Origin of the sequence: Pseudodesulfovibrio mercurii, from assembly GCF_000189295.2 — a bacterium.
GTDB classification, from domain to species: Bacteria; Desulfobacterota; Desulfovibrionia; order Desulfovibrionales; family Desulfovibrionaceae; genus Pseudodesulfovibrio; species Pseudodesulfovibrio mercurii.
This window is the reverse complement of sequence record NC_016803.1, coordinates 2,611,444-2,669,114: the sequence shown is the minus strand read 5'-3', so window position 1 is coordinate 2,669,114 and position 57,671 is coordinate 2,611,444. Positions and strand designations below refer to the sequence as shown.

Below are 57,671 nucleotides of genomic sequence, written 5' to 3'. Positions count from 1 at the left end.
GGCGGAGCGCGGGGCGGCGTAGAACAGGGTCAGCTTGAGGTCGCAGAACGAGTCGAAGACGTCCTTGAGGAACCGGAGGTTGTAGGAGGCGGCGCGGTCGTCGCCGATGGCGAGGAGCAGTTCTTTCTGCACGGGGGAACTCCTGTTGAGGTGGACTCCTGTGCCCAGCCATACCCCGGCGGGCAGGGAAAAGACAAGGGTCCGCACTTGTCCTTTAAAACGGGTGCTGATACATCCTCAAGAACAATGCACATCCCTGACGACAAGCGGGCCGGCACGCATCCGGCCGTCCTCATTCCGGCCGTGCTCCTGGCGGTGCTCCTGGTGGCGGAAACAGCCCTGGGGCAGAGCCTGAGTCTGATGGCCCCGACCCTGGCCAACGTGCACGGGCGGCTGACCGCGCTGTTCGGCGTCGCGGTGGAGGAAAAGCCCATCCTGAAGGGCGAGCTGGAGGACGGGGCCGTGCTCGTGCTCAAGTGCGAGGTCAGCCTGCTGGAGCCGCGCGACTACTGGCTGGACCGCGAGATCACCGAGGTCCGTTTCCAGAGCCGCCTGAGCTTCGACCCGCTGACCAGGGAGTTCGTCATGACCCTGCCGGGCCGGGAGAATCCCCTGCGCGACGCGGACTTAAGCAAGGTCCTGGACGAGGGCTGGGGGACCATCGAGGCCACGCTGGGCTCGTGGGCCCTGCTCGACAAGGGCAGAAAGTACTCCCTGCGCCTGCACACCTCCATGAACGAGGAAGGCGCGCCCGAGGGGGTCATGCGCTTCTTCTATTTCTGGTCCTGGGACGCCGGGGCCGACAACGCCTTCCAGCTGGATTTCACCTTCTAGGGGGCTGTCGTGACGCCCGATCCGATCCGCATCAGTTCCACAAGCCGCAGGGACCAGCGACGGCATCGGCGCGAGTACATCATCGCCCTGATCTTCATCGTGCTCATCACCGGCCTGACCTGGGCCGAGCTGAAATATCTGAGCGGCGATTACTATCTCATCCTGAACCTGCTCATCCTGAACGTGGTCTTCCTGCTGGCCATGCTCTTCTACGTGGCCCGCAACGCGGTGCGCCTGGTCCTGGAGCGCCGCCGCAGGGTGCTCGGCTCCAAGCTGCGCACGCGCCTGGTCCTGGCCTTCATCTCGCTGTCGCTCATCCCCACGGTGCTCATCTACCTGGTCTCCGTGAAGTTCGTGCAGACCTCGGTGGACTACTGGTTCAAGGGCCAGGTGGAGGAGTCCATGGAGCAGGCCCTGGAGCTGGGGCGGGCCTTCTACGGCTCGGCCCAGGACCGTCTGGAGCGGCGCGGCGCGGTCATGATCAAGGAGATCATCGACTCCAAGTTCGCCTGGGGCGGCAAGGCCATGGACAAGTACCTGAACAAGAAGTTCGACGAGTACGACCTCAGCCTGGTGGGCGTCATCACCCCGGAGGGCAAGGAGCAGAACACCCACGCCACGGCCCAGTGGGGCCAGGCCTGGCCCGAGATCAAGGAGAAGATCGACTGGCAGTCCCTGCGCGCGGACCCGCGCTCCTGGACGACCATCATCCCCAAGCCCGGCTCGGACCTGGTCCTGGGCGTGACCCCGGTGGACGAGGGGCGCAGCGGCTACCTGGTGCTCGGCGAGACCGTGGGCCAGGGGCTCCTGCACCGGCTCGACCAGATCGTGCGCGGCCTGGACGAATACAAGAAGCTCAAGACCCGCAAGTACCCGTGGAAGATGAACCTGTACCTGACCCTCGGGGTCATGGCCCTGCTCATCATCCTGGGGGCCATCTGGTTCGGCTTCCGCCTGGCCAAGGAGCTGTCCGCCCCGGTCCAGGCCCTGGCCGCGGGCACCGAGCGCATCGGGCGCGGCGACCTGTCCGTGCGTCTGGAGGACCGATCAGACGACGAGCTCGGCTTCCTGGTCCAGTCCTTCAACCGCATGGCCGAGGACCTGGAGCAGAGCCAGAACTCCGTGCAGCAGGCCAACGAGCGGCTGGCCCAGCAGAACCAGGAGCTGGAGCGGCGCGGCCAGTACATCGAGGCCGTGCTCAACAACATCACCTCGGGAGTCATCTCCATGGACTCCGAAGGGCGCATCGGCACGGTCAACACCGCGGCCGAGAGCATCCTCGGCATCCCCGGCGAATTTCTCATCGGCAAGGTCCCCTACCGCTTCCTGTCCGGCGACTTCGCGGACATGGTCAAGGAGGCCCTGGCCCAGCTGTCCACCAAGCCCGGCGAGGTCTGGCAGCGCCAGATCGACCTGCCCGTGCGCGGCAAGCTCATCAAGGTCCTGGTCAACGTGGTCTCCCTCAAGAACGTGGGCGGCCGGGACGCGGGCCACGTGGCCGTGTTCGAGGACATCACCGAGCTGGAGAAGATCCAGCGGCTGGCCGCCTGGCGCGAGGTGGCCCGGCGCATCGCCCACGAGATCAAGAACCCGCTCACGCCCATCAAGCTGTCCGCCCAGCGGCTGCAGCGCAAGTACGGCGGCCGCATCGGCGAGGGCACCTTCGACGAGTGCACCGGCCTGATCGTCAACCAGGTGGAGCGGCTCCAGAACATGGTCACCGAGTTCTCGGCCTACGCCAAGCTGCCCGAGGTCCAGCCCAAGCCCGACCTGCTCGTCCCGCTCCTGGAGGAGGTCACGGCCATGTTCGCCAACACCCACCGCCGGATCAAATGGAACCTGTCCGCCTCGGACATCGGCGAGTTCCCCTTCGACCGCGAGGGCATCCGCAAGGTGCTCATCAACCTCTTCACCAACGCGGCCGAAGCCCTCAAGGACACCCGCGGCGGCGAGGTCCGGATCACCGCCGTCCACGACAGGGACGCGGGCACCGTGACCATCTCCGTGGCCGACAACGGGCCGGGCCTGCCCAAGGACTCCTCGCGCATGTTCGAGCCCTACTACACCGACAAGAAGGGCGGCACCGGCCTGGGCCTGACCATCGTCCGGTCCATCATCGCCGACCACGGCGGCATGGTCCGCGCCGCCTCCAACCACCCCAAGGGCACGGTCTTCATCATCGAGCTGCACGACGCCTGATCCCCGGCCCCGCCGGGCCGCCTCCGGCGCATTCGACCGTCCAACATGTCTTGATGTCTGGCATTGCCCGCCGACACGTGCTACCCTGTCTTCACAGCGGAATATCATTACCGACAAAGCGAGAGAAACGTGCGTGCTGTAATCGCCGGGGGAACCGGCTTCATCGGCCGGGAACTGGTCCGGGAACTGCGGGAACACGGCTGGGAGATTCTCATCCTGTCGCGCCATCCGGCCAAGGTCGCCGCCGCCTTCGAAAACGGGGGCGTCATCGGCATGCCCTGGGACAACGGGGACTGGCCCAACGTGCTCGGCCCGGACACCGCCATCGTCAACCTGGCCGGGGAAAACATCGCGGCCGGTCGCTGGACCCGCGCACGCCGGAAACGCATCCTGGAGAGCCGGGTCCAGGCCGGACAACGCATCCTCGAGGCCGTGGAACAGGCGGGCGTCGCGCCCGGCGTGCTCATCCAGGGCTCGGCCGTGGGCTACTACGGCCCGTGCGGGGCCACCCCGATCAACGAATACGCCGAGTCCGGCACCGGCTTCCTGGCCGACGTCGCCCGCAGGTGGGAGGCGTCCACCGCGCCCCTCGAAAAACAGGGCACCCGCCGCTGCATCATCCGCACCGGCCTGGTCCTCGGCCACGGCGGCGTGCTTTCGCGCATGCTCACGCCCTTCAAATACTACCTTGGCGGCTACCCCGGCACCGGCCTGCAGGGCGTCTCCTGGATCCACCTCAGGGACGAGGTCCGGGCCATCCGCTTCCTCATGGAAAACCCCGACGCCGACGGCCCCTACAACCTCTGCTCGCCCCACCCGGTCAACTTCCGCAAGTTCGCCCACGTCCTGGGCACCGTGCTCAAACGCCCCTACAAGACCCCGGTCCCGCCCTTCGCCCTGCGCCTGCTCTTCGGCCGCATGGCCGACGAGCTCCTCCTCTCCGGACAGATCGCCCTGCCCGAACGGCTGACCAAGGCGGGCTTCGCCTTCGAATTCCCGGACCTGACCGACGCCCTGCGCGACGTCCTGGCCTAGCCGCCCGGAAACGACACCCCCGGACCGGAAATTTCCCGCATCCGCCTGTTGAACTCTCCCCGGTTCGGGATCAAGATACCGTCATGTCACACGAACCCGCTCCAACCAAACGCACCTCGCTCCCCCACGCCATCATCACCCTGGGCTGGGTCAGCTTCTTCACCGATGTGGCCTCGGAAATGGTCTACCCCGTGGTCCCCCTCTTCCTGGTCGCCGTGCTCGGAGCCCCGGCCACCGTGCTCGGGGCCATGGAAGGGGCCGCCGAGGCCGTGGTCTGCCTGATGAAGGGGGCCTCGGGCTGGCACAGCGACCGCATCGGTCGGCGCACCCCCTTCGTCCGCGCCGGATACGGCCTGGGCGCACTGTCCAAGCCCCTGCTCGCCATGGCCTTCTCCTGGCCCATGGTCTTCATCGCGCGCATCATCGACCGCTCGGGCAAGGGACTGCGCACCACCGCCCGCGACGCCATGATCGCCGACGCCGCCCCGGCCGCCATCGCCGGACGGGCCTACGGCTTCCACCGCGCCATGGACACCACCGGGGCCATCGTCGGCGTGCTCCTGTCCATGGGCCTCCTCGCCCTGCTGCCCGGCCACTACCGGACCATCTTCCTCCTGGCCGCACTGCCCGGCATCGTCGCGGTCTGGCTCACCTTCCGGCTCAAGGAACCCGACGCCGCCCCGGCCGCAACCGCCGCCCCCCGCCTCCCCCTGCGCGAGGCCCTGCGCGGACTGCCCCCGGCCTACTGGCGCGCCCTGCTCCTGCTCTCCCTCTTCTCCCTGGCCAACAGCACCGACGCCCTGCTCCTCCTGCGCACCCGAGACCTCGGCTTCAGCGACACCCACGTCATCGGCGCCTACGTGCTCTTCAACCTCGTCTACGCCGCCTCCGCCTACCCCGCGGGCATCCTCAGCGACCGCATCGGCCGCTGGCGCCTCATGCTCGGCGGCTGGACCCTCTACGCCCTGACCTACTTCGGCTTCGCCCTGTCCGGACCCGCCGGCATCTGGGCCCTGTTCCCCATCTACGGCCTGTACATGGGCCTCACCGAAGGCGTGGGCAAGGCCATCATCGCCTCGGGACTGCCCGCCGACCGCCGAGGCACCGCCATGGGCTTCTTCCTCATGCTCACCGGCCTCCTCTCCCTGGCCGGGAACCTCGCCGCCGGTCTCGCCTGGGACCTCATCGGACCCCGCGCCCCCTTCATCCTGGGCGGCGCACTCGCCCTCCTCGCCGTCATCGTCGCCCTCGCCCTGCCCCGCAACCACCGTCACCCCGCCGCCTGACAGGGGCGGGGAAGGCCTCCGGTGGGCCCTCGCCGGGCCGGGGCCTCCGACGGCTTAAGAACCTTTCAAAAAGGTTCTTAAGCATCTCCCAAACTTTTTGTGTCGCCTGCGGCGAAGGTGCGGACGCAAGAGGACGGGGATTGTTCGCGGAGGGATTGGCGGGTGGCGGGCAGGCGGTGCCCCGAAGTGTTCGCGTCGGGGCGGCAGCCCAGTGGGTCCACAAACTGGACCCATTTCAGCCTTCTCTCAGCCCCGTATATCCGTTTGATATGAATTTATTTTGCAAATGATATTTTCATTTATTGCGCAATTCTGGTCTATGCTTGTGAATCTGGAAATGTGTCTATTCACAGTATACATGAGAGAGGGTAAGTCGTGTCCGATTCACAGGAAGTACAGGGAGTTGTTGTTGCGGAACAAGCTATTTCAGATAATGTTACGCTAAAACTGTTTACGCAGGGTATTGCAGACTTTGCCATTATATTGTGCATTGCGTTTGGGATACTGTATGTATTCGGCAATGAATTTCTTTCCACATGGGGATCATTTGTCTTCATGTGCGCCGTACCTGTCCAGTTAGTGGTGGCCATGCTGTGGCGCTGCAGCTATCCCCCGTTCATTGTTTCGCTGCCGCAGCCGACCAAGGGACTGGTGCTGACGCTGATCACCGTCGTGGGGACGGCCATTGTCGCCTATTCCACCTTTGTCCTGGTCGGCAAGAGCGTAGGACCGCCTACGCCGATGCTCATTCAGTATTCCATCCTGAGCATTGTTGTGACCTTCTGGATGGTGCCGCTCATGCAGGGGTGGCCGCTGAAGCTGTTCCTGAAAAATCCGTTGTTGCTGGGGGCAGGCACCCTGGTGGCCTGTTACGTCATCGCCTATGCGCTGTTCCGGTGGCTGTTCGATTTCTCCTTCCTGGCCGGTGCGCCCGTGTATGTGGAGACGCTTGACCCCAAGGGGCTTGTGAACGCCTGGTCCGCCATCTCGTTCTTCGTGACCTTAAGCTGCGCGATTCTCGTCCTGGCCCTGTCGGAGATGACCCTGGTCACCAAGCTCATCGGCAAGCGGAGCGAGGGCGTGGTCAAGATCGTCGCCACCCTGATCGTCCTGTGCCTGGGCCTGGCCTGCTGGAACCTGTTCGTCAAGGGATTCGGAATGGACACCGTGGTCTATCTGGTCAAGATTCCCGTCTGTTTCATCTTCGGAGTGTTCCTGGCCGACAGCCTGATGCAGCACCGCCTGTTCGCCTCAATGGGGCAGCCCCGGCGCGGCCTGTCACTCGCCTTGTTGTCGGCGGTCTATGCCTTTGTCATGTATTACGTCTATGCGGCGGTGGCTCCGTTCCTCGCGGGGGTTCCCCTCCCGTCGGGCTCGCCCACCTACGACCTGGAACTCTGGCTGGCCAATGCGTTGCTGTCCATCACCTTCCCGGTCATTGTCGCCATGACGGAGTATTTCGAATTCTGGCCGATCCGCCGCTGAGTTTGACGTTTCGCCTTCACCCCCTAAAATGCCCGCGTCCGCGTCCTTATGGATCGGATGCGGGCACGTTCGTATCGGAGGGGAAGAGCGTGCACTCCCCTGGCGTCTCGGCTCCGGGAACAACGTCCGGACGATGGGTGAAGGCGCACAACTCCTTCCAGACGGTCCTTGATGCCCGCGGCAGGTACCGGTTCTTGACCACGGCCAGACAGGGCATGATTTTCGGAAAGGAGTCGGGAAGGCGGCAGAAGACGAACGTATCCTTGAGTCGTTCGGGAATTTCACTACCCGGCACCAGGGCCATGGCTTCCAGTCCCTGTTCCAGCATGTCGAGCAGGATGCGACCGTCCGGGCTGTCCAGAATGATTTTCGGCTTCACCTTGTATTCGTGCAGGATGTCCATGGTCTTCATGTACGTGCCCCCGCCGTCGAACCGGCGGAATATCACCAACGGCTTTTCGTGCAATTCCCTAATGTCCAACTCCACACCGGACGCCGCAGCCCGGGTGAAGGACGGCGTGGCCAGGGATGGCGGCACCACGAGGACCGACTCGGTCGGTTGCAGGGGGATGATGTGCAGCCCCGTCTCCGTAAACGGCGTGATGGTCACGCAAAAGTCGATGGCGTGCTCCGCAAGCTTGTGTTTCAACACCGTGCTGTCGTCCACCAGCAGGCGGATGGCGATCCTGGGGTGCAGCCGGTTCATGGCCGGGATGAACTGGGCCAGCAGCGACAGGGAAAGGGTGGTGCAACCGAGGGTGACCAGCCCTTCGACCCCGAGCCGGGAAGCCTGGATTTCATCGGGGATGCCATTCACCAGGTCGAGGATGTCCAGGGCCCGCTGATACAGGGCCTTGCCCTCGCTGGTGACGGCCCAGTTGGTGCCGGCGCGTTCGATGAGCGTCACCCCCAGCTCATCTTCCAATTCCTTGAGACGCTGGCTGAGCGGGGGTTGGGACATGTGCAGGACCCGGGCCGCGCGGCTGATCTGTCCTTGTTCAACAATCGTTTTGAAATATAACAACTTAGTAAAATTCATTCCTTTCATACCGCCAGTGAAAATTCGGGATCGCGCCGGGCCTGCCGGAGGGGAAGCCACCCTATATCGTTTCGATATGAGCCTATACGACAAATGGTATTTTACCCAAGCGTTATTTAGTCCGTAGATTGAAGCCTCGGAATGAAGCAGTAAAGGAGTGCAAGAAATAATGCGTTGCGAAGAGATAACGGACCTGCGGTCGGCACTCGCCTTCCTGAAAACCCTGGAAGGGCAGTATCACGAAACCGATGTGGAGGTGTCTCCGGAGGCCGCGCTTGCAGGAGTGTACCGGTATATCGGCGGGGGCGGCACCGTCATGCGGCCCACCAAGACCGGCCCGGCCATGGTGTTCAACAACATCAAGGGCTTTCCCGACTCCCGGGTGGCCATCGGCATCGTGGGCAGCCGCGAACGCGTCGGGTGTCTGCTGGGGACGCCGCCCGACCGGCTCGGCTTCCGCATGAACGAGGCGCTGCGGCATCCTATCGACCCGGTGCCGGTCGAGAGCGGCCCCTGTCAGGAGGTCGTACACCGGGCCACGGACCCCGGGTTCGACATCCGCACCCTGCTTCCCGCGCCCACGAACACCCCGGACGACGCCGGGCCGTACATCACCATGGGCCTGGTCTACGCCGAGGACCCGGAAAACGGGGACCAGGACGTGACCATCCACCGCCAATGCCTGCAGTCCGCGGACGAGATATCCATGTATTTCGTGCCGGGGCGGCACATCGATCATTTCCGGCAAAAGGCCGAGGCGCGGGGCGAGGCCCTGCCCATCACGGTCAACATCGGCCTGGACCCCGCCGTGTACCTGGCTTCCTGTTTCGAGCCGCCGACAACGCCCCTGGGGTTCAACGAACTGCGCATCGCGGGCGGCCTGCGCGGCCGGGCCGTGGAGCTCTGTCCCGCGGTCAGCGTGTCGACCAAGGCCATCGCCCATGCCGAAATCGTCATCGAGGGCGAGCTCTTGCCCGGCAAGCGGGTGCAGGAGGACCAGCACACCCTCACCGGGCACGCCATGCCCGAGTTCCCCGGTTACAATGGCCCGGCCAACCCGGCCGTTCCCGTCTTCAAGGTCAAGGCCGTCACCCATCGGGTGCGGCCCATTATGCAGACCACCATCGGCCCTTCGGAGGAGCACGTCAGCCTGGCGGGCATTCCCACCGAGGCGAGCATCATCCAGATGGTGGAGCGGGCCATGCCCGGACGTCTGCAAAACGTCTATGCCCACTCCTGCGGCGGGGGCAAGCTCACCGCCGTCCTGCAGTTCAAAAAATTGGGGCCGTCGGACGAGGGACGCCAGCGCCAGGCCGCGCTGGTCGCCTTCGCCGCATTCCCGGAACTGAAGAACATCATCCTGGTGGACGAGGACGTGGACCCCTTCGACTCCAACGACGTGCTCTGGGCCATGACCACCCGCATGCAGGGGGATGTGGACATCGTCACCATCCCCGGCGTGCGCTGCCATCCCCTGGACCCGTCCCAGCGACCCGACATGAGCCCGTCCATCATCGCCGAAGGGATATCCTGCAAGACGCTCTTCGACTGCACGGTGCCCGTGGCCATGAGGGACCATTTCCGCCGGGCGCAGTTCCTGGAAATAGATCCGACCCCGTACCTGTAGTCAGGGAGACCAAGGCCAATGGATGCGAAGAAACGATTGGTGGTCGGCGTCAGCGGGGCCAGCGGCGCGGCGCTGGCCGTGGGGCTGTTGCGGGCGTTGGGCAGCCTGCCGGACTGGGAAGCCCACCTGGTGGTGAGCCGGAGCGGTGCCCGGACCCTCCTGCACGAAACCGGATTTCCGGAGGCGGGAGTCACGGCGCTTGCCGCGACGGCATACGACCGCGAGGACATCGGTGCGGCCATCGCCAGCGGCACCTTCCGCACCGAGGGCATGGTCATCGTGCCGTGCAGCATGAAGACCGCGGCCGGAGTCGCCTGCGGGTATTCGGACAACCTGCTGCTGCGGGCCGCCGACGTCACGCTCAAGGAACGACGCAAGCTCGTGGTGGTCGCACGGGAGACGCCGCTGAGCCGGATTCACCTGCGCAATCTGTCGATCCTGGCCGAGGTCGGGGCCGTCATCATGCCCCCCATGCTCACCTACTACACCCACCCCTGCACGGTTGCGGACATGACTGGCCACATGGTGGGCAAGATCCTTAACGAGTTCGGCATCGAATACAGCGGGTTGAAGCGGTGGAACGGCCAGGCCACCGTCCCGGACGGCGAGGAGGCGGCATGATTTCACTGGAGCGGGGCAACGGACGGTTTTTGCTGCGCATGACCATCGTGCGTATGGGCAACGATTATTGCGTGGCCCTGCACGGCGGTGACCGGTCGCATATCGGAGCTGTGGCTCTGGCTGTCCCCGGCGGGTTGGGCAGTGCCGATATCCGCGTATCGGTGCTGCCGCTCCCCGGTCATCAAGAAAGGGAGCTGGCCGTGGATACGGCCCGTTGCCTGGCCGGGGTCTGGGGAGGAACCGTGGCGGTGAGCTGCGGCATCCACCTGGACGACGCCACGCCCGAGGAGATCGCGTATGTGCTGGCCGTAGCGGACGAACTGGTCCGCGACGCCATGCAACGATGCGGGAAGGAGGCATGTCCATGCGTATCGTCATAGCCTCCTTTGCCACGGTCAAGGCCGTGCTCGGTGCCCGGAGTTTCGACCTGGACGTGCCGGACCACAGCACGGTGCGCGACGTCATGGCCATCCTGCTGGATCGGTTCGGCAAGCCGCTTGCCGATGAAATGTACGACAGCCCTGGCTGTCTGAAGGAAAACTACCTCCTCATGGTCAACGGCCAGACCGTCCGTTTTCTCAACGGCATGGAGACCGTCATGGGGGAGGGAGACGAACTGCTTATTTTTTCGCCCGTCTGTGGCGGGTAACATATCGAGTGCTTTTTTGGGTGCTTAAACATTTCAACCAAGGAGAATGGAAATGTTTAATGGTGGATATACTGGCAGAATTTTGCGGATCAATCTGACCGAGCAGACGTCGACGGTGGAACCGCTGCCGCAGGATCTGGCCCGCGAATACATCGGTGGTGCCGGATTTACAACCAAGATCGTGTACGACAGCGTCAAGGCCGGGACCGACCCCCTGGGCCCGGACAATGTGCTCGTCCTCGCCTCGGGACCTTTTTCCGGCACCAAGGTGCCGTGTGCCAGCCGCATGGCCGTGGGTGCGCTTTCGCCCTTGACCGGGGCCATGGCCCTGTCGCTTACCGGCGGCCATTTCCCGGTGGAGCTGAAGTTCGCCGGTTATGATGTCCTGATCATCGAGGGTCGCTCGGAAGAGCCCGTCTATCTGTGGATCGACAACGACAGCGTGAAGTTCCGCAAGGCCGGACAGTTGTGGGGCATGAGCACCTCGGACTGCCAGACCACCATCCGCAACCAGCTCCACGACAACAACGTCCGCGTGGCCTGCATCGGCCCCGCCGGGGAGAACCTCTCCCGTATGGCCTGCATCATCAACGAACTGCGCGCCGCGGGCCGCAAGGGCATGGGCGCGGTCATGGGGTCCAAGAACCTCAAGGCCATCGCCATCCGCGGCACCGGCAAGGTCCAGGTCGCGGACGAGGAAAAGTTCAAGGCGGCGCGGTCGCGAATGACCCAGGCCATGAAGCGGAGCGAACATCTCTACCCGCAGTTCTCCAAGGTGGGCACATCCATGGTCGTGGACGCCACCAGCGCCCTCGGCATCTTCCCGGCCAACAACTACATGACCACCGGCGAGGTCTCCCTGGCCGACGACCTGGGCGCCGAGGCATTCGGCAAACGGACCCGCGGGTCCCAGCCGTGCTACGGCTGTCCGGTAGGCTGCAGCCAGGTCCGCGTGGTTACCGACGGCAAGCACGCCGGGACCCTGTCCGAAGGCCCGGAGTTCGAGACCATGTACTCCCTGGGCAGCACGGTGGGCATCCACAGCGCGGACTTCGTCATCGCCGCCGACCGGTTGTGCGACGAGCTGGGCATCGACACCATGTCTTCGGGCGTCACCATCGGGTTCGCCATGGAGCTGTTCCAGAAGGGGATCATCACCCTTGAGGACACCGGCGGCCTGGACCTGACCTTCGGCAACGAGGAGACAGTGCTGGAGCTGCTGCACCTGATGTCCTACCGCCAGGGGTTCGGCAAGGTGCTGGCCGACGGCAGCCGCATTGCGGGCAAGCTCATTGGCAAGGACTCCGGCAAGTACGCCATGCACGTCAAGGGCCTCGAACTCCCTGCCTACGACGTTCGCGGCGCCAAGGCCCACGGCCTGAATTACGCCACCTCCTTCACCGGGGCGGACCACTGCCGCGGCTACGCCTTCCAGGAGCTCTTCGGCATTCCGGTACCCAAGGCCGTGGACCGCTTTGCCAGCGAAGGCAAGGGCGAGCTGACCGTCTGGAACCAGGACGTGCGGACCGCAACCACCGACCTGCCCACCATGTGCGGCTTCCTGCTGGACATGGCTCTGCCGGACATCGCCTTGCAAAATACCGCGGACCTCATGGAAGCGGTCACGGGTTTGGTCTATACGCCCGAAGAGGTGCAGAAGGCCGGAGAACGGGTGAACAACCTTGCCCGTCTCTTCAACATCCGGCAGGGATTTACCCGTGCTGACGACAATCTCCCCGACCGGCTCATCTCCGAGCCCCTGGCCCACGGTGGGTCCAAGGGACAATGCATCAGCCGGGAAGAACTCGATATGATGCTGGACGAATATTATGATGTCAGGGGTTGGGATCGCACCGGAATCCCCACTCCCGCCAAGCTGGCGGAGTTGGGACTGACCGTTGCGAAAGGGGCGTAGTCGCCGCTGACGACTTCATCTCGGTAACGGATGGTCTTCCCCCCTTAGTGGGGACTATTCTCCCCCCATTGCGGCCCTCCGGAGGGAGGGCCGCCGGAGGCATTCCAAAAAGCCGGGCCGACGCGTTTCCGCGTCGGCCCGGTTGGTTTACATGTTGACGAGTTCGTATTCTCGGGTGCCGAGGCCGATCTGTTCGGCGTAGTCGAGGCCGAAGTCCTGGGGGACGTGTTGGTGGATGGCGAGGAACTTGTTCTGGCCGGGGGTGACGCCGAAGGGGAGCTGGCTCGGGTAGAGGGGCTGGGCCTGGCTTACGAGGTCCATGGAGGCCTGGTCCACGGCCACGGGGTCGAGGCTGACGAGCACGCCGATGTCCGGGCAGATGGGGGCGTCGGTGAAGCCCACGCAGTCGCAGTCAGGGACCACGTCCATGACGAAGTTGACGTGCAGGGAGGGTTTGGTCTTGGTGGCCAGGACGCCCTTGGCGTATTCCATCATGCGTTCGAGGAAGTCCTGGACGCCGACCGCCCAGTTGACCTGGAGGCCGCCGTGTCGGCAGGCCACGAAGCAGCCGCCGCAGCCCACGCATTTTTCCGGGTTGAGGGCGATCTTGCCGGTGGTCTCGTCGATGTAGAGGGCGCCGGTCTTGCAGGCGCGCAGGCAGGCTTCGCAGGCCTGGCAGTTGTCCGGGTTGATGATCGGGCCGGTGGAGAAATGCTGTTGCATCTTGCCTTTCTTGGAGGCCGCGCCCATGCCGAGGTTCTTGAGCGCGCCGCCGTATCCGGCCAGTTCGTGGCCCTTGAAATGGTTGACCGAGACCAGGAAGTCGGCCTCGGCGATGGCCCCGGCGATGTAGACCTCTTCGAGGTGCTTGCCGCCCACGGGCACGGCGGTCTCGAATTCGCCGCGCAGGCCGTCGGCGATGACCACGGGCGCGCCGAGCACAAGCGGATCCCAGCCGTGGCGGGCGGCGCACAGGGAGTGGGACACGGCCTCGCCGCGCTGGCCCACGTACAGGGTGGAGGCGTCGGTCAGGAACGGTTTGCCCCCGGCCTTGGCGATGAAGTCGAGGATGGGCTTGACCCACAGGGGGCGGAGGAAGCCGGTCACGCCCTCTTCGCCGAAGTGCAGCTTGACGGCGGCCAGGTCGCCTTCGCCGATGAGTGTATCAGCCTTGGCGGCCTTGAGCAGGCTGCGCATCCTCTTGCCGAACGGGGCCTTGGACGAGGCCCGCAGATTCCAGAAATAGACCTTTGAAGCCATGGAGAGACATCCTTTGTTGCAGGTTCAACGAGGCGACTCTACCACGGGGGCGCGGGGTTTTGGAAGTGCGGATGTGGATCGGTCAGATCAGCCCGGAGTCCTTGAGTTCGGCCATGAGCGCGGCCACGTCGGTGGCGATGAAGTCCGGGCGGTGGGGGGCGAAGCCGTGGGCGTCGATGCGCCCGGTGGTCACGCCCGCGGACAGGGCTCCGGCGCGCTTGCCGGTCTCCACGTCCATGGGGTGGTCGCCGACCATGAGGGCGCGCTCGGGGGGCACGCCGAGGACGTCCAGGGCCTGGAGCAGGTGGGCGGGGTCCGGCTTGAGCCGGGGGGCGATCTCGCGGGGCAGGAAGACCCGGAGGTGGTCCTCGATGTCCGGGAAGACCTTCTTAATGGCGGCCGAGATGTTGCGCGAGATGACGCCGGGGGCCACGCCGCGCGCCTTGAGGTCGTCGAGCACGGGCCGGGTGAACTCGTACAGGCAGCCGTCGCGGGCCGCGTCCAGTTCCATGGCCGCGATGACCAGCCTGCCGCGCGACAGGAACTCCATGCCCTCGGCCCGGTCGCGTTCCATGACCAGGGCGGACAGCTTGTCCAGCCATTCCAGGGCGGGCGTGCCGTCCGGCACCGGGCGTTCGCCCAGGAAGACCTCGCCGAGGGCGGCGATCTTGGTCTTCATGAAGTCGAAATCCAGGGGCACGTCGGCCAGGGTGCCGTCGAAGTCGAAGATGATGGCGTCCAGTTTCAAGGGGGCCTCCGGCGGCCGGGGGAAGGGGAAGGAAAGCCCTTTTCAAAGGGTTTCCTTCCCCTTCCCCCGGACCCCCATCCCCTTCCTTTCCTGAACTTTTTGGGTGCGCTTCGCGCAAGGTGGGCGGGGATGGGTATGTTGTTCGGGTTCGGGTGGTCGGGATATGAAAGACTATTTCGCCAGTTCGCGCAAGAGGGTCAGGTTGCGCACGTCGTCCTGGAGGTCCTCCTTCTTGGGGGTCTCCAGGGTCTTGGGGACGTCCTTGAAGCGCGGGTCGCGCATGAGGTTGCGGAACCCTTCCACGCCGATGGTCCCCTGGCCGATGTGTTCGTGGCGGTCCTTGTGCGAGCCGAGTTCGTTCTTGGAGTCGTTCACGTGGAAGAACTTCAGGCGGGAGAGGCCGAGGACCCGGTCGAAGGCGGCGAAGGTGGCGGCGTAGGTTTCCGGGGTGCGGATGTCGTATCCGGCGGCAAAGGCGTGGCAGGTGTCGAAGCAGACCCCGAGGCGGTCCGGGTGGGCCGAGGCGGCGATGATGGCCGCCAGCTCCTCGAAGGTGGAGCCGAGGTTGGTGCCCTGGCCCGCCGTGGTTTCGAGGAGGATCAGGCCCCGCTCGGTGCGGGAGTGTTCGATGGCCCGGTCCAGGTTGGCCGCGTAGCGCTCGATGCCCGCCTCCACGCCCGCGCCCAGGTGGGAGCCGGGGTGGGTCACGAGAAAGGGGATGGCCAGGGTTTCGATGCGCCGGAGTTCCTCGGCGAAGGCCAGGGTGGAGCGCTTGAGCAGGTCGTCCTGGTCCGAGGCGAGGTTGATCAGGTAGGAGTCGTGGGCCGCCACCGGGTAGTCGCCCCACTGGGCCCAGGCCGTGGCGAACAGCTCCGCGTCGTACTCGGTCAGGGGCGGGACCTTCCACTGCCGCTGGTTGCGGGTGAATATCTGTAGGGCCGTGCCGTCCACCCGCATGATCCGCTCGAAGGCCATGTGCAGGCCCCCGGCGATGGACATGTGCGCGCCCAGAAACATGGGACGGTCCGGCCGCCTAGTCGATCCAGGCGCCCAGGGCGTCCACGATCTTCTTGGCCTGGGCCTGGGAGGAGATGTTGAACTTGGACTTGGGGCGGTAGGTGCCGTCCACCTTCTGGTAGCGGCGGATGGTGTACTTGTCCGGGCCGTATTCGCCCTTGGCGCGGTTGAGTTCCTGGTAGCGGAACACGATGGTGGTCCAGGCGCCCTTGGAAAGCACGACCTTGTCCAGCTCCTTGACGATGAGCTGGTTGTCTTCGGAATAGTTGATGGTGATCTCGTCCACGGTGGCTGCCATGCTGCACTCCTGATATATGATGTCCGCAGTGTTTCTGCGGCTGGCGCTACCCATACATATGTAGTTGAGGGATGGCAACCCCCGGATCTCGGGCCTTCCCGGCCGCCGATCCGGCGGGCGCCCGGCCCGGACCGCCCTCAAGGCGACCATTGTCGGATTCGGGAATATGCGCTATCCCCGTGCCGAGGCCCCGAGGCCCGATCCGAGGAATCACCGACGACCATGCCCCAGCAATCCGAACATCCCCGCCGTTGTCCCGTCTTCAGTCACGCCGCCGCGCGCCGCCGCCCGCTGGCCCGGTGTCTGCTGCTGGGGCTGCTCTGCCTGGCCTGCGTCGCGCTGCTGCGGCCCACACCGGCCCCGGCCGAGCCCATCCGGCTGACCGTGGGCGTGGAAAGCATCGACTATCCGCCCTACGGCTCCTTCCGCAACGGGGACTACGAGGGGTTCGCCAGGGATCTGCTGGATTCCTTCGCCATCGAGTACGGCTACGTCATGATCTACGTGGCCCTGCCCGTGAAGCGGCTCTACCAGGAGTTCCTGGAGACCCGCACCCTGGACCTGAAGTTCCCGGACTCCGAGTCATGGCACCGGTCCCGGCGCAAGGGGCTGAACGTCCGCTATTCCGAGCCGGTCTGCACCTACACGGACGGCATCCTGGTCCGGCCCGGGGACCTGGGCAAGGGCATGGGGGCCATCCACACCCTGGGCATCCTGGCCGGTTTCAAGCCGTGGCTGCTCGAACCGCCCATCGACCCGAAATCCATCAGGCTGTCCGAGAACCTGTCCATCTCAGGACTGCTGGGCAAGGGGCTCATGGGCCGGGTGGACGGGGTCTACGCCAATGTGGAGGTGGCCCGCCACCTGCTCGCGGCCATGGGGCTCGAGGACAAGCTGGTCTATGATCCCGATCTGCCGCACGCCTCGGGCTTCTACCGGCTGTCCACCATCAAGTTTCCGCTGGTCATGCGGGAGTTCGACGAGTTCATGCGGACCCGGCGCGAGCTGGTGCAGTCCCTGCGCCGCAAGCACGGCCTGGACCGCTAGTCCCGATTCTCTCCGACGCTGTCGGCCTTGAGCTGGCCGCAGGCCGCCTTGATGTCCGCGCCCATGGAGCGGCGGATGAAGGCGGTCAGGCCGTGGTCCCAGAGCCGCTTTTCGAAGGCCTCGACCCGGTCGCGGTCCGGCGCGCCGTAGGGCATGCCCTCGGTGGCGTTGTACGCGATGAGGTTGATCTTGCCCTTCCTGCGGTCGATGAGTTTGGCCAGCTGGTCCGCGTGCTCCATGGAGTCGTTGACGTCCTTGAGGAGCAGGTATTCGAAGGTGATCCGCTCGCGCGGACGCATGGGGTAGGCGCTGAGGGCGGCCATGAGGTCGTCCAGGTGGACCCTGGCGGCCTTGGGCATGATCCGCGCGCGCAGCTCCTGGGTGGGGGCGTGCAGGGAGATGGCGGGCAGGGCGATTTCCAGGTCGCCCAGGATCTTGAGCTTGTCCGGGAAGCCCACCGTGGAGACCATGGACCGCCGCCAGGACAGGGACAGGCCGCGCTCGCACGGCAGGTCGGTCAGGACCCTGACAAGGGTCTCCAGGTTGAGCAGCGGCTCGCCCATGCCCATGAACACGAGGTTCTTGAGCTCGTTCATGTTCCGGTCGGCCAGGTATTGGCGGCCCACCAGGATCTGGCCCATGATCTCGCCGTAGGTCAGGTTGCGCTCGAAGCCGAGCTTGCCGGTGTTGCAGAAGGTGCAGGCCATGGCGCAGCCCACCTGGGTGGACAGGCACTGGGAGTAGCGGTCCTGCATGGGGATGAGCACGGTCTCGATGAGCTTGCCGTCGACCAGCTTCAGCAGGAACTTGATGGTCCCGTCCCGGCTCTCGGCCACCCGGGCGATCTCCGGCCAGACGATGTTCGCCATCCCGGCCAGCTTTTCGCGCAGGGGCCGGGACAGGTTGGTCATGGCCTCCACGTCGCGCACGCGCTTCTGCCACAGCCACTGCCAGATCTGTTCGGCCCGGTAGCGGGGTTCCTTGAGGTCCTCGGCCACGAAGGCTTCGAGGTCGGTCTTGTTCAGCTCGATAAGGTTGTGCATGGGCGTTCCTTGCAGGACGGGACAGGGCGGTGTCAAGGGGCGCGAGCCGTCGGGCGGGGCCAATTTCAACAAAACCTTCATTTGCCAATTGCATCACCCTTGGGTATAACCATGCAAGTTGCTGATACGGTCAACGAGGAGGGTAAACCCGCATGTACAATAAGTTCAGCAAATTCGTCTGTCTTTTCGTTGTGTTGTCCCTGCTGACCCTGAACGTCTCCGTGGCTCGCGCGGGTCTGGTGTCCACAGAGGCCGCCCTGGCCGCCAGCCACAACGCGCAGAACCGCGCCATGGTCCTGGCTCAGCTCCAGCGCGACGACGTGCGTCAGGTCCTGGAGAGCAAGGGGCTGTCCGTGTCCGAGGTGGAACAGCGCGTCAGCGCCCTGTCCGACTCGGAGATCAACCAGATCGCCGACCACGTGGCCGACATGCCCGCGGGCGGCAGCTTCTTCGGCATCATCATCGGTGCCGCGCTCTTCGTCTTCATCGTCCTGCTCATCACGGACATGGCCGGAGCCACGGACGTCTTCCCGTTCGTGAAGAAGGCCAAGTAACGGAAGCGAAATGTCGCACATCCCTTCAGGCGGCGGCCGCATGGCCGTCGCCTGTCTCTTGTTGCTCTTCCTGACCACCGGCTGCTCCCTCTACGGCGGCGTCATGCCGCCCTCGCCCACGGGCGCTCCCCTGACCCGCGTGCTCGACGTGCCCTTCTATCCCCAGGAGGACTACCAGTGCGGCCCGGCCGCCCTGGCCATGGCCATGACCTGGAGCGGACTGCCGGTCACGCCCGACGACCTGACCGCGCAGGTCTACACCCCGTCGCAAAAGGGCAGCATCCAGCCCGACATGATCACCGCCGCCCGCCGTAACGGGCGCATGGCCTACGTCATCCACGGCGCGGACCGGCTGTCAGCCGAGATCGCCGGGGGCAATCCGGTGGTGGTCCTCCAGAACCTGGGGCTGTCCTGGTACCCGGTGTGGCACTACGCCGTGGTCGTGGGCCTGGACCGCGACGCCGACGAGATCCTGCTCAACTCGGGCCTGACCCGGAACCGGCGCACCCCCTGGCGGGTCTTCGAGAACACCTGGGGCCCGGACTTCTGGGGACTGCTCGTGCTGCCGCCGTCGCGCCTGCCCGTCACGGCGAAGGAGACGGAATGGCTGAACGGGGCCGTGGGCCTGGAGCGGGCCAGGCAGTGGGCCGCCGCCGAGGAGGCCTACGCCGCGGCCGCCGCCCGCTGGCCGCGGAGCCACGACGCCTGGATCGGCCTGGGCAACGCCCGCTACTCCCTGGGCAATGCCGAGGGCGCGGCCAAGGCTTTCCGCCGGGCCACCGAGGTCAAGCCGGACAGCGGCATCGCCTTCAACAACCTGGCCTTTGTCCTGGACGAGCTCGGCCGCCGCGACGAGGCCCTGCAGGCCGCGCAAAAGGCCGTGTCCCTGGGCGGCCCGCAGATCGAGACCTTCCGCCAGACCCTGTCCGACATCGAGAACTAGCCGGCCGCGCACGCATCCGGCCGACGCTCGGGCCGACGCTCGGGCCGACGCTCCGGTCGGGCCCGATGCGACCGCGCCGGGCCCCTCCGCAGCACTCCCCCGCCCCCGCTCGCCCACCGTTCCGCGCACATCGCGCCCACTCCCACCGGCGGCCGGGGATTGCCCCCCTCACATTGAGAATATCTATAGATCAAGCCTATACCAAATATAGAAAAAGATTGGTTCAACCTGCTGGATTCCTCTATGTTTCGTACCAGAATTGGGGGAAGTTTGGTTCTTTTTACACAAGGAGGAGGTATGACCAACTTTTTCGCCTCACGGAAAGGCATCATTTCCGTCGGGCTCGTCATCGGCTGCCTGGCGGCCCTGTTGCAGTACCTGGGCAACCCCGGGAACATGGGCATCTGCGTGGCCTGTTTCGAGCGCGACATCGCCGGTTCCGTGGGGCTGCATCGGGCGGGCGTGGTCCAGTACATGCGCCCGGAGATCATCGGCTTCGTGCTCGGCGCCCTGGGCGCGGCCTTCATGGGCAGCGACTTCCGGCCCAGGGCCGGGTCCGCGCCCATCGTCCGCTTCGTGCTCGGCGTGTTCGCCATGATCGGGGCCCTGGTCTTCCTGGGCTGCCCGTGGCGGGCCATCCTGCGGCTGGCCGGCGGCGACCTGAACGCCCTGTTCGGCATCGCCGGGCTGATCGTCGGCATCGGCATCGGCACCCTGTTCTTCCGCCAGGGGTACAACCTGGGCCGGGCTCAGAAGACCTACTCGTCCGTGGGGCTGATCATGCCCCTGATCATGGCCGGGTTCCTGGTGCTCATGTTCATCTACCCGCAGGTGGCCGACGCGGACAAATCCGGGGTGCTCTTCTACAGCCTCAAGGGCCCCGGCGCCATGCACGCGCCCCTGTTCATCTCCCTCGGCGTGGGCCTGGTGGTGGGCGTCATCGCCCAGCGCAGCCGGTTCTGCACCATGGGCGCCTTCCGCGACCTGATCCTGTTCAAGCAGGTCCACCTGCTCTCGGGCGTCATCGCCCTGCTGGTGGCCGCCTTCCTGATGAACCTGGTCCTCGGCCAGTTCCACATGGGCTTCGACGGCCAGCCCGTGGCCCACACCCAGGGTCTGTGGAACTTCATGGGCATGGTCCTGGCCGGGCTGTGCTTCGCCCTGGCCGGCGGCTGCCCCGGCAGGCAGCTGTTCATGGCGGGCGAGGGCGACGGCGACGCCGCCGTGTTCGTCCTCGGCATGATCGTGGGCGCGGGTTTCGCCCACAACTTCGGCCTGGCCAGCTCGCCCAAGGGCGTTGGCCCGCACGGCATCGCCGCCGTGTTCATCGGCCTAGCGGTCTGCCTGTTCATCGGCCTGACCATGCGCAAGAAAGCAGCCTAGGGGGATATGATGAGTGAATTAGTCGACGCGCGGGGCCTTTCCTGCCCCCAGCCGGTACTGGATACCCTGTCCAAGATCGCGGCCATGGGCTCGGGCGAGCTTGAGGTCCTGGTGGACACCGAGGCGTCCAAGGAAAACGTGGCCCGTGCCGCCCAGGGCAAGGGCTGGAAGGTGGAATCCATCACCGAGGAGGGCGGCGAGTACCGCCTGAAACTGCTCGGGGGCTAGACTTGGCCCTTGGCAACCTGTTCAAAAGAAAGGCTTCGGCTCCGCGCGCCCAGGTGCGCGCGGACCGGGGCCTGCTCGTGTTCGAGCACACCAGCGAGGTCATCCGGGCCGAGAAGCTCCTCAAGGCGTCCGGCCGGGAGATCCGGGTCATGGGCCCGCCCCCGGAGATCCAGAGGGGGTGCGACCTGGTGGTCGAATTTCCGCTCATGGAGAAGCTCGACATCCTGCGCGTCCTGGCCGAGGCCGGGATTCCGCCCATGGAGAGCGTGCCCGTGACCGGCCCCCTGCTCGCCCCGGTGGACCTCTTCCAGGTCAAGGATTTCGGGGACTATCTCATGGTTCGCGCGGCCAACATGAAGCTGACCGTGGACAAGCGGAACCGGGCCATCGTCAACGTCTCCGGCGGCGGCTGCCCGGACGTGCCGTACATCGCGGCCCGGCTCATCGGCCTGACCCTGGACGAGGCCCCCGCCCCCAGGGAGATCGGCCACACCCTGTGCGGCTACGCCCTGGAGCTGGCCTACGAGGAGATGGTGCGGTTATGCTCGTCGTAGTCGGCACCATCCCGGACCCGGCCGTGCCGGTCCTGGACGCGCCCGTGGAGATTGCGCGCGGCGCGCTCATGGTGGACGGCCGCGCCCTGCCCCCGGACCGGGGCACCCCTGCCCTGCTGGCCGCGGCCGATGCGGCCTGCGCCTTTCTCGGCGCGCCCCCGCCCCACGCCCTGCTGGTGGGCGACGAGGGGCTCGGCCGGGGCAGCCGCGAGCTGTACCGCCATCTGACCGAGGTCCTGCCCTCGCGGACCTGCTCGGTCCTGGCCTTCCACTACCTCCAGCCCGACGTGGACTGGCACAACCGCGTGCTCATGGCCGCCCAGGCCATGGCCGGGCCGCCCGCCCTGGTGGCGGACGCCGGGTTCATGTACGCGGCCAAGATGAGCGGCTTCGCCGGGGAATACGCCCTGTTCACGCCCGACGCCGGGGAGCTGGCCTTCCTGGCCGACGAGGCCGCGCCGCACCCCTTCTACACGCGCGGCTTCATCCTCCAGGACGAGGACCGGGGGCCCGAGCTCATCGAGCGCGCCTACCGCAACGACAACGCGGCCCGCTGCCTGCTGGTCAAGGGACGCGTGGACCGCATCGCGGACCGCACCGGGGTCCTGGCCGAGGTCTCAAGCCCCACCGTGGAGGCCATGGAGGCCATGGGCGGCACGGGCGACACGGTCACGGGCATGGCCTGCGCCCTGATGGCGGCCGGACTGTCAGCGCCCAGGGCCGCGCACGTGGCGGCCCAGGCCAACCGCTACGCGGGCGAGGCCGCCCGCCCAACCCCGGCCTCGCAGATCGGCGAGCTGGTCCCGCACATCCCGCAGGCCCTGGCCCGGGCCATGAAGGAGCTGCCGTGACCCGCCGCATCACCCCGGACATGACCCTCCTGGACGTGGTCCATCAGTACCGCGCCACCGAACCGGTCTTCCGCGCCCGCGACGAACAGGCGGGCGAATGCCTGCTCTGCAAGGCCCTGTTCGAGACCGTGGCCGACGCGGCCGCCCGCTACGGGCTGGACCTCGACGCCCTGCTGACCGACCTCGAGGCCGCCGCTTCGGACGGAAAATAAGCGAGTTAAAGAAAAGGAATCCGGCGTCCTACGGCCGTTCCCGGCCCGAAGCCAGGAACCGCTCCACCGCGCCCAGGTCCAGGACCCGGCGCAGTTCGGGATGCAGGCGGGCCAGTTCGAGCAGAAGCCTGGCGTCCCCGCGCGTGGTGGGATGCAGGGAATCCAGGAACTCGGCCGGGGCCAGGCCGAGCCGGGCCGGGTCCTGCATGTCCACGGCCCCGCGCCGAACGGCGTCCTCCAGGGTCTTGGCCACGTATCCGTACCCCTTGTTGGTCGCCAGTTCGTCCTCGAAGGCCGGGGAGATCGGAGGAAAGACCACGACCACCGTGTGGCCCAGGCGCTCCAGCTCCGCCACCTTGCCGAAGAAGGCGTCCAGGGCCCCGGTCTGGAGCCGGTCGCTGTAGCGGAATTCGGTCTTCCCGATGCGCGTCTTGACGTTGGCGACCATGTCCTCGTGGGTCCGCTGCGTGCCTCGCGGCCCGTGGTGCGCGCCGTCGGCCTCGAACCCCTCCCCCTGGCTGATGGCCCGCAGGCCGATCAGCCCGGACCGCGCATGGAACAGGGGGGCGTTGTCCAGCACCCCGGCGACGCCGATCTTGCCCCGGGTCACGTACCAGGCGGGCATGTAGAACATGTCCAGGCTGCGCTCGGTGCCATCGGGCAGGGTGAAGACGTGCTCCCCGGTCACCTCGTTCAGCGGCTCGCGGAACCACCAGAAATCGACCGTGACCAGGATCGTCTTGGGCGGCTGTTTCTCCATGTACTCGAAGAAGTTGAGCGCGGTGCGCACGCTGGACATGATCCGGCCGCAGTTGACCATGGGCGCGGCGAAGAAGGCCTGCCGGAATTGCAGGGCGCGGGACGACCCGGCCACCACCACCTCGTGGGGCCGCGCCTCCATGAGCGCATACTTGTAGGCGGCGTGCCCGTTGTTGAAGAGCGGGCCGTAGAGGATGTCCGGATGCTCCTGCTGGGCGCGGGCGATGTCCGCGTACGGGCGCGTCTCCCCGGCCAGGTGGACGAGCGAGAAGTTGAACGCCGCGAATCCGCCGTAGACCAGGACCACCAGGGCGAAGGTTATGAAGAATCGCCTGGTCATCAGAAGTCGAAATACAGGTACCGGACCTGTCCGTTGACGAACATGAAGACCGCGCCCGTGACCAGGGCCAGGGCGGAAAACGCCCCGGCGGCATAGGCGAACCCGTGGCCCTCGCGCAGGGCGGCGGGCACCAGCCGGGCAAAGGGATATTCATTGCGCTTGCCGAGCAGGATGGCCGGGTCGAACCGGCGCATGATCTGCACGGTGTTGGGCATGAGCCAGACCACGAGCATGAGCAGGCCGAGGTAGAGCTCGACGTACTGGTTGGGCAGGTTGTGGAGCCGGCCCGCGGACACCCCGACCATGGCCCGCATGATGACCGAGGCCGTATGGAAGGAATCGGCCCGGAAGACCACCCAGGCGAAGACCGCGAACACGAACGTGACCAGGATGGAGCAGACCGCGACCAGCCGGGTGTCCGGCAGCCGGACCCGCGAGGAGAAGATGCGCTGCACGACCATGGCCGCGCCGTGCATAACCCCCCAGACCACGAAGGTCCAGCCCGCGCCGTGCCACAGTCCGCACAGGAAGAAGACGATGAACAGGTTGACCAGGGTGCGGGTGGCCCCTTTGCGGTTGCCGCCGAGCGGGATGTACAGGTAGGTGCGCAGGAAGTAGCCGAGCGAGATGTGCCAGCGCTGCCAGAACTCGGCGATGTTCCTGGACCGGTAGGGCGAATAGAAGTTGGCCGGGACGCGGATGCCGAGCAGGCAGCCCAGGCCGATGGCCATGTCCGAATAGCCCGAAAAGTCGAAATAGAGCTGCATGGAATAGCCGAGCGCCGCCCGCCACGCCTGGCCGGGGTTCGGGATGCCGCCGCCCGCCACCTGGGCGAAGATCGGGTCGGAGATGTGCGCCACGTTGTCGGCCAGCCCGGTCTTCTTCAGCAGCCCCACGGAAAAGAAGAAGAGGAAGAGCATGACCCGCTCCGGGGTCAGGCGGATGCCGCCCGGCAGGCGCAGCTGCGGGATGGTGTCGTGATGGAAGAGAATCGGCCCGGCCACCAGATGGGGGAAGTAGGTGATGGTCGCCCCGTACTCGGGCCAGGTGAAGGTCTCGATGCGCCGGGTGTGGATGTCGGTCAGGAAGGCGATGGCCGTGAAGGTGTAGAAGGACAGGCCGATGGGTATCTCCCCGGCCCGACCGGCATAGTCGAACCCGAACAGGAGGCTCAGGTTCTCCATCAGGAAGTGGGTGTACTTGTAGAACCCGAGCACGGACAGGGCCACGGTCACGCCGAGGACGAGCCAGGTTTTGCGCATGGCGTCGGACCGGGCGCGGCCGATCAGGAAGGCGAACAGCCCGTTGGTCGCCAGGCTGAACAGGAGCACCGGCAGGTACTCGATGCGCCAGTAGCCGTAGAAGAAGAGCGACAGCCCGATGATGGAGACGACCTGGGCCGTGGGCGACACGCGCCGGGCGAAGTAGAAGATCAGGCAGGCCGCAGGCAGGAAAAGGAAAAGGAATTCCGGTGAATTGAAAAGCATAGGTGCGGCACTGGTTGAATTGACGGGACACGGCTCCGGCCTGTCCGCCCTTTTCTACGGCAACGGGCCAGGATGTCAAGAATACTTAAGTTCTGTTTAAAAAACGCAAGAACTGCATCGGAATCCTCAATTCACTCAACGGCCCGGGATAAACGGGCACGGCACGACCTCTGCCCCCTCTCCCGTCCCGGCCTTCCCTTGCCTCTCGCAATCGAATATTATATATTCGCTAGACAAAGGAAGCCGCCATGGCTTTGGAATACAAATTTCTGGGCCGCGACAAGCTGCTCAAGGGATACACCTACCCCATAAAGCGGGGAGACCTGGACGCGGCACTGGAACGGGCCGGGGTCCCGGAACTCCGTTTTATCGCTTTTTCCTGTAACCCCAAACATCGTAGCAAAGGCCCCTTCCTTTCCTCTCGAATGCTCGGCGAAGCCCAAACGAGCGGCGGATGGGCGGAGCGTTCCCCCTACATCATCATTTCGGCCGTCCCGGCCGACATCTCGCCGCGAGTCAAAGAACGCATCGCGGAGAAGGACCTCCTGAACAATTTTGCGGGCTGGCTCAAGGCGTTGGAAGACGCGGAAAACGTGCGCCGCATGAAGGATCAATTCTACACAGCCACTCTGATTGACGGTAAACTGGTCGTTGAAAATACGTAAAGCGAGGGGCGGCACGAAGGCCGCCCGTTCAGCTTACGTCTTGTCCGGAATGCGCGGATCGGTGAAGTGGTTGTCCAACAACCGCTCGAAAAGGGGGACATTGAACAAGATCAACGGCGCACTCGGACGGATCTTTCCGTCGGTGAGAATCTTCAACGCCCCCTGCCACTGCTGCGCCCGCTTGAGCAGTTTTTGCCGCTCTTTTCCCGTAGCTTGTTTGGCTTCTTCTTTTAATGCACCGATTTTCTCTTGAAAATCAGCTTTAACTCGTGACTTATTCTCAGGCTTTGCAGCTTCATAAGCTGTCTTAAATTGCTTAATCGCTTCATCACCCCCGGTAACTTTCCCCCTTCCATGCTGCCCCTTGGACTGCACCATGCCGCCGAGGGCTCCGGTGGTGCCGGCCGCGTCATTGGCCTCTTCGGCCTTGCCGCTCGGGGAGCCCGGCGTTTGGCCCGGCTCCGGCGACCCTCGCCACCATGTCCGGGCCTGGCGGGGACGGTTTGCCCGCCCGGCCTTGCCTGCGGTTTGGCCTCCCGCCCGTAGTCGTGGTTCAGGGAGACGTCCCTGCCCTCGTCCAGCGGGTTCCAGTCCACGGGCTTGTCTACGGTCCACCAGTCCAGGCTCCGCTTGTTGCCGTGGAATTTCCTGTTCAGGTTGCCTGCCTTGCGCACCGGCTCCACGACGCCGTCGGCGTACTCGATCCACTTGCGCCGGGGCTGGCCGGTGACCCTGTCCGTGTCGATGCAGGTCAATGCATCCGATTTCAACAAGTCGTTCATATTCAGTTACTTATATTGCGGGCCGGAGGCTCTCGCCTCCGGCCCTTCAGGAGGGTATGACAAGAGGGGTTGTGAGGCCCCTCACACCGTCTTGTGGACTGTTCAAAAGGGGGTGGATGCTAGGCGCGAGGATAATCCGCCCCGCAGCGTATTCTTCTCATACGTGAGGAGGCGGATTATCCGAAGCAACGACGCAGACGGCCCCTTTTCAACAGTCCGCCTAGATGCGGCTGCCGGGCACGTAGTCGCCGGGATAGAGCAGCTCGAAGCCCTGGTTGACCTTCTTGACGAACGAATCCTCGCGCTGGGTCGGGTCCTTGTAGCGCGGGTCCTGCATCATCTCGCGCAGCCGCTCGATGGTCAGGTCCTCGCCCCAGCCACGGGCCGAGCCGCGCAGGCCGCTCTCCAGGACCAGGGGCGCGATCCTGGCGAAGGCGCTGATGACCGCCGCCCGGTTGCCCGCGCCCGTGTCGTCCAGGGCGGCCAGCAGCTCGCGCCCGCCCACGGCCTCGGCCGCGCGCAGGGCCGAATCGAGCAGCGACGGGGTGTCGCCCCGGTGCACCGAGCGCAGGGAATCCAGCTCGGTCTCGCGCAGCCGGGCCGCCTTGGCCGTCATGTCGTGGTGGGTGTCCAGGACCAGGGGCAGGAACCACTCGTACAGTCCGACCACCTGCCGGGGGGTCAGCCCCAGCTCGAAGGACTTCTCGCGCAGGCCGCCGATCAGGTCCTCGCGGAGCTCGAAGCCGTCGGGCAGGTCCATGTCCGGCAGGCCGTAACCGTCCGGCTTCTCCGGTCTGCCCAGGGCGGCGTAGAAGGCGGCCTGGTCCTCGGGCGAATCCTGGTCGCCGGGCAGGCGCACGTACCCCTCCGGGGTCTTGCCGAGCATGCGCTGGGCATGGACCAGGGCCTTCACGGCCTCGTCCTTGGTGGCGTACTTGGCCAGCGCCGGATGGTCGCGCAGGGGGATCTCGGTCTCGGTCCCATCCTCGCCCGTCTGGCGCACGGTCCACTCCTCGGGCAGGGTCATCCGCCAATTCTTCTGCTTTTCATTCTTGTCGGTCATCATCGGTTGTTCTCCTTTTCGATGAAGTTGTCGGGTTCAAGCATCTGCTTCATGTGCAGGACCAGGGACCTGCGGCCTTCGTTGAATTCGGTCCTGCCCCGGTCCGTGGAATAGGTCGGCCGCATGAAGCAGCCGCGCCGCTCCAGATCGGCCATGACCACGCGCCCGTCGGCGGAGTCGAACAGCCGCCTGTAGGCCCGGTGCAGTTCAAGCGGGCTGGTCTCAGGCATGGGGCGCCTCCTCGTATGCGGCGGGGTCCGTTTGCGCGGAAGCGGGCTGCGCGGCCTCCGCCCCGGCCTTGGCCCCGAGCATGCCGGTCAGCATCCCCCACAGCTCGGTCAGGGCGCTGGGCCGGTCCGTGTAGGCCTCGGACAGGGTCTTGGCGATGGCCGCCGCGTTGGCCACGGTGGACGCGGTCTGCTGCGAGCTCGCGACCCGCTGTTTCTGCGTCCGCCCCTCGACCACGCGGTCCTCGGACTTGAGGTAGTCGGACGGGATGTTGAACAACTCGGCCACGTGCCGGGCCACCCGGTCCGTGTCGAAGTTGTCCATGATCCCGAAGGCGTCCCGGCCGCCCACCAGGGGCGACAGGTACTCCATGACCTGGGCCAGTCCCTGGGCCTCGTACTGCTTCTGGGCGCGGGTCACGGACGAGGTGTAGCGCACCTCCAGATCGTCCGGGGACAACCCCTCCGGGAACGGCGGCAGCGCCCCGCCGCGCAGCATGACCCGGAACACCCGCCGGATCAGCGGGCTGAGGAACTCGGTCTGCAACCGGCCCAGCACCGGGCCGAGCACGCGCATCTTCTCGGCCTGGCGGATGACCGCCTCCGTGGCCGTGACCGCCGGCCCCTCCGGGGCCAGCTGATCGGACAGGAATATCCGGCCGATGGACTCCCGGCGGCCGTTCATCATCTCCTCGGCCGCGCGCAGGTCCACGTTCACCGGCAAGGCCTCGATGCGGTCCGTGGACCCGGCCCGGTAATAGGACAGCCCGCCCGGACCGGAACGGACCGGCCCGAGAAAGCCGTCGTCCGGGACCATCAGCGGCGGATCGGACATCTTCTCCGCCGCCATGAGCGCGGTCCGGGCCATGGCGTTGAGCACGCGCACGTCCGACAACGCGGTCTGCCCCGGCCCCCGGCCGTAGGTCTCGCCCGCGGCCTTGGCCCAGCGCGGGACCATGTACGGCATCTCCAGATAGCCGCTCTCCTCCAGCACGTGGCTGTTCTTGACCTCCATGTACACGCTGGCAAAGGGGAAATGCGCCGAGCCGAATCCCGCCGGGTCGCGGTCCATGCGCGGAAAGACCGCGTGCAGGACCTCCACCGGCTCCTCGGGCCGGTCCTCGCCCTTGCGCCGGGTCTCGTCCGAACAGGCCGCGCCCCACTCCTGGATGGCCTGGCGGGCCGTGACCTCGTACCGGCGGTACACCGTGTCCACCTGGCCGCGCGCGGACTCGGCCACGAAGACCTCGCCCAGCGGCCGCGCCGAGAACCGGACCACCGAGGTCGGGTCCGCCTCCACGTACATCACCGCCGTGCCCAGCAGGGCCACGTCCAGATACAACTCGTGCACGTGCGCCTGGAACCCGGTGTCCTCGCTGTTGAAGACCGCGACCATGCGCTCCCGCGCCTCCTGCATGAATGCGCGCACCTCGTCCGCGTCGCCCTTGGCCCGGTCCTTCACCGAGATGTCGAACCACGGCAGCGAAGGATTGGTCAGCAGTCCGCCCAACGACGAGGCCAAAAGCTCCAGCGCATGCAGCGGCGTGGAATCGAAGATGCGCTCGTCCCCGGCCCGGCCGCGCCCGAGGGTGTGCCCGCCGGGCCCGGCAAAGCTGTTCTTGCGGGGCAACATGTATTCCGTAAGCTCCTGCCACGAAGACACCCACGGACGGCGGGCCTCCTCCAGTCCGGAAAAGCGCTTCAGCAGGGAACGGGCCAGTTCGGTTCTGTCCATGCTACTCCCCCAACTTGGTCTTCAACGCCCTGGCCGAGACCTCGGGGTCCTCCGTCAACGACGCCGCGCCCTGGGAAAGCAGACTCTCCGAACCGCGCTTGTCCTCCACCTCACGCGCCTCCAGCACCTTGTCCCGGTCCCGGCGACGCTCCTCTGTCTCCTTGCGGGCCTCCTCGCGCGCACGCGCCTCCCGCTCCTCCTTCAAGGCGTCGTCTTGCGATCCGCCGACGGCGACCCCCAACAGGTTGGTCAACCCGCCGAAAACGGTCCCCAGCAATTGTTCAGATCCACCCATGATGCAAATCCTCCGGTTAAAATGTTTGCCCGGAGTATAGGCCCGGTTTTTCCGCCACCCCCGAAATGTCGGCGAATGTATGAAAAAAACGCTTGAGAGGTATAAAAAATCAACTTGACAGGGTCCTGAATACGGCACGGGGAATGCCTCCGGCGGCCAGGGCGCTGCCCTGGACCCGGCAGGGAGCAAGGCCCCCTGCACCCCCATGTTCGCTGCGCTCAGATACGTGCGGCGGCGGAAGGCTTGGCAAGGGACGCCTTCAGCCGTGCCGGTGTGCGATTTCGAGCAGAAAAAACGGACAGCACGGCGTGCTTCTTCACAAGAAAATGCACGCCGTTTTTTCTGCCCGAAATCGCGGGGGTTTATTTTTTTGGTTTGGGAATAGCGCGAAAACACCTACCGCTCCGCCGCCTTTTACCAACGCCGCGAAACCGCGTTAGCGGGTTCCGCCCACCCGCCTGCGGCGTTGGGCAACCGTCCCGAAGGGTTCGCGCCGGGCGGCCCTCCGAGGCCCGTGGCCGTCCGGCGCGAACCCTTCGGGACACCGTCTCCCCGCGCACCGCCACCCCCCCCCGCAAACGATCTCCCCCCTCCCGCTCCCCTCCTCTTCTCTCCCCTCCCGCACACATCCCCGCGCCCCCCCGCCCCCGCCGAAGGCACACAAAAAGTTTGGGAGAGTCCAGAGAACCCTTTCCAAAGGGTTCTCTGGTCCCGCCGAAGGCGACCCCCGGTAGGGCCGCCGGAGGCCTCCCCCGCTCTCCCCGGCCCACGAAAAAGCCCCGCTCGGGCGGGTGGTCCGGGCGGGGCGTTCTGGTGAAGGGTCGGGGTGGTGTTATTGCACGGCGTTTTGGGCGCTGGTGGTTTTCTGGCCGGAGACGACGACCATGTTGCGGCCGTTGTTTTTGGCCTGGTAGAGGGCCTTGTCGGCCTTGAGCACGAGGTCGTCGTCGGAGGCGGACAGGGAGCCGCCTTCCACGGAGGCCACGCCGATGGAGGCGGTGACGGAGAAGTCGCGGCCGTCGAAGTGGAAGGCGCAGTTTTCGATGGCGGTGCGCACGCGTTCGGCGAGTTTCCAGGCGGCCTCCTCGCTGGTGTGGGGCAGGAGGACGACAAATTCCTCGCCGCCGTAGCGCGCGGCCAGGTCGGTGGTCCGGAACACGGTGGTCAGGATATCGCCGATCTTGCGCAGGACGAGATCACCGGCCTTGTGTCCGTAGGTATCGTTGACGGCCTTGAAATGGTCGAGGTCGAACATGAGCAGGGAGAGGTCGTGGTGGTAGCGGGCGCGGCGCTTGATCTCGTAGACCAACCGTTCGTCGAAGGAGCGGCGGTTGTAGAGCCGGGTCAGGCCGTCGCGGTCGGCGCGCAGTTTGACCTCCTTGAAGGCCAGGGCGTTGCGCAGGGCCAGGCCCACGTGGTTGACGGCGGAGCGCAGGGTTTCGACCTGGTCCTTGCCGAGGCGGTAGCCGGGTTCGCAGAGCAGGGCCAGGCAGCCGAAGGTCTGGTGTCCGGCGGTGAGCGGCATGACCACGAGTTTGCCCTGGTCCGGTGTCTGGGCGTATTCGGCGCGGCGCGCGGGGTCGGTGTAGGAGACCTGGAAGCCGTTGACCGAGCCCGAGCCCATGGAGCTGGCCGAGGTCATGATCTGTTCGATCCAGGCGGACTCCACGGCCGGGGGCATCTTGCCGTTGAGGAAGATTTCCACGTCGGCGGCGGCGTCGGGGCCGGTGTTCCAGAAGGCGGCGTGGAGCATCCTGACGGGCAGGATGAGGCCGAGGGAGTTCTTGGCGTTGGCCAGGATGGTGGCGGCGTCGAGGCTTTCGGTGGCCGAGGCGAGGAGCTTGTTGAGGAACAGGAGCTGGTCGGTCTTGCGGGCGAGCAGTTCGCGTTCGAGCATGATCTCCTCGGTCATGCGGTAGATGTCCGAGTAGAGGCTCTTGACCTCCCTGGCGCGGAACATGACGTCCTGGATCTTGGGCCGGGTCAGGGGCAGGTCCACCACGGTCAGGAACCCTTCGGCCAGGACCTTTTCCATTTCGAGTTCCGCGTCGTTGTCGCGGATGAGGATGCGGTGGGTCTCGTCCTGGTTGCGGTATTCCTGCCTGCGGGCCTCGGGGAAGCCGGACCAGACCGACCAGGGAATCCAGGCGGCCGAGGGCTTTTCGTCCTGTTCGAGTTCACGGGCCACGGGCAGTGCGTCCTCGGGGAAGTTGCGGACGTGGAAACCGGGTCCCACGCCCTCCTCGATCTGGCGCGCCACCGAGTCGGCGAGGCCGACGCCCCACATGAGTTCCGGCCGTCTGCCGCGTTTCATGGACTGTCTAGGCATGCTCCATCGTACTCCTTTACGACGTCAAAACATTGGCGGTTCCTTCCGCCTCATCCGGGATTGAGCAAAATCGGGGCCACGTCGGGTGACGGTCTGGTGAGGAACGGCCCGGCGGCGGACAGGGGGCTGATATGGCTGGCAAAAAATCAGGCGGTCGCGGACGGGACGCGGGACGGGTCGGCAAAGTCTGCCCAGGGGCCGGACGCCCGGCCATTGACAAACCGGGCCGGAACGGTCTTTACCTAGGCATGACCGGAACAAAACGCATCTGGGGCACCCTGGACCCTTTTTTCGAGGGCGGACCGGTCCTGGGCCGGACCGTGGCCAACACGGCCTTCCTGGACGGGCTGCTCGCGGCCGATCCCTTTGACGAATACCATTTCTTCCTGCCCGGCGAGCGCGCCCTGGCCCCGCTGCGAAAGCACCTGGAGAAGCGCGCGCCGGGGCTGGTCGAGGGCGGACGCGTCCGGCTCATGCTCCGCGAGGCGTTGCCCGGCATGGTCGGGAGCACGGATTACCACTGCTTCCACCTGTCGGACTGCATCACCAGCCAGCCGTACCTGGCCCGGCTGCGCAACGCCTTGAGCGCGCGCATCTTTCCGGTCACCGGGCTGATCCATTCCCTGAGCTACGCGGGCTATCCCAAGGCATTCCTGCAACACCTGTGGCCCGGCACCACCCGGCGCGACGCCATCGTCTGCACCTCCGAGGCGGGCCGGATCGCGGTGGAGGGCTTCTTCGGGCAGCTGCGCCGGGGCTTCGGCCTGGGCGAGGACACCCACCCCGCACCTGGCCTCAAGCGCATCCCCCTGGCCGTGGACACCGGGGCGTATGCGCCGGGCGCCAAGGGCGGAGGCGAGACGGACGGGCCGGTGCGCATCCTGGTCTTCGGGCGCATCTCCCACCATTCGAAGATGGACCTGGTCCCCCTGGTCCGGGCCGTGCACCGGCTGATCCGGGACGGGCTCGACCCGCGCTCCGTGGAGCTGGTCCTGGCGGGCTGGGCCGAGCGCGAGACCCATGTCCTGGACACCCTGACCCACCTGGCGGCCAACGCGGGCATCCCCATGAGCGTGGTCCTGCGGCCGGGCGAGGCGCGCAAGCGGGAGCTGTTCCGCATGGCGGACGTGTTCGTGTCCATCGCGGACAACCCGCAGGAGACCTTCGGCATCACCCTGGCGGAGGCCGGGGCCTTCGGACTGCCCGTGGTGGCCTCGGACTACGACGGTTACCGGGACATCGTGGTCCACGGCGAGACCGGCTTCCTGGTGCCGACCATGGGGCCGTCGGCCACCCCGGAGGTGGACCTGACCGCGCCGCTGAATTTCGACAACCACTACCACCTGTCCCTGGCCCAGGCCACGGCCGTGGACGTGCCCGCCCTGGCCGGGGCGCTCGGACGGCTGATCCGCGAGCCCGCGCTGCGCCGGGCCATGGGCGCGGCCGGACGCGAGCGGGTGGTCCGGGAATTTTCCTGGCCCGTGGTCATCGGGCGGTATCTGGATCTGTGGGAGGAGCTGTGGCGGGAACCGGCCGAGGCCGCCCCCCTGCGCGACCTGGCCCACCCCCTGGCCCCGGAGTACGGGCGCATCTTCGGCCACTACCCCTCGCGGGTCCTTGACGATACGGTGAAACTGTCCGTGGGCCGCACGGGCGAGGCGTTTTACCGGAACCGTGATTTTCCCAATCTGTACGCGGGGCTGAAGGACGCCATAGACCTCGACGTGGTCCGGCGGCTGGCCTTTTTCGCCCGCAACCCGGTTGACAGCGCAACCCTGATACGCAAGGTTGCCGACGTGGCGCCCATGGATGTCACCCGAATTGAAAATCATATCCTGTGGGCGCTCAAGCAGGATATCCTGCAGATCGTGGAGTGATTCCAACCCGGCGTTTTCGACCCGGAGGCATTTGATGAAAGCTCTCAGAGCGGCCCGCATGGAACGATGCATCGGCTGCCATTCCTGCTCGCTGGCCTGCGCCCGGCAGGTCCATAAGGTCCTTTCCTGGAACAAGGCGGGCATTCGCATCTCGTCGGCGGGCGGCCTGTCCACCGGCTTCGAGGCGCGGCTGTGCCTGGCCTGCCACCCGGCCCCCTGCGCCGAGGCCTGTCCCACGGGCTCCCTGTCCCAGCGCCGCGACGGCGGCGTGATCCAGAAGCGCAACCTGTGCATCCGCTGCGGCCGGTGCGCCGAGGCCTGCCCGGTGGACGCCATCTTCCTGGACCACCAGGTCAACCCCTACGTCTGCATCCACTGCGGCCAGTGCGTGGCCTACTGCCCCCACGACTGCCTGGAGATGGTCGATCTGCCGGCCAGGGAAGAGGAGGAAGGACGATGATCAGGGACTTCTTCCGCGTCATGGTGGTCAACCTGACCACGGGCAAGACCAGCCTCAAGGAGCTCCCCGGCCGGGGCGAATACCTGGGCGGAGCCGGGCTGGCCGCGTATCTTTTCCAGGAGTTCGGCCACATCGACCGCGACTGGGACGATCCCGAGCAGCCCCTGATCTTCGCCATCGGGCCGCTGACCGGGTATTTCCCGCTCATGAGCAAGACCTGCTGCGCCTTCCGCTCGCCCTACCACAACCAGTACACCGAGAGCTACGCGGGCGGGAAATCCGCCCTGTCCCTGCGCTTCGCCGACCTGGACGCGCTGGTCATCACCGGCAGGGCCAAGCGGCTGACCGCGGTCTGCGTGGGCTCGCGCCTGGTGGACATCCGCGACGTGGAGTACATGCGCGGCTTCGACGCCATCCAGACCGGCCGCGTGCTGCGCAAGATATTTCCGGGCTCGGGCCGCCGCTCGATCATGCGCATCGGCCCGGCGGGCGAGAACCTGTCGGCCTTCGCCTGCATCAACGTGGACACCTTCCGCCACTTCGGACGGCTGGGCGGCGGCACGGTCATGGGGGCCAAGAACCTGAAGGCCATCTGCGTGGTCGGCGACCGGGGCTTCGACCTGCCCGAGGGCAAGGTCTACCCCAAGCTGTACAAGCACATCTTCGACCAGCTGACCACCACCGAGATGATGGCCAAGTACCACGGCCTGGGCACGGCGGTGAACATCAACCCGCTCAACGCGCTCAAGTCCCTGCCGTGGAAGAACCTGCAGCAGACCTCGAGCCCCGAGGCCGAGAACATCTCGGGCGAGACCTTCGCGGACGACACCCTGCTGCGCAACGCGGCCTGCGCGGGCTGCCCGGTGGGCTGCATCCACGTGGGCTTCGTGCGCGAGCAGTTCCAGACCAACAATCAGTACCTCTACCGCCAGGTGGGCTACGACTACGAGCCCATCTTCGCCTGCGGCGGCATGCTTGAGGTGACCGACGCGCCCCAGGTCCTGCGCATCCTCGACGTCATCGAGAAGGAGGGCCTGGACTGCATGTCCACGGGCGTGGCCCTGGCCTGGGCCACCGAGGCTTTGGAAAAGGGCGTGCTCACCGAGGAGCAGACCCTGGTCCCGCTCAAGTGGGGCGACGCCGAGACCTACATGCAGGCCGTGGAACACCTGGGCCGCCCGGACAACGACTTCTACCGCCTGCTGGCCCAGGGGACCATGAAGTGCGCCAAGACCTACGGCGGCGAGGACTTCGCCTGCGTGCTCGGCCAGGAGATGGCCGGCTACGCCACGGGCGAGGTCTTCTTCGTGGCCGAGGGGCTGGGCTTCCGCCACTCCCACCTGGATTCCGGCGGCTACGCCTACGACCAGAAGCACGACGACAAGGACGTGGACAAGGCCCTGAATTTCCTGCTCACGGACGGCCGCGAACGGATCGTGCTCAACTGCATGGTCGGCTGCCTGTTCTCGCGCGGGGTGTACAAGGAGGAGCTCCTGGCCGAGGCGTTGGAGTCCGTGGGCTACGGCGACCTGAACGGGTCCGTGGGCGACATCGGCAAGCGGGTCCAGCGCATGCGCTGGCGGCTGCGCCTTCAGATGGGCTACCGCCCGGACGAGGTCGTCATCCCCAAGCGGTACACCGAGATCACCACCTGGAAGGGCCCGGTGGACCCGGACTACCTGGACGCCCTGCGCAAAGCCTACGCGGCCAGCATCCTCGAAATGGGCGCGGACCCGGAGGAAGCGGAAAAGCCCTAGGCTCCCGGCCCGCCCCCGGCCTATTGCCGACCCAGCGCCGACTCAGCGCCGACTTAGCGCCGACTTAGCGCCGATCCGGCTCGAGCACTCCGACGGCCAGGCGATACGCGCAGCAGGACGAACCGCAGCCCGCAAATCGCGCCCGCCCCGCACGGTCCGGCAACCGCGACCGCCCCGTCCTCGCCGGGAAAAAGGGCTCGTCTGAAAAAAAGGGGTTGCAAACGGCCCGCCATTTGGGTAAACCCCAACTTCTCGACGGGTTGCTCGGGTAGCTCAGTCGGTAGAGCAGGGGACTGAAAATCCCCGTGTCGGCAGTTCAATTCTGTCCCCGAGCACCACTTCGGAATCAAAGGCTTTCGTCAGTTTTGACGGAAGCCTTTTTCGTGGGTGGGTGAATTCTCGTCGATCTTCCTCACGCTTCAACGGCTTCTTGCCGTGCGGTGTCGGTCTCATCAACCCACAGGGCCTCGATCCTCGCAACCGCTTGGTACTTTCCGCTTTCCCTGTCTCGGTCGCCCCTGCGCCGAAGGCGGAACGCCTTGCCGCGGACGATGGCGTTGACCGCGCGGCCCGAGGTCACGCCCCGCCTTTCCCGGCAGAACGTCGCCTGACCTCTGCATGAAGGGCGTTGGTCCCGCGCCTGGCGACAAGGGACACGCGGGGAGCTTCCAGCGTCCGAAACCGGGAATGGTTGCCGTGGGCCTGGTCATACGGCGATGGACCCCTTGGGCCGCTTCAGCATCTCGGCCATCCCGGAATCGTGCAGCCGGGCCTTGGTCACCCGGACGAAGGCGGGCAGCCATCCGTTTTGGTCGAACAACGTGGAGCTTCATTCCGCCCCGCATGACGCCCAGGCGAAAGCGGACGGACGGAGCCCGGCGACCGGGGAATCCAGACCGAAGCGCTTCGCCTGGAACCGGAACCCATGGCCACAGGTCCGGGTGGCGCATCACCCATACATCTTGCCGAAAAACGCCTGGAGGAATCCGGTTGGGGATCGGGGATCGGCAGAGGCGACGGACGGACGTTTCGTCCCTTTTCGCCGCCTCCGTTCTTCCCTGTGGTTGCCAAGCGGCCGGCGCCCAGGAATAGGGGCAAGGCTCACGACAACACGCGCGGGAGCGAATGCTTCGGAGAGTAAAAAGCGCAAGGTTGCTCCGAAGATGTCCACGGGCTATACCCTTGCAAGAGGAGGGTTATTGTCCGATTCTCCTGTTGATATGGCCGGCTGGACATGTTGATTGTCTCCGGGGGATACGCAGCGTAAAGTCGGAGCGTGGAGGCGGGACTACAATGTGGATCGTCCTCTCTGTTCCTTGGGCAACCCGACGCCTGCGGAGTTTGCCATCCATCAGGCAAATTGCCTGGAATGGACGGCCGGAAAGAAGCCGGGAGCGGACGCAAGCCCGGATCTGAAACGAGGGCCTCGGCAAACGTTCATTTTGTGCCGCAGGCCCCACATGACGCATGCGGGTATCCATCTTCTTCGACAAGGATGAAACGTGACAATGAAAATCTTGCCTTGCAGCTTCATTTCCAAACAGCTCGACAGGATCTTGGCCGGGTCCGTTTTCAGTCAAGTCCGGATGCTGATCGTTACCTATTGCGTCATCCTCCTGGCGGGATGGCTGGTTGCCAAGAGCATGAACATCGACGTTCTCGGAACGAATTCCTGTGATCCGTTCTGGTGGGCGTTCGTACACACGATGGATCCGGGCTTTTTGGGAAATGAGGCGGGACATTCCGAATGGCGTCTTCTCAGTGTGGCTTTATCCCTGGCCGGGTTCCTCCTTTTGGGGGGCCTGTTCGTCTCGGTGCTGGTGAACACGTATGAGCGCCGCATGCGCCGGGCTCGTCAAGGGCTTGCCCGGTATACCTTCAAGAAGGACCACGGCATCATCTTGGGGTGGGACCGCATGGGTCCCGCAACGGTGCATCACCTGCTTTCCGAGGGATGCCGGGAGGTGGTCGTCCTGACCATGAGCGAGGCCGAGAAGGTGCGCAACGCCCTCACGACCTTCTCCGCTTTTGATGCAAAGGAACTCCGAAAGAAAACCCGGCATGTCTTCATTTTCCACGGGTCCTTCGATGCCGTTGAAGAATTACGGAATCTCCGCCCCTGGGCCGCACGGAAGGTGGTCATCTTGGGCGATCCCCAGGTAAGGGGCAGCAACAGCCGCAACCTGCAAACGGCCATGCGCATAGCGGAGATGGTTTCCAAGGCATCTCCCGGCACCCCATCCGGCCTGCTCGGCTGCCAGGTGGCCATTTCCCATCTGCGGACATACGATCTGCTCCAGGAGATCGATCTGTCGGAGGAAGACCGCCAATTCCTGGATTTCCGCCCCTTCAATTTTTACGAAGGCTGGGCCCGCAAGGTCTGGAGCCGCCTGCCGGACGCCCGCCATCCGCATCCCCCCTACCCTCCGCTACTGTACAGTAGGCGCGCCCCGGGCGCGAACGTGGTGGTCGCGATCCTCGGATTCGGGCAGATGGGGCAGGCCATGGCCTTGCAGGCGGCGCGGCTGGCCAACCATGCCAACAACCAGGATGCCGAAATCGTGGTTTTTGATCCCGACCTCGGCACAAGGAGGACCGCTTTCGAGATGCAGCACGGCCTGGTGGATGGCCGCCTGCCCGGCGTGCGCTTCGTCTTTCACGAGGCCGCGGCGGATGCTCCCGAGGCCAGGGAATTGCTGACCGGGCTGGCCTTGGACGAAAAGAAAATACTCACCGTGGTCATCTGTCTCTCCGATCCCGACCAGTCCATGTCCACGGCCCTGGGATTGCCCCCCGAGGTGCTGATCGGCGAGATTCCGATATTGGTCCGGCAGGAAGTGACCGCCGGTCTTTCCGAATTCGCCCGGCGGCTTCAGGAGCAAACCGCCGTTTCGGTCACGACCAGGGAAAAGGACCGGCAGGTGGAGGCCCCGGACACCCGGTGGGACAATATCCGTTTCTTCGGCTCGCTGGACGAGTACCTTCTTGACGACGCCCAGCAGGAACGGTTGGCGCGGTCCATTCATCAGGTATATCTGAACACGTTGCAGGCCAACGGCTGGATGGATCGGAACAAACCCGCGCAAAAGCCCTGGGAACGGCTGAGCGAGAAATACCGCTGGTCGAACCGCTACCAGGCGGACGCCTATCTCGAGCGCCTGAGGAGCAACGGATTCAGCCTGGCCGCCGCCGAGGCGGATACGGACAACGCCACGTTCACCGACGAACAAATCGAGACCATGGCCGAACAGGAGCACAACCGCTGGTGGGTCGAACGCGTCCTGGCGGGCTGGGAAAAAGGACCGCGCGACGATTTGCGCCTGACGCACCCGGACATGATCCCCTTTGACGAGCTGAGTGAAAAGACAAAGGAATTCGACAGGGACATGCAACGGACCCTGCCGAAGTTGCTGAAGGAGTCTTGCGGGTTGTCCATTACTTCATGACATTTCCCTTTGCGTCATAGTAGCGGACTTCGAGCAATGCATTCGTCTCGGGAGCATATTTCAGGGTGCATTTGGCATATCCCTTTGCACCCGATATGGGTCTTCCGTCTATTCCCCAAAAGGCGTGTTCCGTGACGTTCCCCCGGCCGTCATACTTGAGCGTCAGCACGGCACACCCCTCTCCGTTGAGGATCGGCCGTCCATCCACTCCCCAGTAGGCTTCCTCAATGATGTTGCCTCGGTCGTCATGTTTCGGGGTCAGCCTGGCATATCCATTTTGGTTGAGGATCGGCCGTCCATCCACTCCCCAGTAGGCTTCCTCGATGACGTTGCCCCGATCATCATACTCGTAGGTGACCTTGGCATAACCCTTTTTGTGGAGAATCGGCCTACCGTCCACTCCCCAGTACGCTTGCTCCGTGACATGCCCTCGACCATCATACCTTTCGGTGAGCTTGGCAAAACCGTCTTTCCGGAGGATGGGCGCTCCATCTACTCCCCAATAGGCCTGCTCGATCCGGTACCCTCGATCGTCATACCTTTCGGTGAGCTTGGCGTAGCCTTTTTGGATAAGAACGGGCTTTCCCGACGGACCGTAATAGGCTTCCTCAATATGATTTCCCCGGGCATCATGTCGCACGAGGAATTTGGAAAAGCCGCCGGGATGCAGGATGGGTTTCCCGTCAACGCCCCAGCACGCATATTCCGTTACATTCCCTTGGGCGTCATATTTCTTTGTGAGCCTGGAAAAACCGGTTCTTTTGCTCAGGACCGGCTGCCCGTCCATTCCCAGGTAGACTTCTTCGATGAGGTTCCCTCGACCATCATAGCGTAGGGCGACCTTGGCATACCCCTCCGTGCAGAGGATCGGCCGTCCATCGGTTCCCCAGTAGGCATGTTCCGTAACGTTGTCTCGATCATCATACTTTCGAGTGTCCCCGGCATAGCCCTCCCATTGAAGAATCGGCTGCCCGCTTACCCCCCAGTAGGCGTATCCCGTGACATTGCCCCGATCATCATATTGCTGAGTGACCCGGGCATACCCTTTTCTGCAAAGGATCGGCTGCCCATCGGGTCCCCAGTAGGCTTCCTCAATGACGTTGCCTCGATCATCATATTGCCGGGTCTGCATGCAATAGCCCGCTTTGAGAAACGTCGGCTTCCCGTCAACGCCCCAATAGGCTAGTCCAATGACGTTGCCCCGGCCATCATATTCGCTGGTGAACCCGGCATACCCGTTACTGCAAAGGATCGGCCGCCCATCAGGTCCCCAATAGGCCTGTTCAATGAGGTTGCCCCGCCCATCATAGCGTTGGGTCAACCTGGCGAAAGCGTTTTTGCAAAGGATCGGTTGCCCGTCGGTTCCCCAGTAGGCCTCCTCGACGAGATTGCCCCGACCATCGTATTTCTGGGTCAGCCTGGCGAAATAGTTTTTGCAGAGGATCGGCTGCCCGTCGGTTCCCCAGTAGGCATATTCCGTCACGTTGTCCCGGCCGTCGTATTTCCGGGTCAGCCTGGCGTAGCCATCCTTATTGAGAATCGGCTGACCGTCGGCGCCCCAATAGGCTTCCTCAAGAATGTTGCCGCGATCATCATAGCGTTGGGTCAGCCTGGCAAACCCCTTCTTGCGAAGAATCGGTTGACCGTCCACGCCCCAATAGGATTGTTCAATCAGGTTGCCCCGGTCATCGTATTGTTGGGCCAACCTGGCGTACCCATCCCTTTGGAGAATCGGTTGCCCGTCGACGCCCCAATAGGCTTCCTCGATGAGGCTGCCGCGATCATCATATTCGCAGGTGAGCCTGGCATACCCGTTCTTGTGGAGAATCGGCCGGTCGTCCACGCCCCAATAGGATTGTTCAATCAGGTTGCCCCGGTCATCGTATTGTTGGCTCAGCCGGGCGTACCCATCCTTGTGGAGAATCGGTTGCCCGCCGACTCCCCAATAGGCCTCCCCGATGAGGCTGCCGCGATCATCATATTCGCAGGTGAGCCTGGCATAGCCGTTATCGCGGAGGACCGGCCGACCATCCACCCCCCAATAGGATTGTTCGATGAGGTTGCCCCGGTCGTCATAGCGTTGGATCAGCCGGGCGTAACCCTCTTCGTGGAGAATCGGTTGGCCGCCGACCCCCCAATAGGATTGTTCGATCAGGTTGCCCCGATCATCATAGCGTCGGGTCAGCCGGGCATACCCGTTCTTGCGGAGGATCGGTTGACCGTCCACGCCCCAATAGTCTTGTTCGACCAGGTTGCCCCGGTCGTCATAGCGTTGGGTCAGCCGGGCAAAGCCGTTCTTGCGGAGAATCGGTCGACCGTCCACTCCCCAATAGGATTGTTCAATGAGGTTGCCCCGGTCATCCTGGCGTCGGGTCAGCCGGGCGTACCCTTCCTTGTGGAGAATCGGTTGCCCGTCCACGCCCCAATAGGCTTCCTCGATGAGGTTGCCGTGTTCATCGTATGTTTGGGTCACTCCGGCGTAACCATCCCTGTGGAGAATGGGCTGACCATCCACTCCCCGATAGGATTGTTCGATCAGGTTGCCCCGGTCATCATAGCGTTGGATCAGCCGGGCGTACCCGTTCTTTTGCAGGATCGGCCGACCATCCGCTCCCCAATAGTCTTGTTCGATCAGGTTGCCCCGGTCGTCGTAGCGTCGGGTCAGCCTGGCATAGCCGTTCTTGCGGAGAATCGGTTGACCGTCGGCGCCCTGGTAGGCGTATTCCGTTGCGTTGCCTCGGTCGTCATATGCGCAGGTGACCTTGGCATAGCCCTCATCGCAGAGGACGGGCCGACCATCCACTCCCCGGTAGGCTTCCTCGGTCGTCATATGCGCAGGTGACCTTGGCATAGCCATAACCGCAAAGGACCGGCCGCCCATCCACTCCCCGGTACGCTTCCTTGATGAAGTTGCCGCGATCATCGTACTCGCAGGAGACCTCGGCGTAACCATCCTTGTGGAGAATGGGCCGACCATCCACCCCCCAATAGGCTTGTTCGACCAGGTTGCCCCGGTCGTCATAGCGTCGGGTCAGCCGGGCATAGCCGTTCTTGCGGAGAATCGGTTGACCGTCGGCGCCCTGGTAGGCGTATTCCGTTGCGTTGCCTCGGTCGTCATATGCGCAGGTGACCTTGGCATAGCCCTCATCGCAGAGGACGGGCCGACCATCCACTCCCCGGTAGGCTTCCTCGATGAGGTTGCCCCGGTCGTCATAGCGTCGGATCAGCCGGGCGTACCCTTCCTTGTGGAGAATCGGCTGCCCGTCCGTCCCCAGAGCGCTTATCCCTGTTGCATTTCTCTGAGCGTCCAGTTCGACGACTATTTTCGCATACCCGAACTTAGTTAATAGCTGCTCGCCCTTTTCGTTCAGGAACGTCATCGTTTCGGCGATGCCGTCAATGGAGGGAGTACAGACGATCTCGGCGAGACCGGATTTGAGTATGAGTTCATGCTGTTGCGTGTCCAGGAAACGGACACGCACGCGTGAGCCGTGGCCGTCATACGCATACGCATACCCCGCGGCGCCGAGCTGGTCTTTGGCGGCCCCCCCGCTGATCGTGCGGAAAACCCTTCTGCTTTCGTAACCAAGCGCGTTGAAGTAAACAATGTGTTGAAAAATTTCACTCTTGCCGTTCTGCATGGAGTCGGCGAGCAGGGACGAGGTCGATTCAACCGTCGTGGGGATGCCCTCGCCTTCATAGGACATCTTGCGGAAATAGATGGTTGCCTTGTCCCCGTCGGTCGGGAATTCATAATTGTGGGCGACCTTGTATTTGCCTTGGGCATCATACAGGGAGACCTTATCCAGTCTCCCGTGAACTCCATACTGATACCGCCATTCGGCGATGCCAACCAGCCACGGGTCGACATTGTAGGACTGTTCGTAGGCTATGGCCCTCTGCGCCCCCTTCTGCCGCACCATGCGTATGAGCTTGCCCCGCTGATACGAAAGCGCATAGGCGACATTCCTCTTCTTCGCCTCTTCATCGCTTATTGGCCCTATCCCCTTGGGGACGCCGTACACATTGACGTAGTTATTAAAGTAGCTTGTCTTGATGCGATTATAGTCCCAATAATAAAGCCCGGCCGCGAGAAGCAGCAGGCACGTCACTGCGCCCCCCATAATGCGGTACTGGCGTTTTTTCCGCTCCCGCTCCTTGTCCCGCTGCTTCAGGTCATCGAAACCGCAGCCGATTATCCCGGCCACCAGCCGCAGCAGTTCGTCTTTCCTGATCTCCTTTTCGCTTTTGCCCTCCACCGGCCGGACATCCGCGCCTATGGGTTCGACATCCTTGACCGGCGGATCGGCCTCGGCCTCCTCGAAACCGACAAGCCGACTCGTGGTCAGCACCTTGGGGAAGGACTCGTCCGGCTCACCTTCGACCAGCAGGGGGAGGATCTTGTCTCCCCGCCCCAACTCTTTGAAAATTTCGATTTCCCGGGATACCCACTTGGACTGCGGGGTGTCCGGAGAGCAGATGACGATCAGGAATCTGGATTGCCTGAGCGCCGTCTCGATCTGATTGTTCAGGCTGCCGTCCGTCGGGAGTTCGTCTCGATCGCGGAAGACCCTGCCCACCCGGCCCGGAAAGCCCGCCTTTTGCAATGCCTTCGGAATACGGTACGTCTCCAGGGCCTCCAAAAGCCACTCGGCCCATTTCCGGTCTTTTGTGGTGTGCCGATAGCTGATGAACGCACTGTATCTATGGCTTTCCGTCTCACTCATGGCGTCTCCGAATATGGCAACATATTAAACCATAACAGTTTTTAAAATAGAGTACTTGTAATTTGCAAGCCCATATACTAGCTTTTTTATAAAGTTCACATTCACATTGTCCGGCCGTTGGGTGCGGCATCCGCATGAGACCTTTTCAAGAGATACACGCTACGGACGCGACCTCTCCCATACGCATCGGCGTGGCAGGCCATAGGCGTCTGGAGGCGGCGTTGCTGCCGGGCCTGCGGCAAAAGCTCGGACAAGTCTACCGGGACCTTTACCGCGCATCCGCCGACGGCGCCGGGGACTTCCCCGCCCGGGGACAGGCCGGTTTTCTGTTCGTCTCCTCCTTGGCGGAGGGAGCGGACAGGCTCTGCATTGAACCCGGCCTGATACCCTTCGAACACACCCTGACCGCCATCCTGCCCTTCGCCAGGGCTGAATATGAAAAGGATTTCCTGCCTGAAGCGAGCGTCGTGGACCCGGTTCACGGGACCGTTGCCGAATTTCGTCGATGGCTGACCCGCATCGGCGGCAAAACGGCGGGCCGGGCCGTCGGCCGGATCATCGAACTCGACGGCTCCCCCGCGCATCGGCCTGAGGCGTATGCCGCGTGTTCCGAAGTCCTGGCCGATCACAGCGATCTGTTGGTCGCGGTTTTCGACGGGGATATTTCAACGCCCCTCGGGACGGCGGCCACGGTCCATGCGGCCCTGAAACGCGACATGCCCATAATTCTCCTTTCAACGGCCCCTTCCGGCGAAGTGTCGATACTCGCTCCGGGCGGGGCGCGCCCCGTTCCGGCTCCGGTTGAATATACGAAGGAACAGTTGGCCCGTGCGTTGGGACGGCGTTTGAAAACCCGCAACAGATGAGGCGGAAGGACCTGCGGCCCATACGGAGACAGAGGCGGGACGCCCCGTCTCGGACGGCGCCACACGACGCCTGTCGCGCCGCGAGGGCGGCGGCGCACGCGGGACGGGCCGTGAACAGACCTGACCTTGACGTTCCGTTGAAGAATCAACGTGGATTTGATGATCCCGTTGGTGTACTGAAAATCCACCGTGCGTCGTCATGCCCGTTGCGATTTGACCGTATCCCCCCTCGACCCTCCAAGGACCCCATATGACAGGACTCAAGATCTCCATTCTCCAGGGCACGACGTCGGACCGGAAAACGGAATATTATTTCGACCATCGGCATCAAATGGTGGTCGTCGGCTGCGACGCCGAGAGCTGCGACATCTCGTTTCCGGAGCGATATCGGGACACGGGAATGGGCAATGAGCATATCGCCTTCAGGCGGAGCCTGGGGCGGTACCAGGTCGATCTCAACATGGACAACCATGTCCTGATCGATGGGGAGACGCCCTTCGAGGATCAGGAGATAGCGGGCACGGCGACCGTCCAACTCGGCGAAGACGTCATCATTGAAGTCGAGGTGATCGACGAACGGAGGCAGCCGAAGAACAACACGGGGAGGAACCTGCAGGCGGGGGAGCAGGTGCAGCGGACCAACAGGCATCTCCGAACCCTGCTCGTCTTCCTCGTGTTGCTGGGCGCCGCGATGCTCTATATCGGCGAGCACCAGTTCTGGCTGGAATCGGATATCCACGTCTCGGACGACAACGTGCAGCGCGTGGCCGCGCGCCTGGACGCAATATCCGCAACCCTGACCCAGGTGAAGGGACAGGCCGACGGCATTCCCCGCGAGGTTATCGAGGGGATCAGCCGCTCCGTATATCTGATCCTGGTCCGGAACAGCGGGGGAGGGGAACAGCCCGCAGGCACCGCCTGGGTCATCGAGGGGAACCGGCTTGTGACCAACGCCCATGTGGCCGGTCAGCTCGAACGGCTGAAGCCTCAAGAGGAAATGATCGCCCGCTCGCCCGTCGCCCCGTACAGGAGTTATGTCATCAAGGACGCGTTCATCCATCCGGGATACGCCGCCTTCGGCGACCTGTGGAGCGGGTATTGGCCCTGCCAAAAAGTCGGCGACAAGCTGTCGCTCTTCAAAACCACCACCCCTGCGGACGTCGCCATCCTCTACCCCGAGAACCCGGAAGACCTGGGGCGGCCCCTGCCCCTGGCAACCATGGAGGAGCTTTCCGCCATCGGTCCGGGCATGCCGGTGGCCTTTGTCGGCTACCCGATGGAGGCGCTGTTGCCGGGGAACAACAAGAAACCGGCCCCGGTGGCCCAACAGGACGAGATAATTCGCGTCACCGATTTCTTCCAGACCCGGCGAGACGACTTTCCCAACAGGCTGATCCATCACGGCCTGCCCGTCACCGGCGGCGCTAGCGGAAGCCCGATGTTCACCGCCGAGGGCAAGGTCATCGGGATCATCAGTTCAATGAACGTGTCCCCCGGCACATGGGCCAGGACTCCCAACGCCGCCGACGTGAATTTCGGACAGCGGATCGATTTCCTGTTCGACCTCCTCGGCCCGGATCCGGACGGCAGGGTCGCGGCCCTGAAGCAGCAGTGGAAGGAAAGCCTGCGTGAATATCTGCCGGGCTACACGACATCGAACCAGGAAGTCCTGGACGCAGCGAAAGACATCTTCGGCGTCGATACGGTGAAATCCGCCTGGTCGATATCCAGCGACGTTCTCATGAAAAACAGCCAGGGCGCGGGTGCGGGCGCGGAGAAAATCCATTTGGAGAGACCGGGGCTGTACCTGATACGCATCCAATCCGAAGATACCATCCAGGGCATGAAAATCGTGCTTTCCGGAAAGAAGAACATAAGCGCATACACCCCGAAAATCGACTTCGCCAACTATGCTCACTACGCCTTTGTCCTGGCCGGAGAACCCGGCAATATAGGGTTGACCTACACCACGTCCCCCAAAGGCGACGGGCAACCGGCCCGGTCGCGGATAGACATTGCCTATTGGGACGCCGCCCTGGGCAACGCGGCCGACGCACTCATAACCTACGTCCTTAAAAAGCAAAGTCCCGACATGAATGTCTCCGTGATAAAAAAGATCGACAAGCTGGCACTGGACGAGGAGAGAAACGGCGTCTTTTATTCCGGATTCGACATCGACCTGGAGGAGACAGGGCACTATCTGTTCATGAGCGTACCGCAACAGGACGGGGAGCTCGATGTTGCCGTCATGAACATGAACAACGACCTGCTGGTAAAGGACGAGACGAAGAACGGCATCGGCATCGCCATCATGGACAACAAGAAAGCGCAAAAGGTCAATTTCATCGCATTCAGCCGCAACAAGGGCGTCGTCCAGGGAATGACGGTGTATTTCTTCACGCCGCAACAATAAACCCGATTCCTCGACGCCCGGCGCGGGCTTCATGGAGCGCGCACCGTCCGGATGGGGACGGCGCTCGGCTCGCTCCCGTCAGCCGAGCGGACAATGCAGCCCCCCCTGCCGGGGCCGTCAGCCCGCAAAGCAGAAACGCAGGCCGGTTTCCAGACTCGGCAAGGCCGGTCGGCGAGTCAGCCCACAACCAGCCGACCTGGCCGTGATCCCTGGCGGATTCCCGGACCTCGCCGACGGTGCGGGAGGCGGTCAGCGGGAGCTGTCGAGCAGTTCCCGGATCTCCTTGCCGGAATTGCGACGGATCTCGTCCAGGCGGCGGTCCAGAAGGGTGTTGTAGGGGACCAGGCCGTCCTCGGTCAGGACCACGCCGTGGTTGAGCCAGACGTAGATGGTCACGGGCGTGCCGAGCTGTCGGCCGACCCGGTCGCGCAGGACGGCCAGGGTCTCCCGGCGGTACTCGCCGGTGCCCTCGGCCTCCACCAGGAAGGTGTGGCCGTTCGGTTCGATCACCCCGTTGACCCGGGTCACGAGCAGGCTGTCCCCGCCCTGGAACCACTCGGCGATCAGTCGGCACCCCTCCTCGTCGGCCCGGCGCTGCGCCTCGGTGGTCTCCATCCAGGTGGTCCAGGCCGAACGGATGGGCCCCCGGTCGTCGAACAGGTCCTGCCGCGTGTATCGGATGAGCAGCCGAAGGGCGTCGAACTGCGTGTCGTTCCGGATGCGCTCCTCCATGGCCCGGATCTCCTCCCCGCTCGGTCCGCGCAGCCCGGACAGGCTGACCGCCACGACCGCGCCGTTGGGCAGGTGCAGGTACTCCGCCTTCTCGAAATCGAGCCCCACCCGGTCGGCCAGGAACTCACGGACCACCTGCTCTGTGATGCGCAGCAGGTTCATCCTGAAGGACGGCGTGGTCCCCTCCAGGGCCTTGTTCAGCCCCGGCACGTCCGCGCCCCTGGCCGAGATGTCGGCGGTCCTGATGGCCCGGACCACCAGATGGACCGACCTGTCCAGACTCTGGCCCAGACGCGCCTCGATGCGTCCCACCTGGTTGGGGTCGAAATCCCCGGTGGAATAGATGCGGGCCAGGACGCTCATCCCGTCCCTGCCCTGGTGGATCTCCAACCCGTCGATGCCGGTGGCCGCGTAGTCGGAAAGTTCCTCGGACAGGATGGCGTAGGCCTCGTTGTAGACCTTGCGCTCCTCAAGGGTATCGAACAAGAAAAAGGCGAAGGTCACGGCGATGGCCACGAAGAGCACGAAGGTGGGCCCGAACCGCTTGACCACCACGCCCCGCGTCTCCTCGCCGTAGTCCCTGGCCATGCCCACCCGGAAGAACAGCAGCGCGCTGATCAGGTGGATGGACAGGAAGTTGGCCGTGAACAGGAGGAACGAGCCGAGCGCCCCGGCGTACAGCCCGTAGGCCAGGCAAAGCCCGCAGTTGGCCAGGGGCGGCACGATGGCCGTGGCGATGGCCACGCCGGGCAGGGCCGGGCTGATCTTCTCGTCCACGATGGCGTAGGCCCCGGCAAAGCCCGCCAGCAGGGCCACGATCAGGTCGAACAGGTTGGGCTTGGTCCGGGCCAGCATCTCCGGGGTGGACTCGATGGCCGGGTCGATGAGGACCAGCAGGCCGCCCACCAGCAGCCCCATGCCCACGGCGATGAGCACGCCCTGGACCTCGGACTTGAGCGCCTTGCGGATGAGCCGGGTGTTCCCCCGGACCAGGCCGAGGGAGATGCCGAAGATCGGCGTCATCAGCGGGGCCACGAGCATGGCCCCGATGACCACCGCCGTGCTGTTGGACAGCAGGCCGAACTCGGCGATCAGGGTCGAGACCACCACCATGATGTAGTACCTGGGCGCGGGCTCGGACCCGGTGACGATGTCCCGCCAGATCGTCCCGAACCGCTCCGGGGTCAGCTGCGCGATGAGCCGCCCGCCCGTGTAGTCGTTGACGATCCCGTACAGCCGCTCGAACATCGTACCGCGCCCCGCGCCCCGCGGGTTGTCCCGATCTTCCGTCGCCATGGGCTCTCCTCGCCGAAAAAGATGAACGCGTATGAGTTCCGCGCAGAATATCCGCTGTACGAAAATAACGCCAGCGGAATCCGGCCGGGGCGGGGATGGTGCGCCCGCCTCCGCTCCTCCCGCCGCCTTGCGCGGCCCATATACGCCCGCCGCGCGGGGCGGTCACAAGTTTGCCCGGAACATAAAGATTGGCTATGGGAATATAAGCGTCATCCCCAACCCGGAGGTAGGCATGCACCGCTTCGCGTTCCGCCTGGTCCTGATCCTGACCGTCCTGACCGCCTGTCCCGCAGCCTGGGCCCTGGACGAGGTCCCGTCCTTCGACCCCCTGGCCGGGTTCCGCGAGGTGGTCGACATCAACCCCGCGGCCAACGCCGAGATCGAGGTGGCCATCCCGCGCGGGGACGGCCTGGAGACCCGCGAGATCCAGGGGGACGCCTGGTACTACACCTATTCCGGCGACGAGCTGCCGACCATGATCGCGGCCCTCAAGGCGTTCGCCGAGGCGCAGGGCGCGGAACTCCTGCGCGACGACGAGTTCCACCTGCTCCTGCGCAAGGACGCGGGCAACGGCGTGGTCTGGTGGTGCAAGGGCCGCTTCGAAAACGGCCTGGACCTGGCCGTGGTCCGGACCCTGCGCCTGGACCCCGGCCGGACCGTGTCCTTTCCCCTGGCCGGGGAGGAGCGCGTGGAGGTCCGCTTCTTCACGGACAACCCCGGCGGCCGGTACCGCAGCCTGACCGTCACGCTGCCCTCGGGCGAATGCTACCTGGAGGCCGAGGAGATCCTGCGCGCCGGGGCGTACCGCCGCGAGATCGCGGGCAAGTGGTCCCTGAACGGCGGCCGGGCCCAGCGCTTCGCCATCGACGGCCTGCCCCAGGAGGCCGGGGTCTGCCACTTCATCCTGTCCACCAATCCGGGCTCGGACGCGACCGCCGTGTCCGTGACCCTGAACGAGCACCCCTACCCCGTGCCCAAGGTGCGCATGGGCGAGAAGCTCGGGGCCCTGCGCATCCGCAACGTGCCCTACGGCCTGGCCCGCATCCGCGCCGTGAACCGCTTCGGGGCGGTCCACGCCTTCCACCCGGAGTTCCCGGACGGCACCGGGTTCGAGAACGGCGACGTGACCCCCGAGGGGGACGCCTATTTCCTCATGCCCGCCGGTCTGTGGCAGGTGGAGGTCCTGCCCACCAGCCTCAAGACGGCCACGGCCGTGCGCGCCCAGTTCGTGCCCGTGCACTCGGGCCGTGAGACCGTCCTGGACTGGCCCCTGGCCATGACCTCGGTCTTCGCGGCCGAGGGCGGCAACGGGCTGGCGGTCAACGCCGTCGAGCGCAAGGGCAACCACGTGGACGCGACCTTCTCCCTCTACGGGCCCGACGCCGAGGGCATGGTCCCCCTGGCCGCCGACCTGACCGTCAGGGAGGGCGGCTCCCCGGCCCGGGTGGTCTCGGTGGAGCGCACCCGGCTGCCGCTGGACATCGTCCTGCTGGTGGACTCCTCGGGGTCCATGAAGGGGCAAATGCGCAACGCCCTCGACGCCACCCGGAAATTCATCGCCGCCCTGCCCGCGGACGCCCGGGTGCGCGTGGTGGACTTCGACACCAAGCCCAGGGCGCTGCCGGGCGAGACCCGCGACGCGGCCCTCAAGGGGCTGGCCGGGATCAAGGCCAACGGGGCCACCTGCCTGAACGACGCCGTGCTCCTCGGCCTGCACATGCTGGCCGGGGCCAAACGGCCCGCCCTGCTCGTCTTCACCGACGGGTTCGACGCCAACTTCAACGACACCGGGCCGGGCTCCAAGGCCACCAGGCGGGAGGTCCTGGACGCGGTCAAGACCGGCGGCGTGCCGGTCTTCACCATCGGCTTCGGCAAGGGGCACGACGTGTCCACCCTGGACCGCATCGCGTCCCTGTCCGGCGGGCGCTACTACCCGGCCTCGGACCCCGGAGCCCTGGACAAGGCCTTCGCCGTGGTCAACGCCAACCTGGCCAACACCTTCACCGCCCGGTACGAGCGGCCCACGCGCGGGCGGCCGTCCAACGTGCCGGTGGTCACCTGCATGGTGGACATCTCCGGGTCCATGGACAAGACCCCGGACTTCAGCGGCTGCAACTACCGCATGGACAAGGTCAAAGCCATCCTGCACGATTTCCTCGCGGCCCTGCCCGACGAGGTCCTGGCCCAGGGCATGACCTTCTCGGACCAGAACGTCATCGAACAGGTGACCACGGCCAACACGGGCGAAATGCTCGCGGCCATGAACGACCTGTACGCCGACGGCGGCACCGAGATCGCCGGGGCCGTGGCCGCCGTGCTCGAGACCCAGCGGGCCATCCCGTCCACCCGCCGCTACCTGCTGTTCATCACCGACGCGGCCCTAGACGTGGAGCCCGAGGACAAGCTGTTCTTCGAGACCACCCTGGCCAAGCTGCGCGACGAGGGCGTCTACTGCCTGTGGGTCGGCATCGGCGAACTCGACCCCGCGCCCTTCAAGCGCGCGGCCGAAATCTCCGGCGGCAGCTACGTCCTGACCGAGGACCCGGCCGAACTGGGCCGGGCCTTCGACGGGCTGGTGGCGGACATCCGCAAGCCCGTGCCGTCCGGCGACGCGGTCCGAACCATGGTCGAGCTGACCGTGCGCCACCGGCTGCAAAACGGCCGCAACCTGACCTTTGCCGGGGCGGACCAGACCGAGCTGCCGCCGCTCAAGACCGACGACACCGTGGAGATTCCGGCCGCCATCGGCTACGAGCTGGCCGAGCTCAGGGAGCGCTACGACCCGGCCGTGTCGGCCCTGCTCACCGGCGACGGGGTGCCCGTGCGCGACGCGCGCATCACCAAGCGCATCCCCATCGGGGTCACGGGCGGCAACAAGGCCGCCAAGTTCACCGTGGAGTCCGCCTGGTTCCTGGACCGGCTGCGCGGCCTGGACGCCCCGGACCACTACCGCTACCTGGCCCTGGCCGTGGACCTGCAAAACGTCCTGCCCAAGCAGCAGGTCCTGGTCTACCCCGACGGGTCCAACCACCCGGCGGCCTGGGTGGGCAACGACAAGGCCACCACGGGCAAGGTCGTGGAGATGGTCCCCACCTACGTCATCCCGGACCTCAAGCGGCACCTGTTCCTGCGCTGGAACGACGCGGTCATGACCCCGGTCTCCCCGGCCACCTGGCTGGCCGAGACCCCGCTGACCCTCCCGGACGAACCGGCCGTGGCCGTGCCGCCCAAGGAGACCGTCCGGGGCACCGTGGTCTTCCTGGTGCCCGACGGGAACATGCGCCAGCTCTCCCTGCATTTCTACGACGTCAACTACGGCCACGCCGAGATCCCCCTGGTCGGGGCCATGCCCACGGGCGCGGACCGGCTGAGCACGCTGCCCGCCAAGCCGCCGGTCAGACTGTCCGACGCCTTCTCCCTGGCCGTGCGCGAGGTCCGGGACGTGACCCGCATCGGCGCTGTCCAGGCCGAGGAGGGCGGCGTCTTCCGGGTGGTCGAGGCGGACTTCACGTCCAAGGTCCAGGCCCTGCTCGACGTCAACCCAGCCGAGCGCTTCTCCCTGCGCCTGAACACCGCCGAGGGCGCGCTGAACGTGCGCCTGCACGAGGCCACGGCCCTGCTGCCCATGGGCTTCTACGCCCCGACCCTGCTCTCGCCGGGCTCGAACAACCGCGTCCGCCTCGTCTTCCGCGTGCCGGGCGACGTGGCCGGGGAGGCGGGCAAGGGCGAGCTGGTGGTGGACGTCAAGGGCGGCGGCGTGGTCGTGCCCCTGGACGAGCGCGCGGCCAAGGCCGTCCCCCGGACCGCGCCGGACGACGCCCTCAAGGGCGACGGCGTGGCCCTGGTGGTCAACGGCTTAGCCCCCCTGCCCGACCGCGAGAACCTGTACGTGGCCGACCTGACCCTGTTCGACCAAAAGGACGGCAAGGCCACCCAGCTGGTGGACGCGTTCATCCTCAGAAACAGGAACTTCACGCCCGGACCGGGCTTCGAGCCCCCGCCCCTGGACTGGACCAAGAGCAAGGGGCTGGCCGGATTCGCCGCGGACAACGCGCTCATCCCGGTGGGCACCATGCCCCCGGCCCTGGACACGGCGGACCTGGTCTTCGGCGTGACCGACGAGACCATCGTCCCGGACGGCGGCAGCCTGCGCGGCCTGATCCTGTTCAGCCTGCCGCCCTCCGAGCCCGACCCGGCGGCCTGGGACCTGACCTCGCCCCTGTTCCCGGACCTGAAACAGCCCGTGGGCGACGAGCCCTACCCCGAGGGACGCCTCCTGGTCCGCCGCCAGGGTGCCGAACAGCCCTACGGCGAGGGGTCCATGGTCGCCTTCGAGGAGGCCGTGGCCGAGTTGGCCCGGCAGCGGGCCGCGCGCCGTTTCGAGAAGCCCGGCGCGTACCGGCCCAAGGCCACGGACCTGGACGGCGACGCTCCCCCGGTCCGGGCCGTGGCCGTGCCCGAGATCACCGACCCGGCCCAGGCCGAGTTCGCGGACATCAAGACCCTCAAGGCGCTCAAGGCGCGGCTCAAGACCGTGCGCTGCCTGCCCGCCGACCTGGGCGAATGGCGCCACCTGTTCGCGCCCCAGGCGGTCCTGGTCCAGAACTGGGGCGGCCCGGCCGACTTCGCGCGCATGGCCGAGCTGGTCCTGGCCCGGCAGGGCGTCAAGACCAGGCGGCTCTCCCTGGAGCTGACCGACCGGGGTCGGCAGGCCCTGGCCAGGCTGGCCGGGCTGGAACGTACCGACGCCTACGCCGTGCCCGCCCTGGAATACCGCGACGCGGACGGCAACAAACACGTCCTGGTGGCCCCGTTCCTGGAGACCGAGGCCAAGCTGCCCGGCCTGATCCGCAAGGTGGCCGACGACGACCCGTCCGCCGAGCCCATGACCGCGTCCGTCACGGTCAGCGTGCTGGCCCGGCCGGTCCAGACCGGCCAGGCCCGGGCCGGGCGCGAGCTGTCCGACGCCCTGTCCGGCGAGTCGGACGCGGGCGCCCCCGTGGAGCTCCACCTGCTCACGGCCTCCCCGTCCCTGCCCGCCCTGTCGCGCGGGGCCGTGGACCTCGGCTTCACCCTGGCCGGGTACGGCAACGGCCCGGTCATCAAGGCGATCTTCGACGGCAACGACGGCCGGGTCATCGGCGCGGACGCCGTGGACACCGGCGACTACGTGATCGTGGCCGAGCGGCTGTCCATCACCCTGAACCAGCGCCAGCTGGTCCTGGAACTCCCGGTGGATGAAAACGAATCCCTGACCGACCGCTACCACTGCCTGGGCCTGAACCTGCCCGACATGGACATGGACGCGGTCCGCAAGCTCGACAAGACCATGCGGGCCGTGCACAAGCTGGAGGACGCCCCGGACAACCTGTCCGCCCTCAGGTGGTACGCCCGCAACCGGCTGTACCGCTTCGTCTGCGCCCAGTCCGAATACGAACGCTCCCTGGCCGGGACCCTCAAGCTCACCGTGGGCCGGACCACGACCCCGCGCTGCCTCATCGCCACCGTGTCCCGCACCGGACCGGACCAGCCCGTGCGCACCGCCCTGGACCTGCGCCAGGCCGCCAACCAGGTCCAGCCCGCGCCCGGCACGAACCCGGAGGCCGTGCGCGCCTTCAACATCCTGTCCGGCCTGTTCGCCTCCCAGCTCGAGGCCAAGGTTCTGGGTCCGGACGGCGTGGGCTTCTACCAGCTGCTCCCGCGCTACCCGGCGGACACCCGCTTTCTGTGGCTGACCGCCGACGCCCGCGCCGCCATGGCCGAAGACCTGAAAAAGGCGGTCCCGGACCGCGTCTTCCGCCTCCTGAACCAGAGCCGGGCCACGGTCCTCTTCCCGGACCAGCCCGCCATCCTCGACGGCCGCCCGCGCTGGGCCTGGCTCGAAGTGGACCCGGACACCTACCGGACCATCGCGGTTCTCGACACCGGCGAGCGCGGCGGCATGGTCGAACGGGTCTTCAGCGACCTGTGGAAGCAGGGGCTGGACTACGTCACCGGCGGCCTGGTGGGCATCTCCTCGTCCATCTGGTCCGTGTCCGCCTTCTCCCTGGTCCTCGACGACTACAAGCAGATCATGACCGAAGCCAAAAAGTTCGCCCTGGGACTGGCCGACAACTTCTCGGCCTCGGTCAAGGTGGGCGACTTCCAGTTCAAGGGGGCCGTCGGCTCATCCCAGATCGAGACCACCTACACCGGCGCCGGGGCCGGGGCCGTGAACGCGGCCAAGACCGGCAAGGGCTGGTACGACAAGCTCAAGGAACCCAAGATCGACCTCGGCGGCTTCGAGGGCGGGTTCAAGGACGGGGTCAATTTCTATTTCTCCCAGGCCGGAGGATAGATACATATTCATGGATTGAAACAATTCTTTATTTATGATTAAGGTTTTCTCGAAAACGGCATCGTGCCGGGCGGGAACGTGAACAACCACGGGGAGAACCGTGAGGAGCTGACTCAATGCGCAGGATCATTCTTCTACTCTGTCTTGTCCTGGCCATGCCCATGGCCGCCCAGGCCGCGTCCGACATCATCGCCACCTACAAGTACACCGACGGGACCATGGTCACGTTGTGCACCCGCGACGCCGAACACGTCCGCATGGACACCTCGCCCACGGCCTACACCCTGCTCTCGGGCGGCAAGGTTTATTCCGTGAACTGCGACTCCGGCCAGTGCCAGGTCTACGACCTCAGCGCCATGTCCAAGGGCATGGCGTCCGGCATGACCTCCATGTTCGGCGGCGGGTCCGAGCCGGACTACGAGGTGCGCTACGAAAAGACCGGCAAGACCGAAACCGTGGCCGGCTACAAGGGCACCATCTACAACGCCGTGGTCCTCGAGGACGGCAAGGTCGTGCGCCGCGACCAGATGGTCCTGTCCACCCACGCCAACATCAAGAAGATCACCGACGCCTGGATGGCCATGGCCGACGCCCTGACCCAGTCCATGGGCCAGTCCTTCCAGGACTCCCTGGATGAGGCCAGGAAGATGGGCTACGGCGGCATCCTGCGCTACGGCGACGAGATGCGCCTGACCAAGCTGGCCGTGAAGAGCCTCGCCTCCAGCTACTACAAGCTCCCGTCCAACGCCCAGCAGGTCCAGGTGCAGCAGCCCTCCCAGAACCAGAGCAATGACATGGGCCTGGGCGACGACGCCAAGGAAATCGGCACCGACGCCAAGGAAGCCACCAAGGACGAAATCAAGGGCAGCATCCGCGACGCCATCAGCGACCTCTTCAACTAACCCGCCCCGGGCGGACGCCTCCGGCGGCCGGGGGAAGGGGAGAGGGAAACCCTTTGACGCAGGCCGTCCGTGGCCTGCGCCCCTTCGGGGTCGCGCCCGAAGCGGGCGCGGTCCAAATCTGCTGTCCTGCGGATTGGTGAAAAGGGTTGTCCCTCTCCCCTTCACCCGGACCCCCATCCCCTTTTCCTTCCTAAACTTTTTTGTGCCGCTGCGCGGATGGGGTAACGCGATAGCTTCCCTTCTCTTTCCACCGTCCCGACACGCCGCCTCCCCGCGCTCAACCCCGAGCGCGGCGAGGCGACGGGATTCTCAAGGCCCTCGGCCTTGAGCGGGGGCGCGTCGGGTCTT

45 protein-coding genes and 1 tRNA gene (1 of these 46 running past the window's edge) are annotated in these 57,671 nt (G+C 65.3%); 28 read left to right on the top strand and 18 right to left on the bottom strand.

The annotated features are described in order from the left end of the window. Positions 1 to 132: the 5' portion of a universal stress protein gene (locus DND132_RS12110; RefSeq protein ID WP_014323035.1), read on the bottom strand. Its footprint begins 753 nt before the window's first position; the window shows 132 of its 885 coding nt (coding positions 1-132); its start codon is at positions 130 to 132; the stop codon falls past the left edge of the window. A 114-nt stretch (positions 133 to 246) separates the two neighbouring features. Between DND132_RS12110 and DND132_RS12105 the strand changes: the two genes are divergently transcribed. From DND132_RS12105 to DND132_RS12085, 5 genes are all read left to right on the top strand, one after another. Further along, positions 247 to 834 carry a DUF4390 domain-containing protein gene (locus DND132_RS12105; protein ID WP_014323034.1) on the top strand — a complete coding sequence of 196 codons (588 nt, stop codon included), beginning with the start codon at positions 247 to 249 and terminating at the stop codon, positions 832 to 834. A gap of 9 nt (positions 835 to 843) precedes the next feature. Then, positions 844 to 3,033 carry a sensor histidine kinase gene (locus DND132_RS12100; RefSeq protein ID WP_014323033.1) on the top strand — a complete coding sequence of 730 codons (2,190 nt, stop codon included), beginning with the start codon at positions 844 to 846 and terminating at the stop codon, positions 3,031 to 3,033. 129 nt (positions 3,034 to 3,162) lie between these two features. Then, entirely contained in the window at positions 3,163 to 4,068 is a 906-nt protein-coding gene (locus DND132_RS12095) for a TIGR01777 family oxidoreductase (RefSeq protein WP_014323032.1), read from the top strand. 83 nt (positions 4,069 to 4,151) lie between these two features. After that, entirely contained in the window at positions 4,152 to 5,354 is a 1,203-nt protein-coding gene (locus DND132_RS12090; RefSeq protein ID WP_014323031.1) for an MFS transporter, read from the top strand. A 555-nt stretch (positions 5,355 to 5,909) separates the two neighbouring features. Then, positions 5,910 to 6,839, top strand: a complete 930-nt coding sequence (locus tag DND132_RS12085) for a hypothetical protein (protein WP_014323030.1) — start codon at positions 5,910 to 5,912, stop codon at positions 6,837 to 6,839. Between the two features lie 46 nt (positions 6,840 to 6,885). Here the strand turns inward: DND132_RS12085 and DND132_RS12080 are convergent, their stop codons facing one another. Then, positions 6,886 to 7,878 (bottom strand): LysR family transcriptional regulator, encoded by a 993-nt coding sequence (locus DND132_RS12080; protein ID WP_014323029.1) that lies wholly within the window; start codon positions 7,876 to 7,878, stop codon positions 6,886 to 6,888. Positions 7,879 to 8,047: 169 nt separating this feature from the next. Here DND132_RS12080 and DND132_RS12075 point away from each other — a divergent pair, with 169 nt between their 5' ends. Genes DND132_RS12075 through DND132_RS12055 form a run of 5 tightly spaced genes read left to right on the top strand, consistent with a single transcriptional unit; the run spans position 8,048 to position 12,690 of the window. Next, positions 8,048 to 9,505, top strand: coding sequence for a UbiD family decarboxylase (locus DND132_RS12075; RefSeq protein ID WP_014323028.1), 1,458 nt, complete (start codon positions 8,048 to 8,050; stop codon positions 9,503 to 9,505). An 18-nt stretch (positions 9,506 to 9,523) separates the two neighbouring features. Then, positions 9,524 to 10,126 (top strand): UbiX family flavin prenyltransferase, encoded by a 603-nt coding sequence (locus DND132_RS12070; protein WP_014323027.1) that lies wholly within the window; start codon positions 9,524 to 9,526, stop codon positions 10,124 to 10,126. Next, complete coding sequence (gene lpdD / locus DND132_RS18330; RefSeq protein WP_014323026.1) at positions 10,123 to 10,506, top strand: prenylated flavin chaperone LpdD; 384 nt, start codon at positions 10,123 to 10,125, stop codon at positions 10,504 to 10,506. The genes DND132_RS12070 and lpdD overlap by 4 nt, the downstream gene beginning before the upstream one ends. Next, positions 10,491 to 10,775: a MoaD/ThiS family protein gene (locus DND132_RS12060; RefSeq protein WP_014323025.1), complete on the top strand. Its 285-nt coding sequence runs from the start codon at positions 10,491 to 10,493 to the stop codon at positions 10,773 to 10,775. Before lpdD ends, DND132_RS12060 begins: the two co-directional genes overlap by 16 nt. 46 nt (positions 10,776 to 10,821) lie before the next feature. Further along, the gene (locus DND132_RS12055; RefSeq protein ID WP_050813977.1) at positions 10,822 to 12,690 is read left to right on the top strand and encodes an aldehyde ferredoxin oxidoreductase C-terminal domain-containing protein; all 1,869 of its coding nucleotides are present in this window, start codon (positions 10,822 to 10,824) and stop codon (positions 12,688 to 12,690) included. 147 nt (positions 12,691 to 12,837) lie between these two features. Here DND132_RS12055 and DND132_RS12050 read toward each other — a convergent pair whose 3' ends face one another. From DND132_RS12050 to DND132_RS12035, 4 genes are all read right to left on the bottom strand, one after another. Further along, entirely contained in the window at positions 12,838 to 13,950 is a 1,113-nt protein-coding gene (locus DND132_RS12050) for a DUF362 domain-containing protein (protein WP_014323023.1), read from the bottom strand. An 82-nt stretch (positions 13,951 to 14,032) separates the two neighbouring features. Continuing rightward, a complete protein-coding gene (locus DND132_RS12045; protein WP_014323022.1) occupies positions 14,033 to 14,698 on the bottom strand; it encodes an HAD family hydrolase in 666 nt (221 codons plus the stop codon). 171 nt (positions 14,699 to 14,869) lie between these two features. Further along, positions 14,870 to 15,715 carry a deoxyribonuclease IV gene (locus tag DND132_RS12040; RefSeq protein ID WP_014323021.1) on the bottom strand — a complete coding sequence of 282 codons (846 nt, stop codon included), beginning with the start codon at positions 15,713 to 15,715 and terminating at the stop codon, positions 14,870 to 14,872. A 16-nt stretch (positions 15,716 to 15,731) separates the two neighbouring features. After that, the gene (locus DND132_RS12035) at positions 15,732 to 16,013 is read right to left on the bottom strand and encodes a hypothetical protein (RefSeq protein WP_014323020.1); all 282 of its coding nucleotides are present in this window, start codon (positions 16,011 to 16,013) and stop codon (positions 15,732 to 15,734) included. 222 nt (positions 16,014 to 16,235) lie between these two features. Here DND132_RS12035 and DND132_RS12030 point away from each other — a divergent pair, with 222 nt between their 5' ends. After that, a complete protein-coding gene (locus DND132_RS12030; RefSeq protein WP_014323019.1) occupies positions 16,236 to 17,060 on the top strand; it encodes a type 2 periplasmic-binding domain-containing protein in 825 nt (274 codons plus the stop codon). Here the strand turns inward: DND132_RS12030 and rlmN are convergent. Then, a complete protein-coding gene (gene rlmN, locus DND132_RS12025) occupies positions 17,057 to 18,103 on the bottom strand; it encodes a dual-specificity RNA methyltransferase RlmN (RefSeq protein WP_014323018.1) in 1,047 nt (348 codons plus the stop codon). The genes DND132_RS12030 and rlmN overlap by 4 nt on opposite strands. A gap of 152 nt (positions 18,104 to 18,255) precedes the next feature. Between rlmN and DND132_RS12020 the strand changes: the two genes are divergently transcribed. The 7 genes from DND132_RS12020 to DND132_RS11990 all read left to right on the top strand — a co-directional run bounded on the left by DND132_RS12020 (position 18,256) and on the right by DND132_RS11990 (position 22,828). Then, a complete protein-coding gene (locus DND132_RS12020; RefSeq protein WP_014323017.1) occupies positions 18,256 to 18,657 on the top strand; it encodes a PA2779 family protein in 402 nt (133 codons plus the stop codon). 40 nt (positions 18,658 to 18,697) lie between these two features. Next, positions 18,698 to 19,600, top strand: coding sequence for a PA2778 family cysteine peptidase (locus DND132_RS12015; protein WP_014323016.1), 903 nt, complete (start codon positions 18,698 to 18,700; stop codon positions 19,598 to 19,600). 297 nt (positions 19,601 to 19,897) lie between these two features. Continuing rightward, on the top strand, positions 19,898 to 20,983 hold the full coding sequence (gene yedE / locus DND132_RS12010; RefSeq protein ID WP_014323015.1) for a YedE family putative selenium transporter: 1,086 nt from the start codon (positions 19,898 to 19,900) through the stop codon (positions 20,981 to 20,983). Positions 20,984 to 20,992: 9 nt separating this feature from the next. Further along, the gene (locus DND132_RS12005; RefSeq protein ID WP_014323014.1) at positions 20,993 to 21,211 is read left to right on the top strand and encodes a sulfurtransferase TusA family protein; all 219 of its coding nucleotides are present in this window, start codon (positions 20,993 to 20,995) and stop codon (positions 21,209 to 21,211) included. A gap of 2 nt (positions 21,212 to 21,213) precedes the next feature. Continuing rightward, complete coding sequence (locus tag DND132_RS12000; protein WP_014323013.1) at positions 21,214 to 21,765, top strand: putative Se/S carrier protein; 552 nt, start codon at positions 21,214 to 21,216, stop codon at positions 21,763 to 21,765. Beyond that, positions 21,753 to 22,616, top strand: coding sequence for an NAD(P)H-hydrate dehydratase (locus tag DND132_RS11995; protein WP_014323012.1), 864 nt, complete (start codon positions 21,753 to 21,755; stop codon positions 22,614 to 22,616). The genes DND132_RS12000 and DND132_RS11995 overlap by 13 nt, the downstream gene beginning before the upstream one ends. After that, positions 22,613 to 22,828 (top strand): DUF1858 domain-containing protein, encoded by a 216-nt coding sequence (locus tag DND132_RS11990; protein ID WP_014323011.1) that lies wholly within the window; start codon positions 22,613 to 22,615, stop codon positions 22,826 to 22,828. Before DND132_RS11995 ends, DND132_RS11990 begins: the two co-directional genes overlap by 4 nt. A 28-nt stretch (positions 22,829 to 22,856) precedes the next feature. On the opposite strand, the gene DND132_RS11985 is transcribed toward DND132_RS11990, so the two are convergent. Together DND132_RS11985 and DND132_RS11980 are read right to left on the bottom strand one after the other, a co-directional pair. Continuing rightward, a complete protein-coding gene (locus DND132_RS11985; protein ID WP_014323010.1) occupies positions 22,857 to 23,927 on the bottom strand; it encodes a hypothetical protein in 1,071 nt (356 codons plus the stop codon). Beyond that, entirely contained in the window at positions 23,927 to 25,414 is a 1,488-nt protein-coding gene (locus DND132_RS11980; RefSeq protein ID WP_014323009.1) for an MBOAT family O-acyltransferase, read from the bottom strand. Before DND132_RS11980 ends, DND132_RS11985 begins: the two co-directional genes overlap by 1 nt. 248 nt (positions 25,415 to 25,662) lie before the next feature. Here DND132_RS11980 and DND132_RS11975 point away from each other — a divergent pair, with 248 nt between their 5' ends. Beyond that, positions 25,663 to 26,079, top strand: coding sequence for a hypothetical protein (locus DND132_RS11975; RefSeq protein WP_014323008.1), 417 nt, complete (start codon positions 25,663 to 25,665; stop codon positions 26,077 to 26,079). 33 nt (positions 26,080 to 26,112) lie between these two features. Here DND132_RS11975 and DND132_RS11970 read toward each other — a convergent pair whose 3' ends face one another. From DND132_RS11970 to DND132_RS11945, 6 genes are all read right to left on the bottom strand, one after another. Continuing rightward, positions 26,113 to 26,457 (bottom strand): hypothetical protein, encoded by a 345-nt coding sequence (locus tag DND132_RS11970; RefSeq protein ID WP_041915793.1) that lies wholly within the window; start codon positions 26,455 to 26,457, stop codon positions 26,113 to 26,115. Between the two features lie 624 nt (positions 26,458 to 27,081). Then, positions 27,082 to 27,924 carry a hypothetical protein gene (locus DND132_RS11965; protein ID WP_148266991.1) on the bottom strand — a complete coding sequence of 281 codons (843 nt, stop codon included), beginning with the start codon at positions 27,922 to 27,924 and terminating at the stop codon, positions 27,082 to 27,084. Continuing rightward, on the bottom strand, positions 27,924 to 28,154 hold the full coding sequence (locus DND132_RS11960) for a Bbp19 family protein (protein WP_014323006.1): 231 nt from the start codon (positions 28,152 to 28,154) through the stop codon (positions 27,924 to 27,926). The genes DND132_RS11965 and DND132_RS11960 overlap by 1 nt, the downstream gene beginning before the upstream one ends. Next, positions 28,147 to 29,886 (bottom strand): portal protein, encoded by a 1,740-nt coding sequence (locus tag DND132_RS11955; RefSeq protein WP_014323005.1) that lies wholly within the window; start codon positions 29,884 to 29,886, stop codon positions 28,147 to 28,149. Before DND132_RS11955 ends, DND132_RS11960 begins: the two co-directional genes overlap by 8 nt. A gap of 1 nt (position 29,887) precedes the next feature. Beyond that, positions 29,888 to 30,181, bottom strand: coding sequence for a hypothetical protein (locus DND132_RS11950; protein ID WP_014323004.1), 294 nt, complete (start codon positions 30,179 to 30,181; stop codon positions 29,888 to 29,890). An 832-nt stretch (positions 30,182 to 31,013) separates the two neighbouring features. Further along, entirely contained in the window at positions 31,014 to 32,510 is a 1,497-nt protein-coding gene (locus DND132_RS11945; protein ID WP_014323003.1) for a sensor domain-containing diguanylate cyclase, read from the bottom strand. A 248-nt stretch (positions 32,511 to 32,758) separates the two neighbouring features. Between DND132_RS11945 and DND132_RS11940 the strand changes: the two genes are divergently transcribed. From DND132_RS11940 to DND132_RS11920, 5 genes are all read left to right on the top strand, one after another. Further along, positions 32,759 to 34,387 carry a glycosyltransferase family 4 protein gene (locus tag DND132_RS11940; protein WP_014323002.1) on the top strand — a complete coding sequence of 543 codons (1,629 nt, stop codon included), beginning with the start codon at positions 32,759 to 32,761 and terminating at the stop codon, positions 34,385 to 34,387. Positions 34,388 to 34,421: 34 nt separating this feature from the next. Next, the gene (locus DND132_RS11935; protein WP_014323001.1) at positions 34,422 to 34,847 is read left to right on the top strand and encodes a 4Fe-4S binding protein; all 426 of its coding nucleotides are present in this window, start codon (positions 34,422 to 34,424) and stop codon (positions 34,845 to 34,847) included. Then, positions 34,844 to 36,604, top strand: coding sequence for an aldehyde ferredoxin oxidoreductase N-terminal domain-containing protein (locus tag DND132_RS11930; protein ID WP_014323000.1), 1,761 nt, complete (start codon positions 34,844 to 34,846; stop codon positions 36,602 to 36,604). Before DND132_RS11935 ends, DND132_RS11930 begins: the two co-directional genes overlap by 4 nt. 262 nt (positions 36,605 to 36,866) lie before the next feature. Next, positions 36,867 to 36,942, top strand: a tRNA-Phe gene (locus DND132_RS11925). A 1,170-nt stretch (positions 36,943 to 38,112) separates the two neighbouring features. Continuing rightward, a complete protein-coding gene (locus DND132_RS11920) occupies positions 38,113 to 40,050 on the top strand; it encodes a RyR domain-containing protein (protein ID WP_014322999.1) in 1,938 nt (645 codons plus the stop codon). On the opposite strand, the gene DND132_RS17725 is transcribed toward DND132_RS11920, so the two are convergent. Continuing rightward, positions 40,040 to 42,880 (bottom strand): RHS repeat domain-containing protein, encoded by a 2,841-nt coding sequence (locus tag DND132_RS17725; RefSeq protein WP_014322998.1) that lies wholly within the window; start codon positions 42,878 to 42,880, stop codon positions 40,040 to 40,042. The genes DND132_RS11920 and DND132_RS17725 overlap by 11 nt on opposite strands. After that, the gene (locus DND132_RS11905; protein WP_014322997.1) at positions 42,825 to 44,777 is read right to left on the bottom strand and encodes a toll/interleukin-1 receptor domain-containing protein; all 1,953 of its coding nucleotides are present in this window, start codon (positions 44,775 to 44,777) and stop codon (positions 42,825 to 42,827) included. The genes DND132_RS17725 and DND132_RS11905 overlap by 56 nt, the downstream gene beginning before the upstream one ends. A 221-nt stretch (positions 44,778 to 44,998) precedes the next feature. On the opposite strand from DND132_RS11905, the gene DND132_RS11900 reads away from it, so the two are divergent. Together DND132_RS11900 and DND132_RS11895 are read left to right on the top strand one after the other, a co-directional pair. After that, positions 44,999 to 45,643, top strand: a complete 645-nt coding sequence (locus tag DND132_RS11900) for a hypothetical protein (RefSeq protein WP_014322996.1) — start codon at positions 44,999 to 45,001, stop codon at positions 45,641 to 45,643. Between the two features lie 250 nt (positions 45,644 to 45,893). Next, positions 45,894 to 48,056, top strand: a complete 2,163-nt coding sequence (locus tag DND132_RS11895; protein WP_014322995.1) for a trypsin-like serine peptidase — start codon at positions 45,894 to 45,896, stop codon at positions 48,054 to 48,056. A 249-nt stretch (positions 48,057 to 48,305) separates the two neighbouring features. Here the strand turns inward: DND132_RS11895 and DND132_RS11890 are convergent, their stop codons facing one another. After that, positions 48,306 to 50,084, bottom strand: a complete 1,779-nt coding sequence (locus DND132_RS11890; RefSeq protein WP_014322994.1) for a TIGR00341 family protein — start codon at positions 50,082 to 50,084, stop codon at positions 48,306 to 48,308. 232 nt (positions 50,085 to 50,316) lie between these two features. On the opposite strand from DND132_RS11890, the gene DND132_RS11885 reads away from it, so the two are divergent. Both DND132_RS11885 and DND132_RS11880 read left to right on the top strand, forming a co-directional pair. Further along, a complete protein-coding gene (locus DND132_RS11885) occupies positions 50,317 to 56,421 on the top strand; it encodes a VWA domain-containing protein (RefSeq protein ID WP_014322993.1) in 6,105 nt (2,034 codons plus the stop codon). A 116-nt stretch (positions 56,422 to 56,537) separates the two neighbouring features. Then, complete coding sequence (locus DND132_RS11880) at positions 56,538 to 57,323, top strand: hypothetical protein (RefSeq protein WP_014322992.1); 786 nt, start codon at positions 56,538 to 56,540, stop codon at positions 57,321 to 57,323. Positions 57,324 to 57,671: the final 348 nt, after the last annotated feature.

Excerpts from the sequence above, each read along its gene's own strand:
- DND132_RS12105 (WP_014323034.1), top strand. The coding sequence starts at position 247 with ATGCACATCCCTGACGACAAGCGGGCCGGCACGCATCCGGCCGTCCTC.
- DND132_RS12090 (WP_014323031.1), top strand. The coding sequence starts at position 4,152 with ATGTCACACGAACCCGCTCCAACCAAACGCACCTCGCTCCCCCACGCC.
- DND132_RS12085 (WP_014323030.1), top strand. The coding sequence starts at position 5,910 with ATGTGCGCCGTACCTGTCCAGTTAGTGGTGGCCATGCTGTGGCGCTGC.
- DND132_RS12080 (WP_014323029.1), bottom strand. The coding sequence starts at position 7,878 with ATGAATTTTACTAAGTTGTTATATTTCAAAACGATTGTTGAACAAGGA.
- DND132_RS12075 (WP_014323028.1), top strand. The coding sequence starts at position 8,048 with ATGCGTTGCGAAGAGATAACGGACCTGCGGTCGGCACTCGCCTTCCTG.
- DND132_RS12070 (WP_014323027.1), top strand. The coding sequence starts at position 9,524 with ATGGATGCGAAGAAACGATTGGTGGTCGGCGTCAGCGGGGCCAGCGGC.
- lpdD (WP_014323026.1), top strand. The coding sequence starts at position 10,123 with ATGATTTCACTGGAGCGGGGCAACGGACGGTTTTTGCTGCGCATGACC.
- DND132_RS12060 (WP_014323025.1), top strand. The coding sequence starts at position 10,491 with ATGCGTATCGTCATAGCCTCCTTTGCCACGGTCAAGGCCGTGCTCGGT.
- DND132_RS12055 (WP_050813977.1), top strand. The coding sequence starts at position 10,822 with ATGGAAATGTTTAATGGTGGATATACTGGCAGAATTTTGCGGATCAAT.
- DND132_RS12050 (WP_014323023.1), bottom strand. The coding sequence starts at position 13,950 with ATGGCTTCAAAGGTCTATTTCTGGAATCTGCGGGCCTCGTCCAAGGCC.
- DND132_RS12040 (WP_014323021.1), bottom strand. The coding sequence starts at position 15,715 with ATGTTTCTGGGCGCGCACATGTCCATCGCCGGGGGCCTGCACATGGCC.
- DND132_RS12035 (WP_014323020.1), bottom strand. The coding sequence starts at position 16,013 with ATGGCAGCCACCGTGGACGAGATCACCATCAACTATTCCGAAGACAAC.
- DND132_RS12030 (WP_014323019.1), top strand. The coding sequence starts at position 16,236 with ATGCCCCAGCAATCCGAACATCCCCGCCGTTGTCCCGTCTTCAGTCAC.
- rlmN (WP_014323018.1), bottom strand. The coding sequence starts at position 18,103 with ATGCACAACCTTATCGAGCTGAACAAGACCGACCTCGAAGCCTTCGTG.
- DND132_RS12020 (WP_014323017.1), top strand. The coding sequence starts at position 18,256 with ATGTACAATAAGTTCAGCAAATTCGTCTGTCTTTTCGTTGTGTTGTCC.
- DND132_RS12015 (WP_014323016.1), top strand. The coding sequence starts at position 18,698 with ATGGCCGTCGCCTGTCTCTTGTTGCTCTTCCTGACCACCGGCTGCTCC.
- yedE (WP_014323015.1), top strand. The coding sequence starts at position 19,898 with ATGACCAACTTTTTCGCCTCACGGAAAGGCATCATTTCCGTCGGGCTC.
- DND132_RS12005 (WP_014323014.1), top strand. The coding sequence starts at position 20,993 with ATGAGTGAATTAGTCGACGCGCGGGGCCTTTCCTGCCCCCAGCCGGTA.
- DND132_RS11995 (WP_014323012.1), top strand. The coding sequence starts at position 21,753 with ATGCTCGTCGTAGTCGGCACCATCCCGGACCCGGCCGTGCCGGTCCTG.
- DND132_RS11985 (WP_014323010.1), bottom strand. The coding sequence starts at position 23,927 with ATGACCAGGCGATTCTTCATAACCTTCGCCCTGGTGGTCCTGGTCTAC.
- DND132_RS11980 (WP_014323009.1), bottom strand. The coding sequence starts at position 25,414 with ATGCTTTTCAATTCACCGGAATTCCTTTTCCTTTTCCTGCCTGCGGCC.
- DND132_RS11975 (WP_014323008.1), top strand. The coding sequence starts at position 25,663 with ATGGCTTTGGAATACAAATTTCTGGGCCGCGACAAGCTGCTCAAGGGA.
- DND132_RS11970 (WP_041915793.1), bottom strand. The coding sequence starts at position 26,457 with ATGGTGCAGTCCAAGGGGCAGCATGGAAGGGGGAAAGTTACCGGGGGT.
- DND132_RS11965 (WP_148266991.1), bottom strand. The coding sequence starts at position 27,924 with ATGACCGACAAGAATGAAAAGCAGAAGAATTGGCGGATGACCCTGCCC.
- DND132_RS11960 (WP_014323006.1), bottom strand. The coding sequence starts at position 28,154 with ATGCCTGAGACCAGCCCGCTTGAACTGCACCGGGCCTACAGGCGGCTG.
- DND132_RS11955 (WP_014323005.1), bottom strand. The coding sequence starts at position 29,886 with ATGGACAGAACCGAACTGGCCCGTTCCCTGCTGAAGCGCTTTTCCGGA.
- DND132_RS11950 (WP_014323004.1), bottom strand. The coding sequence starts at position 30,181 with ATGGGTGGATCTGAACAATTGCTGGGGACCGTTTTCGGCGGGTTGACC.
- DND132_RS11945 (WP_014323003.1), bottom strand. The coding sequence starts at position 32,510 with ATGCCTAGACAGTCCATGAAACGCGGCAGACGGCCGGAACTCATGTGG.
- DND132_RS11940 (WP_014323002.1), top strand. The coding sequence starts at position 32,759 with ATGACCGGAACAAAACGCATCTGGGGCACCCTGGACCCTTTTTTCGAG.
- DND132_RS11935 (WP_014323001.1), top strand. The coding sequence starts at position 34,422 with ATGAAAGCTCTCAGAGCGGCCCGCATGGAACGATGCATCGGCTGCCAT.
- DND132_RS11930 (WP_014323000.1), top strand. The coding sequence starts at position 34,844 with ATGATCAGGGACTTCTTCCGCGTCATGGTGGTCAACCTGACCACGGGC.
- DND132_RS11920 (WP_014322999.1), top strand. The coding sequence starts at position 38,113 with ATGAAAATCTTGCCTTGCAGCTTCATTTCCAAACAGCTCGACAGGATC.
- DND132_RS17725 (WP_014322998.1), bottom strand. The coding sequence starts at position 42,880 with ATGACGACCGAGGAAGCCTACCGGGGAGTGGATGGTCGGCCCGTCCTC.
- DND132_RS11905 (WP_014322997.1), bottom strand. The coding sequence starts at position 44,777 with ATGAGTGAGACGGAAAGCCATAGATACAGTGCGTTCATCAGCTATCGG.
- DND132_RS11895 (WP_014322995.1), top strand. The coding sequence starts at position 45,894 with ATGACAGGACTCAAGATCTCCATTCTCCAGGGCACGACGTCGGACCGG.
- DND132_RS11890 (WP_014322994.1), bottom strand. The coding sequence starts at position 50,084 with ATGGCGACGGAAGATCGGGACAACCCGCGGGGCGCGGGGCGCGGTACG.
- DND132_RS11885 (WP_014322993.1), top strand. The coding sequence starts at position 50,317 with ATGCACCGCTTCGCGTTCCGCCTGGTCCTGATCCTGACCGTCCTGACC.
- DND132_RS11880 (WP_014322992.1), top strand. The coding sequence starts at position 56,538 with ATGCGCAGGATCATTCTTCTACTCTGTCTTGTCCTGGCCATGCCCATG.